We start from the raw sequence: 57,671 nt of genomic DNA, 5'->3' as shown, positions 1-57,671 counted from the left end.
CGCGGTACTCCTTCTGTTTATAGTGCTCGATGCCCGCGGTATTCAATTCGTGCGCCTGCTGCCGGGCTTCCCGGCTGACCGGTTCGGTCTGTAACTGGTTGAGGCGTTTCACGAACTGGTCGGAGTCGTGGTAATAGTGCCTGAGTTTATCGATCAGGGCGTCGGCGGCTTTGTTATTGCCTTTCTCGAACAGAATCTCGGCCAAATCGACGGCGCTTTCCTCGGTCAACAATTCGAGATGCTCTCCGGCGGACTCGGCCAATTTCTCCAGAAATTCCTCGGATTGGGCTTCGGAATCCGCTGGGTCCGCCAGATAGGCGCGATAGGCCTGGGTGAAGAATTCGGTATCCGCTTCGTCGGGGTAGGCTTTGGCGAGTTTTTTCAGGTAATTCACGGCATCGCGGTGCAGACGCCGGCGCAGGGCGTCGTCGTCCAGACTGCCCAGTTGCCCGCGGGTGGCGCGCAGTACGTCTTTATAGCCCTCGGACGATTCGTGCATGGTGCCTTCGGCCAGGCTGACCACTTCCTTATAGGCTTTGGTCGCGGCGAAAAAATCGCCGTTCCGGGTGGCCAAATCGGCGAAGTGTCGCTGGCGGGGAATATTGCGCGGTGACCGGGCCAGCGCCTGCGCGAGAGTTTCCTGGGCGTCTTCCGGCTGTTTCAGTCGGCGCTGCACCTCGGCCAGCAAATCGTAGGCTTCGACCATGTTGGGCTGCAGCATGACCAGGGTTTTCAGCCCGCGTTCGGCCGCCTCCAACTGGCCGCGTTCGACCTGGATGCGGTGCAATTCCAGCTTGGCCCAGGGCTGTTCCCGCTTTTCCAACACACCGTGCAGAAAGTTTTCGGCTTCCATCAATTGGCCCTGGTTGAACAGGGCATCGTAATACTTGCGCTGCGCCCAACCCCGGTAGCGCGGCTTGGTTTCCATGACCTGGCGGGCGGCCTTGGCGAGTGCCGGCCAGTCTTTGGCGTCGAGGGCGGCGTTTACCGGCAGTAATGCGCCCTGACGATCCAGCCAGCGGTCCAGCCGTTGAGCCAGGGTGTCCATGGCGAACGGTTTGGCGAGGTAGTCGTCCGGCAGGAACTCCAAGGCACCCATCACGCGGTCGCGCGAGGTTTCGGCGGTGATCATGACAAAGACAGTCTCGTAGGAGAGCCAGCCCTTGGTGCGCCACTCTTCCAACAACTGGGAGCCGTTCTTGCCCTTTCCGAGGTTGTAGTCGCACAACACCACGTCGAAGCGGTGCTCACGCACCTGTTTGGTGGCTTCGACGCCATTGGCGGCCTCGGCGATATGGGAAACGCCCAAGGACGACAACATCCCCTTGACGGACTTGCGCACATTGGCGAAGTCGTCGATCAATAAAAATCGTTTGTTCAGCGATTGATTCAGGTCCACACCAACGTTCCGGTCTTGGCAATACGGATGAAACCCCGTATGTTGCTCAGGAACCTTGATCCAGTTCACATTCGACAACCCGTCGAAGCGAATCGGCGAGGTCCATTCAGCGAGTCATACGGGAAGAACTCGGTGACCAGAGGCAACGGAACAGAGCTCCGACGCCTCGACCGAGCGTAACAAGTTCGGGTGGCCCGCGCGAAGAATCGTCAGGCAGAGCGCACCGCTACTGTCTACAATAGTTCAAAGACCGAAGAATGCAGTGCAGTTTCGGCAAAAAAATTGCTGGGCTGTACACAATACAGTCAGCTCAGCGGAATGTTTGTGACATGAGTATTGCCACTCCCTCTTTGTTTGTGCCGTCCCATTCCGGACGGCCGCTTCGTTCGACCAGCCCCTTCATTGTTCAATGCCTGATTGCCGCCCTTCTCCTGCTGGTCGCCACCGGCGCTATGGCCGAACCGGTGGCCATGGTGGTGCGCGCCTCCGGCGAGGTGGTCCGCATCACCCCGGATGGCGAGCGCATGCCGCTGGAACGCCGGGATACCCTGAACACGGGCGATCGCATCGAGACCGGCGAACAGGCCCGGGTGACACTGAAGTTCGCCGATGAGGGGCTGGTGGAACTGGGCACCGGTTCGCGTTTCGTCATCCAGCAGTATCGCTCGGAAACCGACAGCGATGAGGATCCGAACGTCCTGCTGGAGCTGATCGAGGGCAGGCTGAGAACCGTCACCGGCGCCCTGGCCAGGGACCCGGACGACTACGACCTGAAAACACCGCTCGCCAGCATCGGCATTCGCGGCACCGAATTCGAAGTCTGGCAGTCGGCCGAAACCGGCACCCGGGTGCGCCTAAGCCAGGGCTCGGTAAGCCTGGCGGACCTCGCCGGACAGGGCGATCCGGTCATCCTGACCGAGAACAATCCCTTCGGCGAGGTGCGCCCGGGGGCCGCGGCGAGATTCATCGAGGAATGGACGGGGCCGTCCATGGGCGCCTTCCCGGCGGAGTTGCTGAGTATTCCTGTCCCCGCCGTGTTACCGCCTTTGGCGCCGCCGGTCCCGGCGGCCGTGCCTCTGGCCGCCGACGTGCCCGCCACCGCCGTGGCTGACGATGAAGAGGAGCCCGACGCGCTCGCCCGGTTCGTCCAGGCCGTGAATCAAAACCAGTGGGATACCGCCCGCTTGCTGGCCGACGAATTGCTCGACCGCTTCGAAGGCACACCCCGTTTCGACCTTTACTACGCTCTGCTGTTGTTGCACGAGAACCGGACCCAGGAAGCCATATTCGCGTTGGAGCGGGTACTGGCCTACGCCCCGGACCAACACCGGGCGCGCCTGGAACTGGCCCGCGCCTATTTCGCGAACAAAAACCTGGCCCGCGCACGAACCGAATTCGAACGCGTACTGGCGACCGACCCGCCGGCCAATGTCCGCACCAATATCGAATCCTTCCTGGCGCGCATCGACGCGGCCGAGCAGGCCCGCAACCAGCAGTTCAACCTCTACGCCGGGCTGGAAGCCGGCTGGGACAGCAACATCAACGACGGGGCCACCCTGAACGAGGAGTTGGACCCGAACCTGCTCAACCTGACCGCCCTGAGCGATGCCTCCCAGGCCATCGACGGCAGCTATGGCCGCATTCGCTTCGGCGCCCAATGGATCACCCCGACCAGCCTCACGTCCGGCCGTTCCTTCGGGTTACAGGGTCACAGCACGCTCTATCCGGGTAACGACGCCTACAACCAGACCGGGGTCAACGCCCGCTACCTGAGCCGAAAAGCCTCCGATGAGCTGCGCGGCCACTTCGCCCTCTCCGGTGGTTACACCTGGATCGGCAGCGAGCCCTGGCAACTGTCGCTTGGCCTCGGCGGCCAGGTCACCCGCCCCGTCTGGGGGCCGCTCTGGGCCGGCGTGGTCGGCCAGACCAGCATCGGGTTCGCCCAATCCGGCGACCGGCCGCATTCGATCACCGATGCCGGCGGCGTCGTCCTGAGTGCGGAAGAACGCCAGCGTCGCCATCAACTCACGATCCAGTACGCCCGCTACCAGCAGACCGGACAGGACGACGGCCACCTCGAATGGCAGGGCCTGAGCAACCGTTACCGTCTGAACTGGGCGCTGCCCTATCGGCTTGAAGCCCAGGCCTCGCTCCGCCATGACTGGCGCCGGTTCGACGACAACGACCTCCTGTTCACCGAGAGCAGCGGCTCCGACGACCTCAAACGCCGCGTCGACAACCTGCTGCAAATCGACCTGGCCCTCAACTGGCAGGCCGACACCTGGCTGCAAAGCCGCACCGGCCTGCGCCTGGAATGGCTCGAGAGCAACATCAACGCCTACAGCCGCGACAACTGGGTCATCAGCCAGACGCTGACGGTCACGTTTTAAGGAGTCATGACCATGATGAACCGACTGAACACACTCCGCCTGGCCAGCCTGATCGCCTTGCTGCTCTGCCCCGCCCTGCTCTGGGCCTCCATCGGTAAAGTGGTCATCGCCCGGGGCGATGTCTACGCCCTCGACGGCAACGAACAGCGCCGCGCCCTGCAACGCCGGTCCGACGTCTTCGAAGGCGACACCATCGTCACCGGCGCCGACGGCTCGCTGCAGATCCGCTTCAAGGACAACGCCATCCTCGCCCTGCGCGCCGAAAGCCAGCTGAAAATCACCGAATACCACGGCACCGACGCCGACAACGACCGCGAGCGCGTCCTCATGGACCTGCTCGCCGGCGGCTTCCGCACCATCACCGGCAGCATCGGCAAAACCGACCAGGACGCCTACCAGGTACGCACCCCCAACGCCAGCATCGGCATACGCGGCACCCACTACGAAGCCCTGATCCAGACCGGCAGCCTGCTGCTCGGCGTCTACCAGGGCGGCATCCGCATCGCCAACGACAACGGCGAACTCAACCTCGGCGCCGACAGCGAATTCATCTGGGGGCGCGTCAACGCAAGCGGCCGCCCGCAGGGCCTGCTCAACCCCCCGGACGAACTCAATACCCCCATCTCCCCGGAGGCCGAAGGCAACCCGGAACCGCAACCGGAAGACGAACCGCGCGCTCAACTGAACGAAGAAGACGCCGAAGGCATCCCGCTGGAAGAAGCCTTCGCCGAACCGGTCGGAGAAGAACCGCCGGAGATCCCCGACACCACTGATGTCACCACTACCGAGCTGGACACCGGCGACGACATCCAACTGGCCACCGTCGACGACGAGATCGAAGAACAACTGGAAAGCGGCGAGATCATAACCGACGCCCGACTCACCGACGCCCAGATCGAAGCCCTGCAAACCGATCCGAGATACGGCCTCGTCGTCCTCACCGACTCCTTCGGCGACGCCGTCCACTACGGCTACATCGTCGACGGCGACAACGGCCCCGTCTTCGTCAACTACGACACCGAAAGCATGACCGAACTGGACAATGGCTACGTCACCCCTGACCGCGTCTTCAAAGGCCCCGAGCTGACCAGCCCCACCTCGCTCGCCACCCACGACCTCGGCAACACCACCGTCGAATGGGGCATCTGGAACGCCAGCACCACAGACCAGGCCGCCCTCTACGAAGACCCGACCTCCGCCCTGCCCACCGAACTGGACAGTAACCCGTTCTATTATGTGTTCGCCGAACCGACCAAGATTGCTGAACGGACAGGTACGGGGTATTTCTCCACCTATGAATGCGAAAACGCCGGCGGAGACTCACCCTGTTCAAGTATCACCATCACTCTGAATGACACCCCTCAGACAGTCGATTACTTCGACGGCAGCCTGAACGTCAACTTCGACGATGCCACCGGTACCGGCAATGTTTATTTGGGATTCGGCGGCGATATGTATTGGGACATCGGCTTCGAAGGCAACCTGAAAGGCAGTCAGTTCAACGCCGATACGGTGACCTCTTCCAACCTGAACACGCTTCAGAATACCTTCAGCGGAGGCACCAACGGCGAAGTCAACGGCTACTTCACCGGATCCGACACCAACCTGCACTTCATCGGCGGCTTCGGCTTCGACAACCAGGACGCGGGCGCCCAGGTCGAAGGGGTCATGTTGATGCAGGAAGGCGCTGTTCTGGATTGAGTCGCGTAGGGTGGGTCGGTACGTCTGGTCCGGCACCCCGGCTTCGGCCGCCCACCATGGAAGCCGCGTAGGGTGGGCACCGCCCACCAGTCTGTAGGATGCAACCCCGGTCGGTTACCATCAACCAAAAGGCAGTCAGTAGGTTGGATTAGCCGTAGGCGTAATCCAACACTACCGTGGCACGGTAATCTCATCGGCCTAACTGTGTTGGATTACGCTGCGCTAATCCAACCTACTGTATGTCCCGGTCGAATTATTGGTGGGCGGCCGAAGCCGGGGTGCCGGACCAGACGTACCGACCCACCCTACGATCGGTGGTTGCAGCGGTACAAACAAGCCTCGGGGGCGCCGGTGTGCTCCGCAGGGGCATCTGAGGCATGGACTGGTGCGCCAGCCCGGACCTAAGTTAAGCGCCCAAGGACGGGTTCACAGCGGCCCCTTCGGTGCATACCGGCGCCCCCGAGGCGGATTCCCGGCACCCAATACAACCTAGCCACCCCCAACCCGGGCAACCAACCCAAAGACGGCCACCACCAGAGCCCAACCCACACTTCAAGCACTTTTTCCCACACAGCATGGAATAGCCCCAGACTTTCCGCTATGGTGCGCTCAACACCAAATAACAGATGGAACCCGACAGTATGACAGATCGTCCTTCATCCCTGGACAAAGCGGACCTGATCGAATGCGGCTACGGACGCATGTTTGGCCCCGGCAACCCCCAATTGCCGGTCGACAACATGTTGATGATGGACCGCATCCCCAAGATCACCGACGAAGGCGGCGAATACGGCAAGGGGTATATTGAAGCCGAACTCGACATCAACCCCGATCTCTGGTTCTTCAAATGCCACTTCCCCGGCGACCCCGTCATGCCCGGCTGCCTCGGCCTCGACGCCATGTGGCAACTGGTCGGCTTCTTCCTTGGCTGGCGCGGTAACCAGGGCAAGGGCCGCGCCCTCGGCGTCGGCGAACTGACCTTCAAAGGCCAGATCATGCCCGACGCTAAAAAAGTCACCTACAAACTGAACGTCAAGCGCGTTATGGAATCCCGACTCGTCATGGGCATCGCCGATGGCGTCGTCGAATGCGATGGCAAACCCATCTACTTCGCCAAAGACCTGAAAGTCGGTCTGTTCAAGCCCGAACAAATGGGAGGCTGATCGTGAAAAGAGTCGTCGTAACCGGCCTGGGCATCGTATCCTGCCTGGGCAACGATGCGGACGCCGTTACCGAGAGCCTGAAAAATGGCCGCTCCGGCATCCGTTTCAACGAAAAATACGCCGAACTGGGCATGCGCAGCCACGTCAGTGGCACGCCGGAGATCAACCTGGCGGACCACATCGACCGCAAGTCCATTCGTTTCATGGGCGCGGCCGCGGGCTACGCCTACATTTCCATGGATCAGGCCATTAAAGACGCCGGCCTGACCGAAGACCAGGTGTCCAACATCCGCACCGGCCTGATCGCCGGCTCCGGCGGTGCCGACTCCGGCAGCCAGGTGGAAGCGGCGGACATCCTGCGTGAAAAAGGCCTCAAGCGTGTCGGCCCCTACCGCGTCACCCAGACCATGGGCTCCACCGTTTCCGCCTGTCTGGCCACACCGTTTCAGATCAAGGGCGTGAACTACTCCATCACGTCCGCCTGTTCCACCAGCGCGCACTGCATCGGCAACGCCATGGAACTGATCCAGCTGGGCAAGCAGGACATCGTCTTCGCCGGCGGCGGCGAGGCCGAACACTGGACCATGAGCAGCCTGTTCGACGCCATGGGCGCCCTCTCCACCAAGTACAACGACGCCCCCGAAAAGGCGAGCCGGGCCTACGACAAAGATCGTGACGGCTTCGTCATCGCCGGTGGCGGCGGCATGCTGGTACTGGAGGAGCTGGAGCACGCCAAGGCGCGCGGTGCCAAGATCTACGCCGAAGTGGTCGGCTACGGCGCCACCAGCGACGGCTACAACATGGTCGCCCCGAGCGGTGAAGGCGCGGTGCGGTGCATGCAAATGGCCATGCAGAGCGTCGATGGCGGAATCGACTACATCAACGCCCACGGCACCTCGACCCCGGCCGGCGACATCACCGAGCTGAACGCGGTGCGTACGGTCTTCGGCGATGACATGCCGCCGGTGGCTTCCACCAAGTCGCTGTCCGGTCACAGCCTGGGCGCGGCCGGTGTGCAGGAAGCGATCTACAGCTTGCTGATGCTGAAGAACAACTTCATTGCCGCCAGCCAGAACGTCGACAACCTGGACCCGGACGCCGGCGACGCCAACGTCGTCACCGAAATGCAGGACAACGTGACGCTGAACCGCGTCATGTCGAACAGCTTCGGGTTCGGTGGTACCAACGCCACACTGGTGTTGCAGCGCTACGAATGACCGCTGAACCTGTAGGAGCGTACTCCGTGCGCGACAGGTTATGAAGCGTGCACACTGTGTCGCGCACGGAGTGCGCTCCTACAGGAGACACAGTTAAAAAAAGGGCCCAACGGGCCCTTTTTTCGTTTCCAGTATCAGGCAGCGGACGCCTGGGCACCCTCCTCTTCCGGCGCACTCTCCCGAATCAGGTAATCGAACGCGCCCAGTGCCGCCGTAGCCCCGGCGCCCATTGAAACGACGATCTGCTTGTACGGCACCGTGGTCGCATCGCCCGCCGCAAACACGCCCTTCAGTGACGTCGCGCCGCGCTCGTCGATGATCATTTCACCCGTCCGGTTCAATTCGATATCGCTGTCCTGCAACCATTCAGTGTTGGGCACCAGGCCGATCTGCACAAAGACACCGGCCAGTTCGACGGAACCTGCCTCACCGCTCGCCCGGTCGGTGTAATTCAGACCAGTAACCGTCTTGCCATTACCGACAATCTCGGTGGTCTGAGCGTTGGCGATGATGGTCACGTTCGGCAAGGATCGCGCCTTGCGCTGCAACACCTCATCGGCCCGCAGGGTATCGGCGAATTCCAGCACGGTGACGTGCTCGACGATACCGGCCAGATCGATCGCCGCTTCGATGCCGGAGTTACCGCCACCGATCACGGCGACTTTCTTGCCTTTGTAGAAGGGGCCGTCGCAATGCGGGCAGTACGCCACGCCCTTGTTGGCGTATTCGGCCTCGCCGGGCACGCCCAGTTTGCGCCAGCGCGCCCCCGGTGCCAGCACCATGGACCGACTCGACAACACCGCACCGCTCTCCAGCCCCAGTGTCAGTAACCCATCGCGTTTCAGTTCAGCGGCGCGTTGCCCGGTAATCAGGTCAACGCCGTATTCCTTGACGTGTTGCTCCAGGCTGGCGGCCAGTTTGGGGCCTTCGGTGTAGGACACGGAAATGAAGTTCTCGATGCCGACCGTATCCATCACCTGTCCGCCGAAGCGTTCGGCGACCAGGCCGGTGCGAATGCCCTTTCGTGCGGCATAAATCGCCGCCGCCGCGCCGGCCGGGCCACCGCCGACGACGAGCACATCGTAGGGTTCGCGCTGGTTCAGTGCTTCCACTTTCTGCTCGGCCGCGCCGGTATCCAATTTGGCGACAATCTCTTCCAGGCTCATCCGGCCCTGGCCGAAGTGTTCGCCGTTCAGGTAAACGGACGGCACCGCCAAGATGTCACGCGCCTCGACCTCATCCTGGAAAACGGCGCCGTCGATCATTTCATGGGTGATGTCGGGGTTCAGTGTGGCCATTAGGTTCAGCGCCTGAACCACATCCGGGCAGTTCTGGCACGACAACGAAATGTAGGTTTCGAAATGAAACGGGCCTTTCAAACCGCGAATCTGCTCCTGCAGCTCGGCATCGGCCTTGGACGGGTGGCCACCGGCCTGCAGCAACGCGAGCACCAGTGACGTGAATTCGTGACCGAGCGGCACACCGGCGAAACTGACGCGTGGGGTTTCACCGTGCGGGGCAATGGCGAGACTGGGCACGCGCCGGCCCTGGTGGGTGCCGGCGGAAATCTTGTCGTTGAGACCGATGATCTCGTCGGCCAGTTGCTTGAGTTCTATAGCTTTGGCGGATTCATCGCCGGACACACTGACTTCGATCGGGGTCTTGATGTTCTGTAAGTAGGTGTCCAGTTGGTGTTTCAGGGTGGTGTCTAGCATCAGTGGGTCCTTGTGGGGAATCGTTGGATAGAGGTGGTTGGGTTGGAGTGTTGGATTACGCGCTATCGCGCTACCGAAGCGCCGGACCGATCCAACCTACTCGCAACGAATTTGTAGGAGCGCACTCCGTGCGCGACATTCCACACGTCGCCGACATTGGTGTCGCGCACGGAGTGCGCTCCTACGAAATGGTAGGTCGGATTAGCGCGTAAGCGCGTAATCCGACAAATAGTCAATGAATCGGCTCACGATTAAATCTTGCCCACCAGATCCAAAGACGGCGCCAAGGTCTCTTCCCCTTCCTTCCACTTGGCCGGGCAGACTTCGCCGGGGTGCGCGGCGATGTATTGCGCGGCCTTGATCTTGCGCAGCAGTTCGCTGGCGTCGCGGCCGATGCCACCGTCGGTGATTTCGACGATCTTGATCTGCCCTTCCGGGTTGATGACGAAGGTACCGCGATCAGCGATGCCCTCTTCCTCGATCATGACGTTGAAGTTCCGGGTGATGGTGCCGGTCGGGTCGGCGATCATCGGGTACTGGATCTTGCCGATGGTCTCGGAACTGTCGTGCCAGGCCTTGTGCGTGAAGTGGGTGTCGGTGGAGACGGAGTAGATCTCGACGCCCAGTCGCTTGAACTCGTCGTAGTTATCGGCCAGGTCACCCAGTTCGGTCGGGCAGACGAAGGTGAAGTCGGCCGGGTAAAAGAAGACCACGGACCACTGGCCTTTCAGGTCGGCGTCGGTGACTTCAACGAAGTCGCCGTTCTGGTAGGCGGTGGCTTTGAAGGGTTTCAGTTCGGAATCGATGTAGCGGGACATTCAGTGCTCCTGGTTTTGCCTGTTTGGGTTCGGTTTCGACGGTGAGGCGTTGTCGCCTCGAACAAGGCAAATACTATGAGCTTTTGATTATTAATAAAATTTATCTATTTATATGGCGGTGATAGCTGTAGGTAATTAGAAGACAGGGTTTTGATAGATATCTGGAACTATGCAGTGGGGTGACAGGTATAGATGTCGCGCACGGAGTGCGCTCCTACCATACGGATTTCTGTAGGAGCGCACTCCGTGCGCGACAGATCTAATGAAGCGAGGGCCTCAAGCCGCCGGCGGCTCCTTGGACGTGCCTTTGGCCGTCCCCTCGTCTTCGGATGCGTCGTCATTGCCCGCAGCATCCGAGGTGGGCGTGTGGGTCAACACCTGAACCAGGTCGTCCCGGCTCAATTCACCGGTCAATTCGCCGGCTTCGTTGACCACCGGCAGCGGGTGGTCGTGATCCAGCGTCTGTGGAATCACTTCCTCCAGAGGGGTTTCCGGTGAAATGACGAAGGAGTCCTCGTAGTAGTCCTCGCACAAGGGCTCCTTGCCCTTCTCCTTGGCCACTTTGGCGAGGTTTTCTTCACTGACGAAGCCCTGATACCCCTCGTCGTTCACGTAGAAGGCATAGCCGGACTTGGCCGAACGCATGTGCGCCAGGGCATCGTTGATGGTCTTGGCGTCGATGCGGTGGGTCGGCGGCTTCATCACGGTCTCGACCGTCAGCGCGCGGGCGCGGTTGACGTCGCGAACAAACTTCTCGACGTAGTCGTCCGCCGGATGCAGCAGGATGTCGGCCGGTTGACCGACCTGAACCAGCTCGCCGTCACGCAGAATGGCGATGCGGTCGCCGATGCGCAGGGCCTCATCGAGGTCGTGGGTGATGAAGACGATGGTCTTGTGCAGGCGATCCTGCAACGCCATCAACTGATCCTGCATTTCACTGCGGATCAGCGGATCCAGCGCGGAGAAGGCTTCGTCCATCAGCAGGATCTCGGCGTCGGTGCACAGTGCGCGGGCCAAGCCCACCCGCTGCTGCTGACCGCCGGACAGTTGCGCCGGGTACTGGTTCTCGTAACCGGCCAGGCCGACGTCCTCCAGCCATTGCTTGGCTTTCTTTTCACGCTCTTCCTTACCGACGCCCTGGGCACGCAACCCGAAGGCGACGTTTTCCTGCACGGTGTAGTGCGGCAGCAGACCAAACCGCTGAAACACCATGGACATTTTTTTCTGTCGAAAATTGCGCAGCGATTTGGCATCCAGTTCCATGATGTCTTCGTCTTCGACGATCACCCGGCCTTCGGTCGGGTCGATCAGTCGATTGAAGTGGCGAATCAGTGTCGATTTACCCGACCCCGACAGCCCCATGATGACGAAAATCTCACCCTGCTGTATCTCCAGGTTGATGTCCTTCAAACCCAGGGTGTGGCCGGTCTCCGCCAGGATCTCGTCCTTGGTCTTGCCGGCTTTCACCAAATGCATATGCGTCTGAGGGTTTTTACCGAACAGCTGGTACAACCCTTCGATGCGTATCAACGGCGAGGTCATGAACCGCTCCTCATGTAACGCTGGGACCGTTTGGCGTAGGACTGGGAAACCCGGTCGAAAATGATCGCCAGGACCACAATGGCCGCCCCGTTCAGAATGCCCAGGGTGAAGTACTGGTTGGTGATGGAGCGCAACACCGGCTGCCCCAGACCGGACACACCGATCATCGAGGCGATGACCACCATGGCCAGCGCCATCATGATGGTCTGGTTGATCCCGGCCATGATGTTCGGCATCGCCAGCGGCAATTGAACGTTGAACAGTCGCTGCATGGGCGTCACGCCATAGGCGTCGGCCGCTTCCAGAACCTCTTTATCGACCAGCCGGATGCCCAGGTTGGTCAGCCGGATCACCGGCGGGATGGCGTAGATAATCACGGCGATCAACCCCGGGATCTTGCCGATACCGAGCAGCATGACCACCGGAATCAGGTACACGAACGCCGGCATCGTCTGCATGATATCGAGCACCGGTGTGATGATGCTCTGCGCCCGGTGCGAGCGCGCCATCAGGATGCCCATCGGGATGCCGAGCGCAATGGAAATCAGGGTACAGACTGTAATGATGCTCAGCGTGCTCATGGTGTCTTCCCACATACCGAAAAAGCCGACCAGGAAGAGCGAAATGCCCACACCCACCGTCAGTTTGATGGATCGGGCCGCGTAGTGGGTGATCCCCAGTATGGCGGCGATCACTACCCACCAGGGCGCTTCGACCAGCAGGTTCTCGAACCAGACCAGAAAGGCCAGCAGCGGGTCGAAAAAATTCTCGATGGCTTCACCGTAGGAACGGGAAAACGACCGATACCCTTCATCGAGGGTTTGGCGCAGGGTCAACAGGTCCCTGCGGCTGAGCTGAGGGAATTCGGTTAGCCAGGACATGAGTGTCTACCTCAGAGTAACTGCAACAAGGCCACCCCTGGGCCGGGGTGGCCGGGAGAGTAATGCGGAAGCCGGGCAACGCGCCGGACGGCTTCCGCTCTCGGGGCGTTTAGAGCGCGTCCCGAACCTTGTCAGCCACGTCGTCGGAGACCCACTCGGTCCAGATGGACTCGTAGTTTTCCAGGAAGTGGAAAGCGGCGAATTCACCGTCGGCCTGGTTTTGTTCCATCCAGGCCAGCAGTTCGTTCATCTGGTCGTTGGTGAATGCCCGCTTGGTCAGGTAGTCGTAGGCTTCCGGCGCTTCGGAGGCGAAGCTCTCGGTGGTCACGGTCCAGACCGGCGACGGCGGATACATGGTCGGTTCCGGGTCCAGGCACTCTTCCTTCGAGATGCAGTTAATGTAGTGCTCTTCATCGATACCGCTACCGAAATCGACCTTCACCATGGGATAACGACCCAGGACGGCGGTCGGTGCCCAGTAGTAGCCGAACCAGGGTTCCTTGCGCTCATAGGACTTGGCGATGGAACCGGCCAGACCGGCGCCGGAACCCGGGTCGACCAGGTCGAAACCGGCGTCTTCCAGGTTCAGGGCGTTGTAGAGGTTACGGGCGGTAATCTGACAGTTCCAGCCGGCCGGGCAGCCCATGAACATGGATTTGTCCGGATCTTCCGGGTGCTCGAACATGTCGACGTGCTTCTTCACGCCTTCGATGGTGGCCAGTTCCGGGTATTCTTCCACCAGGTACTCGGGTACCCAGAAACCTTCCTCGCCGCCATCGGACAGGGAACGACCGGCATAACGCAGGCGGCCTTCCTCGACACCCCGGTCAAGGGCGTCTTTCATGGAGTTGCTCCACATTTCCGGGGCAATATCGGGCTCGCCTTTTTCCACCATGGAGGTCCCGGTGGGCATGGTGTCGCCCGGTACCAGTTCGGCATCGCAGCCAAACCCTTCGTTCAGGATGAGCTGGTCGATGCTCGCCATCAGGGCGGCCGAGTTCCAGTTCATGTTGGATATGGTCACCCGGCCGCAGTCGGCCAGGGCGGAGGTGCCCACCATGGCGGTCGCCACGGCGAGGGAGGTCTTGAGCAGAGTCTTTTTCATGGAGTACATCCTCTTTTTTCTTGGCCTGTGTCTTCCGTCTGTCGGCCTGTCCGAGCAGCAACGATACGGCGCCGTCACTCAGTCTTTAGGCCTCTAATATTTAAAAAGTCTAATACGATACGCACTCAGTTCCAACACCAGCGATGAACCCCTCGTGCGCACGGCTGTTCATTCCCGACCGGTGGCCGGGATATTTACAGTTCAAAATACGTACGATCAAACAACTGGGCAGGCTGAACTGAGTGTAGTCGGGCGAGCATTCACTGTATTGAGATCGATCAAGAAACCGTTCGCCGTGCCTTTGCGCCCATTGTCAGTGGGATACCGAAGCCATCGCGGGCGTGCCAGGTGCCGGGTTGGACCGGTGGCTGGAACGCTCCAAAGCTTAATCGTTTAAGCTCTGTTCAAGTCCATCCTGACCCTTTGGCGGGGCCATTTCAAGTGTCCAGACGCCGGGCGGCTTCCGGAACGATGTGTTCCGACAGAAAATCATGCAGCGCCTCGCGATAGCCGGTTCGGCCGGATGGGCTGTCCGTGTCCGAGGTGATCACCACCGTCAACTCGAGCTCCGGCACCACATAAAGCATCTGTCCACCATAGCCCCAGCCGTAGTAGCCCGGGTAGCCGGCGAATTCGCGGATAAACCAGGTGTAGCCATAGCCGTCACCGGTGTAGCGGGATTCCGCCCGGGGCTGCCAGCTGGCCTTGATCCAGGCAGCGGGAATGAGCTGAACACCATCGGACGTTTTGCCGCCGCGCCGGTACAGCTCGCCGAACGCCAGCAGGGATTCCGGGGTCATCGATACCTGATTACCGCCCAGAGGAATGCCCTGGGGGTCGTTCATCCAGCCCTCTACCCGGACGCCGGCCGGACCAAGCCAGTCGTTGACGAGGCGGTAGGTCGAACGGCCCGTCTCCCGGGTCAGGATCGCGGACAGCAAATGGGTATTGCCGGTGGAATACAACATGTCGCCGCCCGGGACGTCGGAGAACGGCTGGTTCAGCGCATTGCGCACCCAGTTGTCGGAATTGACCCAGGCACCGTAGTTCCGGCCCGAGGTGCGGCGCAGCCCGGCCTGCATGGACAGCAGATGCCCGACGGTGAGGTCGTTGAGCAGCGGGTTCGGATCGGCGGGCCACTCGTCTTCGAGTAAGTCCGCGACCGGCTGGTCGGTACCGGTCAGGATATCGCGCTCGATGGCGATGCCAACGAGGGCGGAGATCAGCAGTTTTGAGGCCGATTTGACGTTGGTCGCCACATCGGTTGACGCGCCGTTGTAGCTTTCGGCTACCTGCAACCGGTCGGATTGAGCGATGTGAAGGGTTCGAATGGAATCGAAGCCGCTCGCAAGCCGGACCGCTTCGGAAAACGGGTTCTCTTCCGCAACAGCAGTGCCGACGAAAATGGTCGACAGTACGAGCGGGATTGTCGCAACGGCCGTGTAACGGTTCATGGATATCCCAATAACTCGGCTAACGGACACTATGTTCGTTCCAGCCCGCCATTCGGATCACTCCGGAGACGGTCTACGAAACGCCATGGGTACAAAACGAATGCCGTGAAGAATCTGTTCCCCGCCTTCCGGCTGAAAACCGTACCGACGATAAAATTCGACGGCATTGACCGAAGCCCGCAGTCGGACAACCGGCTCTTCGGCCCGCTCGATCATCGCGTCCATCAAACGCCGTCCGATGCCCAGGCCCTGATGCGCCAGGCTGACGTACAAAGCCGTCACGAAATGGCCGTCCCGCCAGGTCACGTAACCGACAATCCGGCCCTCCAGTACGGCCTTCAGGGAAGGCGAACGTTCCGGGTCGAGCAGGCGTTTCAGTTTGTTTTCGCGATCCGACAGCAGCGTCGCCCGGCCTTCTTCCGACTGCATCGGAAACACCTGGGCCTCGTTCGCGGCATCGCTGATGGCGCCAATCGCCGCCAGATCGTCCGGTTCCACCGGTGAAATCAGAAGGTTCATTTTCCCTGTCCCGTCAGTCACTCAAAAGGGCTTCGAAAGCCGCCTGCACCGCAGACGCTTCATTCTGCCGAATCGTCAGGCTTTGTTCCATGTGTATGAAACGCTGACTGGCCTGATCGGCGGCCTGGGTGCACGCATCGGGTGAATCGTTCAGGTGGCGCCCCTGGACATTGGTGGTGCCACAGAGTCGGTTCTCCGTTGTGCCACCGGGGAATGCATTGCAACTGGTGATGTTTTCCGCCGGTAATTGCTGTTCGAGCGCCAACGCCAGGCGGGCAACCGGATCCCCGGCCGAGATCGGATCGGTCGTCCCGTTTGACAGACTGATTCCATCGTCCCCGAAACCATGCAGGCTGACGACCAGATCGTTCGGATAGTGCCCGGCCATGGCTTCATGCACGGCCTGAAAGCGCGACGCCAGGGTATGCGCCATATCCGACTCGGGATAGAGTGCCAGACTGCCGGTGCATACCCGGGTCTGACCGGAGCACTGTGACGCCGTGGTGTTCGCGCATCGATGGGTGCCACTGGTGATCAAGGCCCGGGCACCGAGCGTGCGCACCAAATCGACGCCCTGGGGCAAGGTGTCCAGATCATGCTCCGGATGCGGGGTTTCCACGATCAGACCGCGCGCTTCTGCACTCGTGTTCAAGGCCCACAACGCCCTCCCCTGGCCGACACTGGCCGGCGACCAGAGTACCCAGCCGCTCTCGGCGCCCGTTCCCCGGCACAGATCGTAACCGGCCTTTTGCCCATGCTGTATGGCGGCATCCGTATCGCCCTCGAACCAGGCTTGCAAAGACGCCCGCACGGCCGTCTTGTCGGCGTCATCGGCGGTCAGGTACAAATCCGAGTTTGCAGTCGGTGGCGCTATAGCACTCTCCGTGAAGGCTTCGAAGATCGAAGCGCCACATTCTGTTAGCGAGGTCGCCGAATCGGTCGAGGCGTCACCCTCGGCTCCCGACGAGATCCGCTCTTGAGTGCACCCCAGCACTGCAAACAGGACGAACCACCCGGTTACGGAACTGTGCATTCGATGCATCAATGTCTGTCACCTCAATGCCAATGAGCATCCGAAAGCTTAGCACGGCGACGAGTTGGCCGTTCGGGTGTCGGTTGAGGAAACGGCGAACTCATCTAAGCTCAGCCATGAACCCTTTAAATCCCGGCATTGACCCACCAACAACGTCGTACCGTAATTCGACGTCGTGCAGTTTTGTTCTAGGGAGGTTACATGAAAGCCACGGCCCTCAGCTTGTCCGCCTTGATGGCCAGCATCATTCTGCTGATCACCGGTAACGCTTTTCTGACCACATTGCTGGGGCTCCGGCTGAGCATCGAAGGCTTTAACGCCACGGTCATCGGTTGGACGCTGGTGTTTTATTCCATCGGCTTTGTCGGCGGCACGCTCTACGCGTCCCGAATCATCACGCGAGTGGGTCACATCCGGGCATTCGCCGTGTTCGCGGCCGTTCTGGCGGCGGCGATTCTGATTCACCCCATGTCCGTCGAAACCTGGCTCTGGGGCGGATTGCGCGCACTCGCCGGTTTTGTCATGGCCGGTCTGATGATCGTCATGGAAAGCTGGTTCAGCAGCCGTGCCGACAACACCAACCGCGCCAGCCTGTTCGCGGTTTACCAGGTGGTGTTTTTCCTGTCGACCGCCGCCGGCCAGGTGTTGATCCGCATCGGCGACCCGGCCGATTTCATCCCCTTCTCGCTCGCCGCCATTCTGGTCGTTCTGGCGGTCGCGCCGCTGTCGATGACCCGTCATGCGTCGCCGACCATCGAACACGGGCAGCGCATGACCATTCGCCAGCTCTTCCAAACCTCTCCGGTGGGCACGCTCGGCGCGCTGGTCGCCGGGTTGCTGATCAGCGCCTTCTACACCATGGGGCCGGTCTACGCCGACCGCATCAATCTGGACGTGACCCAGATTTCCAACTTCATGGCCTCGGCCATCGTGGCGGCCATGATCCTCGCCTGGCCCATTGGCCGCCTGTGCGACCGGTACGACCGCTATCGGGTCATTCTCGCCGCCGCCGCTACCGCCGCCCTATGCAGCCTTGCGGCGGCATTGATCGGGAGCTTCAACATGGTGCTGCTGATTCTCGCCGTGGGGCTCTATATGGGCATCAGCGCCACGCTCTACCCGATCGCCGTCGCCATCACCAACGACTTGATGGATACGCACGAGATCACCTCGGCCAGTACCGCCCTCTTGCTGAGCTACGGTATTGGCGGTTGCATCGGCCCCATCATCAGTTCACTGTTCATGCAGGTCCTGGGGCCGGGAGGTTTGTTCGTCAGCAACGCTCTGATCCTCGGTGCCCTGATCGCCTTCATTTTCGCCGGCTCGCGTCAGGCCCGAAGCCCGGCCAAACAGCACGAGACGTTCTATACGACAATGCCGGAAGCCGCCCTGGGCCTCGAAGAACTGGACCCTCGCAATGCGGACTTCGGCCATGCTCACGGCGAAAAACAGGATTTTTCAGACCTGGATGAATCGATCGGCACCGATATCGATGAAGAAATGAGAGCCACCGACGCCTGACCCCCCGGGATGTCGGTTACTGGAGGAATTTGAACCATGCGTATTCTATTCACCGGCGGCAGCGGCAAAGCCGGCCGACACGCCATCGCCCATCTAATCGAGCAAGGCCATCGTGTCACCAACGCGGATCTGGTGCCGCTGGACATACCGGGCGTGGATCAATTGCAGGTGGATCTGACCGACGCCGGCCAGGTCTTCAATGCGCTGTCCGCCTATGCGGGTTTCGATGAACTGGACCCCGGCACCGGCGTACCCCGGTACGACGCCGTGGTGCATTTCGCGGCCATACCGCGCATCCTGCTGAAACCGGACAACGAAACCTACCGCATCAACACCCTGAGCACCTACAACGTCCTCGACGCCGCCACCAAGCTGGGCATCAACAAGGTCGTCTTCGCTTCGTCGGAGACCACCTACGGCATCTGCTTCGCCGACGGTGAAAAGAAACCGGACTATATCCCGATCGACGAAGAACACCCGACGGTGCCGGAAGACAGCTACGCCATGTCGAAGGTTGTCAACGAAGTGACCGCCCGCAGCTTCCAGGCCCGGACCGGCATCGACATCTACGGCCTGCGCATCAACAACGTCATCGAGCCGCACGAATACATTCAGAACTTCCCCACCTACTTCAAGAAACCGGAGCTTCGCCGGCGCAACATCTTCGCCTACATCGACGCCCGCGACCTCGGCCACATGGTCGATTGCTGCCTGAAAACGGACGGACTGGGGTACGAAGTCTTCAACGTCGCCAACGACGACCTGTCGGTGGACATCACAACCGACGAAGTGATCGAACGCTTCTACAAAGGCCTACCGGTCAAACACCAGATGGGGACAACGGAAACCTTCTATTCCAACGAAAAAGCCAAACGCCTGCTAGGATTCCAACCCAAACACTCCTGGCGCGACGTCCTGGAATAAACTGGGGCTCCGCGAACACGTAGGGCAGAAGAGCCCGAAGGGCGTTATCTGCCGTTAACATTAAGAAGCCAAGAAGTTGGAGTTTAGGGAAAACAATTACAAACCAACGCGTTACCCTTCCACCTTCTTGGACATCCCAATCATTGTCACTCCAAATCCGAGCCTCTTGTTGAAATCGAGCATCGTTTGATTCTGGGCGTGGACATGGGTCCGAATCTCACCGACACCTAGGGCTAGCAACCAGTCTTCCATCTGCCGTTTCAACTCCGTAGCCACCCCTTGACGCCGGCATCCAGGCCGTACCCAAAGCGACATCAAATAGGCTGGTTGTCGGGTCGGTTCGACACCGACTCGTGCCCAATGCATACCGACTATGTCCAAGTCCGAATTGCGCACCAGCAATACATGATTCCGTCCATGCTTGTGGTCCTGAATCATGGCAATGGTTTTATCAAGATCCTCCTGGGTGTATCGATGATGTGGATCCCATTCTGTTGGACAGTCATGGTGTATTCGCGCCACGTCGACCACAGCCTTTTCATCCGATACATCCAGCGTCTCGAATCGAAAGGTTGTCATGGGCCTTGCCAATCCCTGGCCAACAAACCATACAGATGGCTATCGGTTATTTTGCCCCCAATCTCCCAGCGTTCCCTCAACTCGCCTTCTTTCCGAAAACTGAGACGTTCCAGCAAGGCTCGAGAAGCGGCGTTGTCCGGATCGATATCCGCTTCCAGCCGTCGCATTTCCAAGGCACCGAAGGCATGTTCAATCAAGGCGGTCATGGCCTCTTTCATATAACCCTGCCCCCAATAGTCAGGGCTCAATAGATAGCCCACCTCGGCGCGGCGGGAACTTTTATGAATATTGTGTAGTGCGGCCTTGCCGATGACCGATTGGCCCTGTGCCAATTGAATGCTGAAATCGTAGTAGTCCTTCGTCTCCCAACCCCGAATGCTGTTTTCAATGACCTTGACGGTCTCTTCGATATCGCTATGGGGCGGCGTGCTCCAATACCGCATCGCCTCTCGGTGGGAATAGACTTTAAAGAACGCAGCGGCGTCTTCCGGCTTAGGTTTCCTGAGGATCAGGCGGGTGGTCGTGATCAATGGTGGCTCCCTGAATGACATTCTCTGTCATACAGCCTACCGACGTGCTGTCATTTCTTCCAGAACCGCTTCACAAAACGCCAGCCAGCCTTCCGCCGAAAAGGCAATGGGTCTGACATCCAGCACCCTTTGCATGGCCGCCTCTACGGTCAGCCCCTTGTTTTGAACCAGATAGGCGGCCATCGCCAATCCGGTTCGATCCTTGCCCGAGCGGCAATGAATCAGGACCGGCCCTCGGTGCAGGGTCTGGTCGATAAAGGAGAGGATCCTCGGCAAAGCGGCCAGGCATATGGCGGCGTCGCCTTCTCTGGGGGGCGCATTATCGGCCAGCGGGATATGGGCGTAGTCGATGCCCAAATGGCGGATCAGGGTTTCGTGGACGGCTTCCCCGTTGTTGACGGAGAGGATGCCTTTGAAGCCGGCTTCCGCGATCTCGGTCAGATCCCAGGGATCCTTGTTCGGGCCGGATCGGCCGGCGATTCGGTTGGGTTCCAGCCAGAAGGTGTGGTTCATCCGGTTTCTTTTGAGTCGTAGGTATGGGTACCGTGGAAGATTGATTTGCCATTGGATTGACTACTGGCTATGCATTCTTCCACGGCAGATAACGCTTTCAGCCCGAAGTGTCGGACCACTTCTGCCCTACGGTTCGAGCCCGCGGCATTAGGGTCCTTGCATATGTTTAGGTGAGCAGGCCTTTTTTGTAGAGGTTTTCGAAGCAGTAGTTGGTGGCTTCTACGAAGCCTTCTACCGAACCGCAATCGAAACGGGTGCCTTTGAAGCGGTAGGCCATGACGACGCCGTCCTGGGCCTGTTGCATCAGGGCGTCGGTCAGCTGAATCTCGTCACCCTTGCCCGGAGGGGTTTCGCGCAGGATGTCGAAGATGTCCGGGGTAAGGATGTAGCGGCCGATGATGGCGAGATTGCTGGGTGCGTCTTCCTTTTTCGGCTTTTCGACCATGCTCTTCACGCGGTACAAGCCGTCTTTCATCGCTTCGCCTTCGATGACGCCGTACTTGTGAATTTCGTCTTCCGGCACTTCCATCACCGCGACCACACTGCAGCGAAACTGCTTGTATACCTTGACCATCTGCCCCAGGACGCTGTCGAACCCATCGTCGGGAATGCAAAGGTCATCCGCCAGGACAACACCGAAGGGCTCGCTGCCCATCAGGGTTTCACCGGCAAGAATGGCGTGACCCAGCCCTTTCATTTCTTTCTGGCGAGTGAAAGAGAAGATGCCCTCTTCCATGACGTGACGAATCGATTTCAGGTAGACCTCTTTGCTGGAACCGCTGATCTGGTGTTCCAGCTCATAGGAGATGTCGAAGTGGTCGGCGATGGCGCGCTTGCCGCGACCGGTGACGAAACCGATTTGATTCAGGCCGGCCTCGATGGACTCTTCCACCCCGTACTGCACCAGGGGCTTATTGACGACCGGCAGCATTTCTTTCGGCAGTGCCTTGGTGGCGGGCAGGAAGCGGGTGCCGTACCCGCCCACGGGAAACAAACATTTGCGAATCATTTCACGTCCTCTGATGAGTATTTGGCTACCTTCTGAACAATCCGAAGGATGGTACAGCCTGTGTCTTGCAATTCCCTGACCACGATTCACATTGTGGCGCGGTGTTTGCCATACCATTCCCATCGGGATGGCCCCGACGCGCCGTACGCACTGCTTTGACGCACACGAAGGCCCGGTTTGGCGGCAGCCTCTGGATTTGCGGCCATTCTGCACTAAATCCGACCCCGGCACCATGGTGGTGCGTGCCCTCGGTCGGCACAATCATGATAGACCACCAGTCGGGAGAAACCGATGACACGACCTGAGGATCGCCTCAAGACCCTGCGGGAACGGGCGCGGCAGCGCCTGGCGTTTTTATACGGTGAGGAACGGGCGGACGACATCACGGGCCAGTTGCTGGGCCTCGTCCAGCGCTATCAGAGCGCCATTCACCACCATACCCGGGCAACGGGTTGGGATGAAACCGATACCCTGCTGATCACCTATGGCGATGCCATTCGCCACCGGGACGAACCGGGATTGCTGCAACTGGAACGGTTCCTGGAACACTTCTATCCGGACCGGATCACCAACATCCACCTGTTGCCCTTCTTCCCCTACAGTTCGGACGACGGTTTCTCGGTTATCGACTTCAAACAGGTTCGGGAGACGGTCGGCCACTGGGACCACATCGACGCTCTGGCCCGGCGGTTCGGCCTGATGTTCGACCTGGTCCTGAACCACTGCTCGCGGGAGAACCTCTGGTTCATCGATTTCATCCAGAACCAGGAACCCGGCTGTAACTTTTTCATCGAACTGGACCCGAAAACCGACCTGTCCCGGGTTACCCGGCCGCGCAGTTCGCCTCTGCTCGCGCCGATCAACACCCATCGCGGCACCCGCCATGTCTGGGCGACCTTCAGCGAGGACCAGATCGACCTGAATTACGCCAACCCGGACGTGCTGCTGGCGATGATGGACATTTTCCTCTTCTATCTCTCCAAGGGCGCTCGCCTGGTGCGGCTGGATGCCGTCGCCTTCCTGTGGAAACAGCTCGGCACGTCCTGCATTCACTTGCCGGAAACCCATGAGATCGTCAAATTGATGCGGGACATCGTCGACGCCGTGGCGCCCTGGGTCATCCTGGTCACCGAAACCAATGTGCCGCACGCCGAGAACCTCTCCTACTTCGGTGACGGCGACGAAGCCGGCATGGTGTATCAGTTCGCCCTGCCCCCTCTGGTGCTCTACACCCTGAATCGGGGCAACGCGGATCTGCTGACCAACTGGGCGATGTCGCTGGCCCCACCCCCGGAAGGCGGCACCTACCTCAATTTCACCGCCAGTCACGATGGCATCGGTTTACGGGCGCTGGAAGGCATGCTGCCGAACTACGAGGTCCAGAGCCTGCTCGACTGCATGCACCAGTTCGGCGGCTACGTCAGCATGAAGGCGAACCCCGACGGACGGGACACTCCCTACGAAATCAACATCAGCTACTTCGACGCCTTGCGTGGTACCCGCACCGGTTCCGACCAATGGCAGATCGAACGGTTTCTGTGTTCCCAGACCCTGATGATGAGTCTGCAGGGCATTCCGGCGTTTTATCTGCAATCACTGATCGCCGCGCCCAACGACCTGGCCGGTGTGGAACGGACCGGTCGGCTGCGGTCCATCAACCGGAAAGTCTGGCCATGGCGGGAACTGAACCCGGTCATGACCGACCCGCGCCATCCGTCCCACATTGTCAGTACCGAGCTCAATCGACGCATCGAACTGCGCCAATCCCTCTCGGCTTTCCATCCCGACGCCCGCCAGCGGGTTGAGGATATGGGCTCGGCCCTGTTCGTGGTGCGACGGGAGGGGACGAATGAGCGGGTGTATGCCGTGTTCAATGTGACAACGGTGGCGCAAACCTTGTCGTTGGATCGTTTGCTGGCCGGACGGTGTGACGGCGAGTTTCGGGATGTAATCGGGGAAGAGACCTACCGGGGGGATGAGGACCTGGTGTTGCAGGCGTATCAGGGGGTTTGGCTGGTGGTGACGTAGGAGCGCAGGCCTCTGCGCGATTTTTTTGGGTGCCCGATACCACTGAGTCGCGCACAGCGTGCGCTCCTACGAATGCTAAAAAACCCGCCTGCCGGAGCCGCCAATGGGCCTGGGATAAGCCCGGGTGGGTGGCGGCCCCTTACGGCAGGCGGGAACGGGAACCCGTTACATCAAAATAAACACCACGCTCAACGCGGTCAGCGCCCCGAGCGTGCCATTGAACCAGCGACGCTTGACCGGGTCTTCCAACCAGCGCCGCAACTGGCTGCCAAGCGCCGCCCAGAACCCGCAGCACGGATAAGTCATGGCAGCGAATGCGAAAGCCACCGCCAGGGCGCTCGGCCAGTAGGCATCACCCGGCAGACTGAAAGTGGCGATACCGGTCACAGCCATGGCCCAGGCTTTGGGGTTAACGACCTGAAACAGGGCCGCCTGCCACCAGCGCAGGGGTTTAGCGTCGCCATCGGCATCGGCGATGCCGCCGGCGGTGGCGATGTTCCAGGCCAGCCAGAGCAAATACAGGGAGCCGGCGATTTTCAAACCCCAGTGCAATTGCGGAACCGCCAGCAACACAGCGCCGACACCGGCCATCACCAACAGATTCAGCCCGAAAAAGCCGAAAAAGATCCCGGTGATGTGCGGCAATGTCCGTTTGAACCCGAAGTTCACGCCCGAGGCCGTGACCATCAAATTATTGGGGCCCGGCGTGATGGTGACGCTCAGGGTGTAGACCAACACCGGCACCAGGAAACTCAGCGTGATCACGTCCATTCAACGAACCCTCTCAAATAAGTACGCGCCTGACCGCGCATGCGGACGCGATCCCCGTCCAGGACGCATTCGATCTGGCCCGGCCGGCTGGAAATCTGCCGTCCGACCAATTCCGATTTGCCCAGTTTTTCCGCCCAATACGGCACCAGAATCGCATGGGCCGAACCGGTAACCGGATCCTCTTTGATGCCCACTTCGGGACCACCAAAAAACCGGGAGACGAAATCCACACCGTCCCGGTCGCTGCGAGCCGTTAGAATCACACCCGACTCCAGGGATTCACAGCCACTGAAATCCCGACTGAATGCCGCCACCTCGGCTTCGCTGGCCAACACCACAAGCTCTTTAATCGCGGAACGCACATCCTGAGGTTTCAATTCCAACCGCTCGGCCACATCCGCTGACAACTCCGCCGGCTTCGGCATCAGGGCCGGAAAATTCAACTCGATCAGGTCGTCGACCTTACGCACCCGCAATTCGCCGCTGGCACTGTTGAACCGCAGTTCATCGTGCGGCCAATGCAGCTCCCGCCACAGCACATGCGCGCTGGCCAGGGTTGCGTGACCGCACAGGGGCACCTCTTTGCTGGGCGTAAACCAGCGAATGCGCCAAGCATCGCCTTCCGGCCATAGAAAGGCGGTCTCGGACAGATTGTTTTCCTGCGCCAACCGCTGCATGACGTCCTCGTCCAGCGGGGCGTTCAGCGGCATGACGGCCGCCGGGTTGCCTTCGAATACAGCGTCGGCGAAGGCGTCGACCTGATACAAGGGATAAGCCAAGTGTCGTTCTCCTTACGTTTTCGGGTTAGTTCTCGAATTCCAGAGTGCAAGGTTTAGTGCCATAACCCGCGCCGGTTACCGGGTAGACTTATGCGGGTGGTGCGACACATCGCTCGCCGTAAACCCGTCCATGGGGGCTTGACGACCGCCGTCCGGGCGGCCGACATCCCCACATAGGTCTACCCGGCATCCGGCGCTAGCCTTTTGCAAACTTACAACTCGAGTTAATCAACCAGCTCTACATTGATACGCTTGTTTTGCTTGCCTTTGCTTTTGATGCTCGGGATGTGCACCGCCCCGATCTCGCGAATGTCTTTCAAATGGGTTCCACCGCAGGGCTGAAAATCGAGCCCGTCGATGCGCACCATGCGAATGTCACCATGGCCTCTCGGCGGCTGGACGCTCATGGTCCGAACCAGGTCCGGCTGTTCGTCCAGAATGTTTTCCGGCAGCCATTCGGTGCTGACCGACGCGCCCTGTTCGATCAGAGCGTTCAATTGCGCTTCCAGTTCCAGCTTGTCGATCGGCGTACTCAAATCGAATTCAGCGCGGCTTTGCTCGGCGCCGACATTGCCCCCGGTTACCGGATCCTTGATCAGATGACACAGCAGATGCAGGCAGGTGTGCATACGCATATGGCGGTAGCGGCGCTCCCAGTTGAGCGTCAGTTCGGCGCTGTCGCCGGGGCTGGCGTCGATCGGTTCCGCCAGGTGATGCTCGATGCGCGACCGATCCTTGCTGTAGCGCGTATCGACAATATCGACCGTACGCCCACCCACGTTGACTCGACCGGTATCGCCCGGCTGACCGCCGCCATGGGGGTAGAACAAGGTGTCTTCCAGTACCAGCCGTTGCTCGTCCAGAGAAACGACCTGGGTGCTGAGTTCGGTCTGATAGGGGTCGCGGTAAAACTGGTAGAGACTCATCGGGCATCCTTTTGTATTCAATTCTTGTCAGAGATTGAACTAAAAAAATCGAGACAATTGATATTTTGTTTCGTTTTTTACTTGGACAAAGGCCTGTATTTGCAGTGTAATTAGCGAACATTTGACTGCAAGCATTACTTTGTCACCATGACAATTCTATCGCTCGACGGCCACACCGGCCCCAAATACAAGGCGCTGGCCAACCGCATCGAACAGGCCGTGCAGGACGGCGCCCTGCGCCCCGGCGATCGACTGCCCACCCACCGTCAATTGGCGGAAGAACTGGGCGTCACCGTCGGTACCGTCACCCGCGCCTATGCCGAAGCCGAACGGCGTCGACTGGTCGAAGCCCGGGTCGGCAGCGGCACCTTCATTCGCGGCTCATCCCTGTCCTCCGGCCAGTTCCAGGTCACCGACTCCACCGTCGACACCGGCATCGACCTGGGGTTCAGCATCGCGCTCGAACTCGACCAGCCGGACCACCTGAAACAGACACTGGCCAAGATCCAGGATTCCCCCGTACTGCCGCACCTGCTGCGCTACCAATCCGAATTCGGCTTGGAACACCACCGCGAAGCTGGCCGCCAATGGCTCAAAGACACCGGCCTCGGCGACTTCGACCGGGACGATCTGCTGGTCACCCTCGGCGGCCAGCACGGCTTTTTCGTCGCCCTGCACGCCCTGCTGCAAGCCGGCGACGGCCTCGCCTGCGAAGGCCTGACCTACCCCGGCCTGGTCGCCGCCGCCAACCAATTGAGCTTGCGCCTGATGCCGATGCCGTTCGACGATGAAGGCATGCTGCCCGACGTACTGGAATCCCAGTGCATGCGCCACCCGCCCCGGGTGCTCTACCTGATGACGCGGATGCACAACCCCACCGGCGGTGTCATGTCCGCCGAACGCATTGACGAGCTGGCGTTCATCTGTCGTCAATACCAGATCACGGTCGTCGAAGACGACGTACAGGGCTGCCTCGGCGACCCGAACGCCCCGTCCTTCTCCGCCCGCCATCCGGACATCACCGTCACCGTCGCCAGCCTGTCCAAAGCCTTGTGCGGTGGCCTGCATGTCGGTTTCCTGCGCGCCCCCGAACGCTGGGTCAGCGCCATCGGCGCCGCCTTCCGCGCCACCTGCTGGATGGCCATACCACTGACCACCGAAGTCGCCATCGACTGGCTGAACAGCGGCTACGGCCACCAACTGCTCGCCACCCAGAAAGCGGAAATCAAATGGCGCCAGGACGCCGTACGATCCCGACTGGCCGCTGCCGGACTGGACTGCCGCTGCGGCGGGTTCAACGTCTGGGTCGAACTGCCCCAGCCCTGGCGGGCCGTGAAACTGGTCGAACTGGCCGCTGAACACCGCATACGCATCAAGCCGGCCGAAGTCTTCGCCGCCGGTCAATTCGCCGCACCCCAGGCCATTCGCCTGTGCATCGGCGGCCGCGTCCAGCGGGACACTCTGCTCCAGGCGATCGACACTCTGGTGGAACTGATTCAAAGCCCCGGGTGTGCCCGGGATTCATTTACAAATATTTAGAGCCAGTTCGGGGACAGCCACTACAACGGGTTCGTGGCCGGGTTTGCTACCAAGTTCCGTGGCTGGGTTCGCCCCTGATGCAGGGCCGCAGTTTTGTGGCTGGGTCGGCTAATGGTTCCGTGGCTGGGTTCGCCCCTGAGGCGGGGGTAGCCCTCCCTGGGGTCGCCGTGAACCCGTCCATGGGGGCTTGACGGCCGCCATCCGGGCGGCCCACATCCCCAGGCAGGGCTACCCCCGCCTCTGGGGCTTGCTGCCGTGCCAAGGGCGTTAGATGACCACATATGGCTAGCGCCGGATGCCGGGTAAGCCTGTTCGGGGATGTCGGCCGCCTGGATGGCGGCCGCCAAGCCCCCAGGGATGGGTTTACGGCGACCCCGAACAGGCTTACCCGGTAGCCGGCGCGGGTTCTAGCACCCAAACCGACACAACACAGGTAACAGAATGGATCAATCTACCAAGAGCGGGGCACTCTATGCCCTGACCGCCTATGGTCTCTGGGCCATCGCCCCGGTCTACTTCAAGGTTATGAAGGACATCCCCGCGACCGAAATTCTGGCGCACCGCATCATCTGGTCCTTCCTGCTTACGCTCGGCCTCATTGCCCTGTTCAAAAAGCGCGACGTCCTCGTGGCCGCCCTGCGCTCTCCTCGTGCCCGCTGGGCCCTGCTCGCCTCCACCACCCTGATCGGTTTCAACTGGGGGATCTTCATCTGGGCCGTTAACGCCAACTATATGCTCAGCGCCAGCCTCGGCTACTACATCAACCCCCTGATCAACGTCCTGTTCGGCATGCTCTTTTTTCGCGAACGACTCGACCGGATACGCACCGTCGCCGTTGGCTTATGCATCGTCGCCGTCACTTTCGAACTGGTCCAGTTCGGACGCCTGCCCTGGATCGCCCTTGTCCTCGCCACCAGCTTCGGCCTTTACGGCCTCGTGCGTAAGAAACTGGGCGTCGACAGCTTCACCGGCATGGCTCTGGAGACCGGCCTGATGCTGCCCATCGCCGCCGGTTATCTGCTGTTCAGCACCAGCCCCAGCACCGACCTGACCGGCAACAGCGCCCTGACCAACCTGCTGCTGTTCGCCGCCGGTCCGGTCACCATGGTGCCGCTGATGTGTTTCGCGGCCGCCGCCAACCGGATCAGTCTGACCTCGCTTGGCTTCTTCCAGTACATCGCACCGAGCGGGATGTTCCTGCTCGCGGTATTCGTCTACGGCGAACCGCTGAGCCCCGCGAAGCTGGTGACCTTCGCCCTGATCTGGACCGCGCTCGGGATCATGACGTTTGATTCGTTGAGGAAGTTGCGGAAATCGAGGAAGGCTGTCATACCGGCACCGGCTGCTCCGTAGGGCAGAAGAGCTCCAAGCGACATCTGCCATGAGGGCGAAGCCCTCTTTATTGAAGTTGCACGGTTACAAGAGCGTGCTTCGCCCGCTGCGGCAGATGTCGCCTTAGGCTCTTCTGCCCTACTTTCCCAGCAACCGTATGTCCGCCACCAGGGGTAGATGATCCGACGCCACCCGAACCAGCGCCGAGTCCGGGATCTCGATCGTGCTCGCTTCCAGCCCCTGGCCGATGTAAATGTGGTCGATCCGAACCGCCGGCAGCCGCCCCGGAAAGGTCCGGCGGGGTCGGTGATCGTCGGCGGCATGCTGGGCGTCGCGCAGGTGTTTGTTCAGGGTCCGGCACACCGGGCTGGTCGGCCGGGCGTTGAAATCGCCGCACAGAATCACCGGTTCCCGGCAATCCGGATGCCCCAGCCAGTCCGGCCCCAACAGCGCTTCCACCTGGGCTTTGCGCTCCTGCGCATTCAGTCCCAGATGCGTGTTGATGATCTGCACCTCACGGCCGTGCAGTTCCACCGCCACCCAGAGCGCACCGCGCGGTTCGAGGTTGGGCTTGGTCGACAGGCCCGGCAGCAGGTCGGCTTTGACCAGTCGTTGCGGCAAATGGGTCAGAATGGCATCGCCATAGCGCTCTTCCTCGATGTGCATGGCCGGGTGAAAATGGAATTCCATCTCCAGCAACCGGGCGATGCGGTGCGCCTGGTCGACGCCTTCGCTGCGTTCGCGTCCGACATCCAGTTCCTGCAACGCCACCACATCGGGCCGGTTGCGGGCGATCACCCGGGCGATGCGGGCAACGTCGACCTTGCCGTCCATGCCGATGCAGCTGTGCACGTTGTAGGTCATCACCCGGAGCGTGTCCTCGGTGCGGGCACTGGGGCGACGCTGCCGCCGCCGGGTTGGATGAGATTCGCGTCCCAGATACGACAGTGCGGCCCGTCGCAGATCCAGCGGGCGCAGGTAGGATCGGGGCCGTTCAGGCAAAGGTGCGTCCGAAGGCAGCAACGCGAAGCCCTGGGTCTCCGACGGGCTCGGGCTGGCATGGCTGCCGTTTTCCATGGCGAAGGTGATCGGGTCGATACCGGCGCGCCACCCGACCATAACCAGATCGCCGGAGTACCGGTTTTCGCACAGGCGCACCAGATCGGGAGCCAGTTCGTCGAGAAAAGGGTGGTCGGCTCCGAACAACTTCGCCGCATCCTCCGGCAATTGGAACTCGCCGATCTCGGTATAGGCCCGAACCCGGCCCGGGGACTCCACCGCCAACACCACCGGAATACCGTGTTTTCCGGCCAGCTCGCGGGCCATGAAGGTCCGATCGTCCCCGGAAATCGACCAGGGAAAATACAGATGCCCCACCGGTCCCAGGGCGGTGACTTGCGGGCGACCGTGGATTTCCCGGGTATCGAAGCGCTCCACCGGCAGCAACCGCTGGAAGCGGCGCCCGCCCAGAAAACGGGCCCGTTGCGTCTGGTCGCCACTGCGTGACACGGGTTGGCTGACCGGCAGTCGGTTATCGAGCGTATTCAACGCCGTGTTCACGGCTTCTTCCAGACTGTACCCCTTCAACCGATCGTAGGTTGTCATTTCGCTCTGGCCGTGATCGGAGTAGACCCAGACTTCATAATGCCGCCAGGGTGACCGGTGCGTCGCGCGCCACAAGCGGGCGATGGCGTCGTCGATGCCTTTCAGCGTCCAGTGCGCGAACAGGGAGGTGGGTCCGCGCCGGTGGGACTGTTCGTCATAGCCCAGCAGGTTGATGTGAATGATCGGCAAACCCCGGCTGATGTCGATCTTGCCGCCGATCACGCAGAGTTCACGCAACAATATGGATATCGCCACCCGGGTGGGAACGAATTTCAGTTCCTTCAAAAAATCGAAACCGCCCACCATGCCTCGCACCAGATCGACCAGCGCCAATACGGTCTCCACGACCAACAAAGCACCGACACGAACAAAGCTGTACAGGTTCGTGAGCAGAAAGACGATCAGTACCAGCGGGTTGGCTTTGCGCAAGGATTGGCCCCACCCCATGGAGGATGGACAAAAGTGCGACTCCCGCGCGCCCCCGGTAAAATTGTCCGAGTAGGCGCTTCCGCCTTTCAACAGGCCTTCTTCCGCCTCTCGCTCCAGGTCTTCCTCCACCTTGGCGGCGACATTCGGTTCGTACATGCGCACGATGCGTTCGCTGGCCGGATCGCGAAAGGAAAACGACGGGACGACACACAACTTTCCATAAAAGAGTTCAGCCTGGACAGCCGGTGTGGTGGAGGGCAACCCCGAGTAGTGCGTGTGTAATCGATACTGCTCCCGATTCAGCAGCTGTTTCAGAAAAGGCATCTCACCCTTTTCCAGTGCTTTTTCCAGTTCGGGACGACTCAGACCATCCACCTGGATCATGACCAGCCCCGGCCGCGACGGTGAGCCTTTTGAAGGGGGGAGATGCAATAGCCGACCCAGCCAGACACTTCGGCTCAGATTGCGACGAATGCGACGAATCCAGACTTCAATTCGGGTCAGCATAAGGGTTAGGCATCATCCTTAGTGGGCTTCGGGTTACCCGATCGGCGGACCAGGGCTTCGCCAGCGCCCGCGACACTCTTCAGAATATCCCATTCCGTCCTGATGGCACGGGTAATCTCTTCCCAACGGCTTTCATGCACCGAGGATTGCGCCGCCGACTTGGGTTTGACCTCGAGAAAACAACGCAGGGCCTTGTCCGCCGACCGTTGCATCGAAAAGGCCTCGGCGGTTTCACGCACCGCCGTTCGCAGACGCTCGAGAGCGGGTTCGTCCAGTTCGTCCACCCAGGCCAGGGCATCACCGAAGGCGGATACATCGGCCTCGGGCAGTAGCCGGCCGTTGTGCCGGTCGACCACCACTTCGCGCACGCCCGAAGCGTCGAGCGCCACCACCGGCAAACCGGCGGCCATGGCCTCGGTCACCACCATGCCCTGGGTTTCGCTGGTCGAGGCAAAGGCGAAGACGTCCATGGCATGCAGGGCATTGCTGAGCTCGTCTTGCGGCAATACTCCGAGCATGAACAATCGGTCGGACAAACCCGCCTGTTCGAACGCCTGCCGGATTCCGGTCTCGCCCGGCCCGACACCGACGATCAGCACCCGCGCCCGGTCGTTTCGTTGCACGAAGGCCACCAGGGATTGCGTGAGGAATTCAAGGTTTTTCTCCGGCGCCAGTCGGCCAAGATGACCCACCACAAACGCCTCCTCCGGTATCCCCAGTGAGCGCCGACAGACGTCACCGTCGCCGTGATCGAAAGCCCCCGGAGTCACGCCGGTCGGCACCACCTGGACGGGCGTCTCCACACCCCGGTCCTGAATGATCCGGCGCAGGCTCTCACTGGGTGCGAACACCTGGTCGGCCAGGTTGGCGTATCGGGTACACAGTTCGATGACGTATCGCTTCATGGCCGGCGAATCGCCCGGCACGTAATGGGTGTACTGTTCATAAAGCGTGTGATGCGTGAACACCAACGGCAGGTCTCGATGGCGCGCCAACCTGACGGCTGTCAGTCCGAGCAGGAAAGGATGCTGGGAATGCACCAGATCCGGCTGGAAGGCATTGACCTCCTTGCTCAGATTCGGATGAATGGGCAAGGCCACGGAGAAGTCACTGGCGTTGAACCGACGCAGCGCGTGGACCCGATAGACGCCCTCCTCGTGGTCCGGTTGCCCTTCGAATTCCGGCGCGATGACCATGACCTTGTGGCCACGCCGGCGATACTCTTCGGTGAAAGCCGTCACCGAGCGGGCCACACCGCCAATATGCGGAGTGAAGGTGTTGGTCACGATCAACAGGTTCATGGTGTCATCCGTCCTCGGGCTCGAGGGTAACCGACCCCTCGGCCTGGTCCAGCGACCGGGTCTTGAACCCCGGCAGACAGACCGTCATGGGCGGCCATTCCCGGCGCCAGTCGCCGCGCCATTCCAGTCGCCAGCCGCCGCCGTCCTCGGGCAGGATGGCCAGAGACAGGGCGCCATAGGGCGTGGGCGCGGGGCCGAAACGTATGGGCTGGTTCTTCTCGAGCCACCGGCGCGGGACACCTTCGCACAAGCGCAATTCATCGCCCTCCTCCCGCACGAACAGATTGCGGATCATCAAAACCCATTCGGCGGAGGCCCAGACGTGATGGCCATCGCCCATGCAGCCGCCTTCTGTCAGGGGATGAATGGCCTCGGGCCACTGGCCGGTCGGCGATGCCAGATCGGCCACCGCATCCATCAATTCCAGATAGCGTGGATCACCCGCACGCAGCAACACCTGGGCGACGTGCAGGGTCAGGTAGGCGTTCAGGCCGGAATGAATCATGTCCTGATAGAAGGCGCCCTTGACGAAACAACGCTCCAGCAGAAATTCCACGCAATCGAGCAGGCGCGGGTCGTCCGGCCGCCACAACTGCAACGGGTAGCCGACCGCCAGCGAACCGATCGCCCCGGCATCGAGCCGGCGGTAGGGCGACGCCGGCATGCCCGGGCGGCCCAACCTGGCCTGGCATTGCTCCAGACTGCGCTCGATGGCCCGTTCGAAGTCCCGGGCGCCGGTCTCGAAGTCCCGGCCGTGACGGTCGGTTTGCTCCGACATCATGCGGGTCGCGGCGTGCAGACCCGCGACGCTCCAGAAATCGTCCCAGTAGTAGTAGTCGTTCGGGCCCAGATGTTCGGCACTGAACCCGGCGGGCATCAAGCCGGCATGGGGAGCGTCCAGATCATCCTTCAGGCGCTTGCGCAGGATCCAGCGCGCCCCTTTTTCGATCAGGTTATGCCACGCATGCGGCGGGTGATCGGTGAGATCGAAATAGCGCTTGAGAATCCACAACACCTCGCCATTGGAATCCCACTCCCCTTCCTGGGAGCGGAAATAGCCCAGCGCCGTCTGCCTGTCCGGAAACTGGTCGAGAGCACGTTCGGCCCGCTCGGTCAGGCCAACGCACAGCAAGGCGTGAATGATGTAGGCCGCATCCCGGAACCAGAACCGCTTGTAGGTATAGGGCCCGGGGTAGACGTCCTTCGGTGAATGCAGAATCAGCGAGGTTACGGCGGCATCGTACAGAAACTGGTACTGGGGCTCGGGGCACTCCAGCACGCAAGCCTGGTTTCGCAGCCGGCTCCAGGCATCGGCGTCGAGCCCTTTGGTGTGATCCGGCGGTAACGGAATGGTGGCCGTCAATTCGCGTGGTTCGCCCGCTTTCAGCTCGAACAGCGCCGCCGCCGTTACCATACCGACTTCGCAATGTCCGGTCTGCTGGTCATCGAGGTCGTGAAGATGAATGTAGACATCGCCGTTGTGGTAATCGGACACATGGTGGCGTTCGGCCGGCTGGCTGAACCGCACCTCGTGCTCATCGTTCACTGTCCAGACAGTGCGATCGCGGTTCAACTCGACATCGTGCACAAAGGCAATCCCTTCGGGGTTGGACGGCCGCAAGGACAACACCAGAGACGCATCCCGGTCGCTGCTGCCGGTCAATCGGATCCGGCAGACCGGCATCCCGCCTTCCAGCTCCACCCAGCTCTCGGAGCGCAGGCTCATGCCCTCATAGCGGGTGTCGGTCACCACGCTCGTGCCCCGCTCGAAGGTCTGTTCCTGACGCGACTCGGTGGCCCGACAGGGCAACAGACTGGTGCCGTCATCGCGCAGGATCCAGCCATCGAGTGACCAACCATCGTAAATCGGTGTCACCAGACCGCGCGGATCCACAATGGGCAATTCCTCGCAATCCGGATGTCCGACGGCGGTCCAGTTCCGATGACTGAGGTTGATGTGCGTGATCGAAAACGCCCGGGGCACGAATGAAGGATCGCGCGGGTCGAACTGTCGTTCGATCCAATACGGCCAGACCCAATCGAGGTTGTGCTGTATCACCCGGCTGTTGATCAAGCCCCGGGCGTGGAAGACCACACCGGCCCGCAGTAGTTCGATCGGCTCACCGACCTCGGAAGGCTGGGCGAAACCATGCAGTCGGGCCAACAGGGCGATGGGATCCAGAAAACCCTGTTTGCGGGCCACATAACGAATCGCGAAGCGCCAGGGGAGCCATTTCATCCAACTCACGGTGCGTCCTCCGTCAGGTTGTCAGTATCGGTGTAACGGGCCAGGGCTCGGCGCGCCAGTCGATTGAGATAAACCACAGCGATCAGCGTCGCCACGAAACCGGCACCATAAAGTGTCCACTCCAGCGGCGTGCGCCCGGTGTTGCGCACCCCGAGGGTGGTGATGTCCGCCGCCAGCGAACCGAGGTAGACGTTGTGCAGGGAAAACGGGGTAAAACCGATCAGGGTCCCAACAACATAACCCTGGAATGAAAACTTGGTCAGGCCGAAAAAATAATTCGACAACTTGCTCGGGAAGAAAGGGATCAATCGCGTCAGCAGTACGATCTTCCAACCGTTCGGCGTCATCTCCTGACTGACCAGATTGAGCTTGGCCTGCGAACGGACGAAAGCCGCCGCGCGATGGCCGAAGAAATACCGGGAAATCAGGAAAGCGACGGCCGCGCCCAGCGTGGACCCGACAACCACATAGATCGTGCCTTCCAACACCCCGAACACGAAGCCGGCGCCGGTGGTGAACAACACCCCCGGCAACAGAAACACGATGACCAGGGCCATCACGAGGATGAACATCACCGGTCCCCAAAAGCCTTGCGCGTCCACCCAGCGCAGCAGCACCACCACCTGCTCATGCACCCCGAAGTACACCAGCACGCCCAGTACCGCGCCCACGAACAGGATGCTCGCCAGGATGCCCCAGATCGGAGACACCTTGCGCGGCAATCGAATGTTGGTCTCGGTCTCGTCCATTGGCTTTCCTTATCCGCGACTGTGTAACTTAATGTATGGCCGTCCACTCACTGTAGGTGGAACCAGCGGGTTAGCAAGGTTCTATACATACGCCACCCGGACCCCGGTGTGCACATTGCGCTCCGCCCTATCCGTAGGGTGCGCACTGCGCACCATGACGCCGGTTCGTTCAGTTTCAAGCCATCGGATTTACCTATAGCGGCTATAGTGGCTATATCGTCTGACGTCGCCCCGAATAAAACCCCTGGCGTGCCGGTGATAACCGCACCCCCGCGAACGGCGTAGACTGCCGGCCAGGTTTGACGCCCTACCTCTTTCAGGAGACACGCATGAACATCGAGACCTTTTACGACAACTTGTGGCAGGACTACATCAACATGACGCCCCAGGCCGAGGCCATCGCCGACGCCCTCAAATCCCGCGGCGAGCAAGTCCTGAACGACCATGTCGCCTTCCGCACCTTCAACATCGGCCCGATTCGCCTGAAGGATCTGGAGCCGTTCATTCTGCATATGGGCTACACCCGTTACGAACCCTACAACTTCCCGGCCAAGAAACTCGACGCTTACGGCTACATCCCGCCGCGCGACGACCTGCCGCGCATCTTCCTGAGTGAACTGCGGGTGGAAGAACTGTCCGACAATGCCCAGGCGATTGTTCGCCGCCTCGTCGACCAGATCGACCCGAGCGACATCAAGGACGCCAGCGTGTTCTGGCGCGGACCGCTCTGGGAAGTACCGAGCTACGAGGAATATCAGGAACTGGCCGACGAGAGCGAATACGCCGCCTGGCTGAGCGTCATCGGCTTGCGCTGCAATCACTTCACCATCAACGTGAACGCCCTGAACCAGATCAACGGCATCGAAGAAATGAACGCCCTGGTCGAAGAACTCGGCTTCAAGGTGAACGAAAGCGGCGGTCGGGTAAAAGGGTCGCCGGCGGTGCTGCTGGAACAGGGCTCGACCAAGGCCAGCGTGATGCCGTTCACCTTCAAGGGCGGAGCGGTTCACGACGTCTCCACCTGCTATTACGAATTCGCCAAACGTTACCTGGATGACGAAGGCAACCTGTACCAGGGCTTCGTCGCCGCCAGCGCCGACAAGATTTTCGAATCCACCGATATGCGCAACAGCTGATGGTGTGTTGGGCGGGCCCGCCCCGCCCCTTTTTTCGGTGCTACACTGCCTGACGGTGACGCGTTTCCGCGTCTTTAGGGACCGACTCTCAGAGTCGTTCAAGGTAGAGGTGGCAACGATGAAACGCATCTGGATCGGCAGCGGCCTGGCCGCACTCACCGCCGTTTCCATCGGGTGGTATGGACTCGATGCGAACACGAATGACGCTCCCCCGGCGTCACACACACCCCCAACGTCCCTGCGTTCCTCCCCCGAATCCGCTCTCTCTACCCAAGGGTCCGACTCGACCTCGTCCACTCAAACGCAGAATCAGCGGGCATTTCTGGCTTACGAAGAATATCGACGCCTGTTCCGGGTCAGCGATGCCGTTAGAGAGTATCTGGACACACGCGACGCTTTGACGCCATCGGAACAGGATTATCGGGAAGTGGAGTTGCGGCGTCAGTTGAACCAACTGGAAGCGGAGAACAAGCTGAGTGCGGGCGAAGCACTGGCCTTGAGACTGGCGTTGATCGAGCGTGACGATGCACAGGCGAAAGCGGATGGGCTCGCCCTGATCGAGCGGTATGACCGGGAACGCAAAGCCCGGCTGGCGGCCTTTCGAGCCAACCCGGATCCTGAATTCCAAAACTACAAGACACGGGAAGCCGAGATCGTCCGGGAAGTTATGGCCATGGAGCACTATCCCGATGGCCTCACCCGCAACGAATACCTGGCCCGTCGGCTCGCCGAAGCCCGTCAGGCCGCCTACCGGTAGGTCGGGTCAGCGCGTCAGCGCGTAACCCGACAACCCTGTAGAATTACAGTGCCTGATCCAGCAACCAATACAACAGATTAAATCCTTTCTGATAGTCACTGACGGTATCGGTTTCAGATGCCTGCATCACCGCACCACTGCCTTCCATCACATTGTTCACGAAATCCCCCAGCTCCAAGCCGGCTTGCTGGATATCGCTGTTGTTGAACTCGATGATGGTGGTGCAATGGCTTTCGTTGACGTTGCGGAAGCGCGGCAGGTAATAGCCCCAGTTATCGTAGGCTTGCAACCGGGTTTTCAGTTGCTCGGTGTCCTGGTACCAACGTTCGTGGATGCGGGCCTCACGCAGATCCGGATCGGTCTCGTCGTAAATGTCCTCGTAGAACCGCTCGTACGAATACGAGGAATAGTTCAGGTCTTCCCAGAAATGCGTCTGCCCGAGCCGGTCGTCGGGGTAGCGTTCGGCGAGCGCGGCGTACAGCGTGCCCATGTCGTTCAGATCGAAGTACACCAGCTCCGATTGCAGGTATTCGAGCGGTCCGTCGTCCAATCCCCAGACATCGCGGATGGTCTCGTGCAGTCGCAACGACGGGTAGTCGGCATCGCTCGCCGTTCTGGGCGCGGGGAAAATCGGACCGCTGTCGTTGATCATGTAACTGCGCCCGGGCGCCAGATCACGCCGCAGCGGATGATAGTTGGCAATGCTGCCCGCACCCCCGGCACTGCACCCGGTTACCAGCATCTGGCCACTGCGTTGCAGGTTGTCCCGCAGCCAGCCGGTCACAGCCCGCATATTCTTGAGCCCGTTGTGATACCACACCAGGGGCTCGTTCTCGCCGGAAGGATCCTCATACAGGGCCACGCGATCGCCGGCGTAGATGTCGCCGGTGCAATAGGGAACATACACCATGTTCCAGTTCTGGGACTTCGTGGACGTCCACGGATGCAGACGGAACACGAACGGGCTGACCAGGGTGGCGGACGGGTTCAACAGGCTCATGTAATCGTCCGGGATGCCATCGGGGTTGCGGGCGCCGCGAATACCGGTCTGCCCGGTACAGCTCTCGTAGTCCCAGCAGGCACCGCCGCCTTCCATGTAGACCACCGTATTGCTGGTGTGGGCGACGCGATTGACGAAGAATTTGTACGGCGAGCCATTACCGCACAGGGCGCCGGTACTCGGATGCAATTCGACGGTTTGCCATTCAAGGTAGGCCCCCGGCCTGAAACCGTCGTCCACCGCCTCGGGGTTGGTCGTCAGCGGATAGGGTTGCGCCTGGCGTTCCGCTTCCGTCACCGGGTAGTCCGCCTCGGCCGGCGAAAACAGATAGCCAAGCGTCTGCCAGAACGAATAATCGCCCGGTTCCGCCTGGGCGGACAGCGAGGCCAGAGCGATGAAGGCTGTAAACACGGTTGTTCTTATTGATGTGTATGACATCTGGGATTCCCTCCAATCGTTTTTAGTAACCCGCCTCCATCCGATCGGCATCCTGGATTCAACGGCGCCCACCCTGGCGGACCGGAACCGCTGGAACGGCAACGGGTGTTTCTGAGGCTAGACGGCCCTTCCCCATTCGCAACTCCGCGTTTCACTACCCGTCGCCACCGCTTTGCAGTACCCTCGGAGCCCGAATGCTCTACCGGAACCCCTATGGCCTCCAATTCCGAGCACACACTGGTCTGGATGGACATCCCCGTCGCCGACCTGGACCGGGCGCTGACGTTCTATCGTCAGGTTTTGAACCGGACCCTCGACGACTATCGGCCGAACAACCCCATGGCTGTCGTGCGCAGCCCCGGCGGCGTCTCCTGCGCCCTGATCGAAAAACCCTCCGAGACCGGCCAGGGTTACGGGCCCCTGCCCTATTTCAATTGCGCCGGCCGGCTGGATCAGGCCCTGAGCCAGGCCAAACTGAACGGAGGCCGTATCCTGCAGGACATTCAATCCATCGAGCCCTATGGCTATCGCGCCATCGTCCTCGACAGCGAGGGCAACCGCATCGCCCTGCACAGCCCGGAGCGCTAGGTATGTGTCTGATGGTTCTCAACTGGCGGCCCGACCATGAGTGGCCTTTGTTGCTGGTCGCCAACCGTGACGAATTCCGCGAACGCCCGACCCATCCGATGCACTGGTGGCCCGGTGCCGATCGCGACCTGCTCGCCGGAAAAGACCTCAAGGCTGGCGGCACCTGGCTCGCGATCGACCAGAACGGCCGCTTCGCCCTGCTGACCAACATCCGCCCGGGGTACATCGGCAAAACCGGTTCCCGCAGTCGGGGCGAGCTGCCGATTCGGTTTCTGAACGAACACTTGAGCATCGAGGCTTTCCATCGCGATGTGGCCGAGTACCTGCCCGAGTACGGTGGTTTCAACCTGGTTCTGGGCGACGGCGAGCGACTGTTCTGGTTCAGCTCCAACCATCCGGACGGTCAATGGTTGGACGCCGGCATTCACACCCTCAGCAACGACGCCTTGAATACGCCCTGGCCGAAGACCCGAAAGGCATCCCGTCAGATGGCCGAGCACACCGAGCGGTTCGAGCAGGGCCTGATCGACGACCTGGATATCCTGACGGACCGGCAAGCGGCGGACGATTCGCAACTGCCGGATACCGGCGTGCCGCTGGAATGGGAACGGCAGCTGTCCGCGCAGACGATAACGGGTGAACGGTACGGCACCCGCTGCCGGACCTGGGTGCGGATGGACCGTCGGGGTTTTGTGGGTGTGAAAGAGATCGAACTGGATGCGTCCGGCGGGATTCGGCAGGATCGCGATTTTAGCTGGAACAGGCGGTAGAACCCGGCAACCCGATCGATCGTCAGGTCGGTCTGAACGGGTTAACGCAGCCGCCGATGTTCCTGCACCGGCATGTTGTCCCGCCATTCGGCCAGACGATCCAGATCGGTGTCGTACACCAGCCCGGCTTCGCCTTCGCCCACCTGACTGACTTCGCCCCAGGGATCGACGCCCATGGAATGACCCCAGGTTCGGCGTTTGGCGTCATGCTGGCCGCCCTGGTTGGTGGCCACGACATAGCACAGGTTTTCGATCGCGCGCGCCCGGCACAGGACTTCCCAATGCGCCCGGCCGGTCGACCAGGTGAACGCGGAGGGGGCGACGAAGGTGTCCACGTCCTCGTCCCGCAACTTTCGGTAGAGCTCCGGGAAGCGCAGGTCGTAACACACGGTGAGCCCCCAGCGACCCCAGGGCGTGTCCACCGTCACCGGTTCGCCGCCGGACTGGTACTGATCCGATTCGCGATAGCGACCCTGGGCGTCGCCGACGACGGCGTCGAACATATGGATTTTATCGTAGTGAGCGCGCACTTCGCCCTCGGCATCGAGCACATGCAAACGGGCTCTGGGTTTGGATTCCTCGCGAACGCGAACCGGTACCGTACCCGCGACGACCCACAGGCCGAATTCACGGGCCATCTCACGCAACGGCGTACCCACCGGACCGGTGAAGTCGGATTCGAAATTGGCGATGAAGGAGTTTTCCTTCACGCCGAACAGCGCGAACATTTCAGGCAGTTGAATCGCATCGCAGCCGGCATCCGCGGCCTGTTCGAAATGCCGCCGAACGTCATCGAGATTGGTCTCCACGGAGGGACCGCTGATCATCTGTGCCAGATACCATTTCATAAACGTTCGCTCTCCCTTCGGTCTCAGGGATTGTTGCTGCCGGGAACCACGTTTTTCAAGCGGTCGCCGACACTGGGGGCCTGTTGCCCGCTGCTGTTGTCGAACACACGATAGAAGCGGATCTCGGGCTCGTCCAGCGAGCCGGTGACGTGCATTCGAGCCGAACTCAGTCGTTCCAGTTCGTTGTTGAACACGCGCTCGGTCACGTAGATGGCGGCGGCGGCCTGCGGAGACACGCCGGCCAGCAGGGCCACCAGCGGGAAGGTACTCGACAGGGGCACTGTCATCACCATGTCGACGTCCAGTTGATCCCGTATCAGGTCGGCATCGCCGCTGAACCGGAATTTGGTGGCCGGACCGTCAATCACGAGCTTCTCGCCGACCCGAGCGAAGCCCCGGTCGAACAGCAGTTCACCTTCGATGGTGTCGTAAGTGATGCCATCGCGGATCAGATCCGAAAAGTCCAACGCCAGGCGACGCAAGACCCGGGTGAAGTTGAGCAGGCCGATGAGTTTGACACCTTCGTATTCGTCCAACTCAAGTATGGCGCCGTTGTTCAACTGCAGGCCGATGCGGCCGCGCAGGCGGGCGAAATCGAAGAACGCCGGGCTGCCGGCCCAGTCGAGATCCAGCTCGAACTGCCCGTTTTCACTGACCAGAACCGGGGCATAGCCCCAACTGCGCAACAGGGTATTGATATTACCGGTGGTCACGTCGCCGTCGAAACGGCTGCGATGGGCGGCGTCCTCATAGCGCCACACCAGGGTGCCGCCCAGGCGCGCACCGGTCATGTCGCCGACCAGATTCTCCGCGCGCACTTCACCCTCGCCCTGCACCACTTCCGCCCGCCAGTTGCCGAAGTCCCGGTCGTCGATCGACAGCTGGGCCACCTGGATGCTCATGGCCGGCACATCGCTGGGCCGGGCCTGTCGCAGCGGGTCGACTTCATCCTCCAGCTCGGTCTCGTCCGGTTCGGTGCCATCGGGCGTGGTCAGCGACAGGAAGGCGATATCGGCGAACAGGGGTTCGTCTTTGTGCGGAATCAGGATGCGACCGCGCCCCTCCCGGGCCTCGACATTGGCAAGCCAGGCGTCGCTGTTGCGCTGTACCTGGACGGTCGGCTCGTTCCAGTCCAGGCCGAGGTAGGTCCATTGCCCGCCCGACAGATTGATTTCCCGCACCCAATCGGTCTGGCTGGCATCCACTTCGCCGCTGTTCTCGGTTGTGTAGTGCCCGATGACGCTGTCGATGGCATTCCACCAGGCTTCGACGTCCGCCCGGTCCAGATGGGCGTCGAAGAAAACGCCGCTGTCATCGTGCACCTTGAGCGGCCGACCCAGTGCGACACTGCCCCGCTGCAGAGTCTGGTTGGCATCGAATTCGAAATAGGCGTCCAGGTCGCGGTTGTAGTCGACATCAAGGCGCATCCAGTCGCGTTGGTCGAAGCGGATACGCAGGGCCAGTTCCTCGGCTTCGTTCGCGGCTTTACCCAGGGGTTCGGGCGCATCCAGGGGCAGGTTCAGCAACGTCGAACGAATGTTGATGTCGGTCCCGTCGGGCTCGATGCGAATGCGAGCCTCGGCCGGCACCCGGTAGGCCTGGGCCGCCAGCCAGGGATCACCCAGCCAGCGCCCCCAACCGTCCAGCGGCGTATCGCCCTCGACGTCCAGTTCAACGGCCATGCCCAATTCGTTTTCTTCCGTTCGCAAGGCCAGCCGGTGAGGCGTGCCGAACACCTGACCGATCAGTTGCTCGGCGAAGAGCCCCTGGCGGTCGTTGTAATTGATGTCCCCTTCAATCCCGCGGATGTCCAGATCGTATTCCGGCATAACCAGTCGGGTACCGTCGAGTCGCCCCGTCAGACGGACTTCCGGAACCCCGCCATCGAACGGGACGGACAGATCCAGCCGGGCACGGGCCCGGCCTTCGGTCCGCCAGTCGTCCACGACGCCCTGACCCAGCTCGGCCAGAGGGCCATCCTGAAAGAGGGCCAGCGCCTCGCCACTGTCGCCGGTAGCGTCCAGTGTCATGTTCACCCGGTTGTCCTGGAACGGCAGACGCAGGGTTCCCTGCTCCAACTCGATGCCGCCCATTCGGCCCGTCTCGGCCGAGACCGTCAGCGAGGCCAGATTGAGGCCGACACGACCACTCCCCTGCTCGATCACCGGCCAGGCTTCATCGAATTGCACTCGGGCCTGATCGAAGCGACCGGTCAAGCCGATTTCAGCCTGCACCGGCCTGCCTTCGCGAAACCCGCCGGCATAGACAAATTGGAGGTCGCTCAGATCGGCCGCCAGGAGGTTGTCGCGAATCCAGGGTTTGGCGATCGGACCGATCTGTTCATCGGGGGTCAGACGGACCGCCCAGTCTCTGTCGGCTTCGGGGGCTTCGATGGCCAGCCTTAGATTCACTTCCCGCTCACCGTCGGCAACGACGGACGGTGGCGGCAAATCGACCTGCCAATGATTGCTGACCGATACCGGGTTTTCCTGACCTGCGTCCGGCGCGACCCGGCCCTGGTTCCGGCCTTCCAACTGAACGCCGAGACCGGGCCACCAGCGCGCGTTCAGATGCCCGTTCAACCGATTGAACCGGAAGTCGCCCCGGTACAGGTCCGGCAGGGCCACAGTGACGTTCGGTTGGTCGTAATTCAGGCGGGCCACCGGACCCTCGACACGCAAGTCGCCCTGGATACGATCGATGCCGGGAATACCGGCATAGGGCCGCAAAGTGGCCTCGGTGACCTCGGCCGTCAGGCGCAGGCTTTGCCAGTCCTCGGTGTTGACGGTGAGTTTGCCCTGCCGCAATTGCCCGGTCGGGAACGCATTGGACCAGAACCGGCTGCCATCGTTCAGCGCCAGCCAGCCACTGAGCGGCGCGACCGGCAGCCGGTCCCATTGCGCCTGCCACTGGGTGCCCCGCTTACTGAGCCGCGCCTTGACGGGAGCGCTGTCACGCGCTGCCCGCCCGCCGACTTGCAGTCGATGCCCCAGGTGATTCACCCAAAGATCGAACCCGTTGGTGGTGCGTTCGGCATAGAGCTCGGTTTCGATATCGCTGAGGACCAGATCGGACTCGGTACCCGCCAGACGCGTGCGATCGCCGAACAGTCGCACCGTCAGATTCTGCCAGCTGTTATTCTCAAGATGGGCCCAGTACTCGCCGGCCATGTGCAGTTCGGACATACCCGGCCAACGCGTCGCCAGCCAGGGCGCAAAATCCAGTTGGCCGTGACGGGCATAGAGCTCGACGTCGTAGTCACCGGCTTGCAACGTGCTTTCCAGCTGCAGTTCCAACGGCACTTCCAGGTCGTTATACAGCAAGCGGGCGTTGGCGCGCAGCCAGTTGTCCTCGCCATAGCCGGTCATCCGTCCCTGATCCATCACCACGGTCATCCCCGGCAGATACCGGGGTTCGATTTGCAGCCGTACTTCCTCGAACATGACCTCCCGCTGCTGGCGCAACAGGGCACTGAGTCGGTCGATGGACAGGCGGTCACCCGGGCTGGCCCCGGTCAGACCCGTCATGCGCCAGCCGTCCGGTTGTTGCTCCAAACGGGCGATGAAACCGGTCAACTCGAAGCGCTTGAATACCGGCGATAAATTGACCAGGGATTGCAGCAGGGAAGGTTCCACCAGAACACGTCGTACCGCCAGCGTATCGCCGATGCGAACACGCTCGGCGATCAGAATGGGATTGAACTGACGCCATTCCCCGGTCAACTCACCGATGCTGACATCGGTGCCCAGTTGCTGGCTCAGTATCGCCTCGACCTGATCGGTGTAGCGTTCGATGTAGGGAAAAAACTGACGCCCCAGTGCGAGGTAGGCCGCCACCAGGAGCACCCAAAAGGCCGCCACCTTCAGCAGAACGGTGCCCAGGGTTTTAAAGAATGATGAGGCGGCCATGACGATGCTCAACTACACAAATAAAAAGAAACCGGCCCGGCTATGGCGGCGGGCGAGCGATGACCGTTATTGCAGGATAACGTCGAATTGTTCCTGGGTGTACATCGGCTCGACCTGAAAACGAATCGGCTTGCCGATAAAATCCTCCAGGTCGGCCACGTTGGACGATTCCTCGTCCAGCAACCGGTCCACCACTTCCTGCGAGGCCAGTACCAGATACTGGTCGGTATTATAGGCGCGTTCCTCGCGCAGGATTTCACGAAACACTTCGTAGCAGACCGTTTGCGCGGACTTTACACGGCCACGGCCGTTACAGACACCGCAGGTCTCGGTCAGCATGTGTTCGAGACTTTCACGCGTGCGCTTGCGGGTCATTTCGACCAGGCCGAGTTCGGAGACGCCGGTGACCTTGCTCTTCGCATGGTCTTTTTCCAGGTATTTTTCCAGCATCCGCAAGACCTGACGCTGATGCTCGGAGTCTTCCATATCGATGAAATCGATGATGATAATGCCGCCCAGGTTGCGCAGCCGCAATTGACGAACAATGGAGGTCACCGCTTCGAGGTTGGTCTTGAAAATCGTCTCCTCGAGGTTGCGGTGCCCGACAAAGGCGCCGGTGTTGACGTCCACCGTGGTCATGGCTTCGGTCTGGTCGATGATCAGGTAGCCGCCGGATTTCAGATCCACCTTGCGCCCGAGCGCACGGCCGATCTCGTCCTCGACCGAGAACAGATCGAAGATGGGCCGCTCTCCCGGATAGTACTCGAACACCGGCTCGACTTCGGGCGTGTACTTGCGCACAAAGTCGATGACTTTGGTGAAGGTTTCCTTCGAATCGATGCGGATCTTTTCGACATCGGCGCGAACCAGGTCCCGTGCGACGCGCAAATACAGCGGCAGGTCTTCGTAGATGATCGCTGGCCCTTCGATCTCCTTGATGCGCTCGCCCAACACCCGGAACACCCGCTTCAAATAATTCAGGTCGGACTGTATCTCGGCTTCGCCGATGCCTTCGGCCGCGGTGCGCAGTATGTAGCCGCCCTTCTCGATCTCCTCGTCGGCTTTCACCTTGGTGACCAGAGTGCGCAGCCTGTCCCGCTCTTCATCGCCGTCGATGCGTTGCGACACGCCGATGTGATTGGTGTCCGGCATGTACACCAGGTAGCGGGAGGGAATGGACAGGTGGGTGGTCAGACGGGCGCCCTTGGTGCCGATCGGGTCCTTGATCACCTGGACGGTGATGGACTGACCTTCGCGCACCAGCGACTGGATCGGTTTGTGGGCGTCGTTCTCGCCCCGGCTCTGATCGATGTCCGAGGCATGGATAAAAGCGGCCCGGTCCAGACCGATATCGACAAAAGCGGCCTGCATGCCGGGCAGTACCCGCACGACCTTACCACGATAGACGTTGCCGACGATGCCGCGTGTCTGGGCACGCTCCATGTAGAGCTCCTGAACCGCGCCGTTCTCCACGACCGCCACCCGGGTTTCCATGGGGGTGACGTTGACCAAAATCTCTGAATTCATAACCGGTATCCTTATTGGTTTGACCCTCTCCGACGTGTCGGACCACCCCAACCCCTTTCCCAGCGGGAGAGGGTTAGGGCGGTCCGACGCTTCGGGAGGGACAATCTGTTCTCACACCGACGCCAACGCTCCGGACCAGACCGGTACGCCCTGTGCCGTCAACATCTGGGCCATCTCGCGCAGCGGCAGGCCGACAATGGCCGAATAACTGCCCTCAATCCGTTTGATAAACACCGAGGCCAGCCCCTGTACCGCATAGCCGCCGGCTTTGTCCGCCGGTTCACCGGTTTCCCAGTAGACGCGGATCTGATCCGGCATCAGGTCCGCGAACACCACGCGTGAGGTGACGATGCGCACGTCGATGTGTTCGTGCGTTGCCAGCGCCACGGACGTCATGACCGAATGGGCGCGACCGGAGAGCTTTTCCATCATATCGGCGTAGTCGTCGTAACCGGTCGGCTTGCCCAGAATGTCGCGATCGACCACGACGGCGGTATCGGAGCCGATGACCAATGCGCCGGATTCGCCACGCTGGGCCAGGGTGTCGAGGCCGGCCCGGGCTTTGTCCCGGGCCACGCGGGCGACATAGTCCTCGGCCCCTTCCAGGGTCTGTATCTGCTCGTCGACCTCGATCGGCAGCACCTCGAAGGTCACCCCCAGCGAGGCCAGTAATTCTTTGCGACGTGGCGATTGGGACGCCAGATACACCGTCATGCGCACTCCTCGATCAACATGGCTTTCATTGCACCCGCAAGCGGATCTGCAGTGCCCGCATCATCACGAAGATCCAGGGCCACAGCAAGGCCGATACCACCGAAGGTATCAGATGCATTTCACCGGTGATGCCGGTTGTGAACAAATCCTTGCACCATTGCACCAGGATCTGGCTGATGGCAATGATCAGGAAGACGACCAGGGCCTGCTGCAACAACGGGTACATGCGCAGTCGCTGATGCAGCAAGAGTACCAGATAGGCCAGGGTACTGTACGCCAGCGCGAAGGTGCCGAGGAAGGTCCCCATCAGGACATCCTGCAGGAGCCCGATGCAAAAGCCGACGAAAATGCCGACCCGTTCGGGCAGAACCAGTACCCAGAAGATCAGGAACAGACCGACCCAGTCCGGACGGGCCAGGGCGAACATCTGCGGCAACGGCACCAGGGCGAGCAAATAGGCGATAAAGAAGCTGACCGGAATCACCCAGAGGGCATTGGCGGGACGGGGATTCATTCGTCGACCTCCGCGTTGTCCGATTCGGCATTGGCGGTGGTGGCGGCCTCTTCGTCGTCGCTCTCGCGCTCGAACACCAGCAACAATGACCGGCTGCGGGCCAGTTGTGCCAGCGGCTTGGCGCGGATATGGGCAAAGGGCTCACCGGGATCGTGCTCAATGGCCTGCACCTCGGCCACCGGATAACCTTCCGGGAAACGGCCCGCCAACCCGGAGGTCATCAGCAAGTCTCCGATCTTGATATCGGCCGTATCAGGAACGAACTCCATCTGCAGCACGTTCAGATCGCCGGTGCCGACCAGGATGCTGCGCATGCCGTTACGATTGACCTGTACCGGCACCGCATGGTTGGCGTCCGCGACCAGCAGGACACGGGCGGTCAGGGAATTCACCTGGATGACCTGGCCGAACAGACCGGTGGCGTCCAGCACGGCCTGACCGACGTAGACACCGTCCTGGGCTCCGCGATTGATGATGACCTGATGCGTGAACGGATCCGGATCGACACTGATCATTTCCGCCGTCACATAGGCGGCGTCGAAACGCTCGGTGGCCCCCAGCAGGCGGCGCAGACGCTGATTCTCGGCCTGCAGGACGGCCAACTGCTGCACTTTCTGGCGCAGCACCAGAACCTGGCTGCGCAGAGAGCGATTCTCTTCCAGCAGTTCGTCGCGCTCGGCGAAGGTGCGGCTGGACCATTCGACCATGTCGGTCGGCAGACTGATCAGCGACTGGACCGGCGACACCAGGTACGACAACGACTGACGCAGGTAGTCGACCTGGGTGAAGCGGGCATCGAGGGTCATCAGCGCAAAGGATATCAGGGCCGCCACCGCCAAGCGGTAGCCGTGCTGTGGTCCGGCGGAAAACAGCGCTTTGATGACTTAATCTCCCATCAATGATCAGTCGCTGAAGAAATCGAAGACGCGCTCGTCCATCATTTCCAGGGCACGACCGCCGCCGCGGGCGACGCAGGTCAATGGGTCGTCGGCGACCAGTACCGGCAGGCCGGTCTCTTCGCTCAGCAACTTGTCGATGTCGCGCAGCATGGCGCCGCCACCGGTCAGGACCAGGCCGCGTTCGGCGATGTCCGAGGCCAGTTCCGGCGGGGTTTGCTCGAGTGCGCTTTTCACCGACTGAACGATGGCGGAGAGGCTTTCCTGCAGGGCTTCGAGCACTTCGTTGCTGTTCAGCGTGAAGCTGCGCGGAATGCCCTCGGCCAGGTTACGGCCACGCACGTCGATTTCGCGAATCTCGGTGCCCGGGTAGGCGCAGCCGATTTCGATCTTGATGCGCTCGGCCGTGGCCTCACCGATCAGGGAGCCGTAGTTGCGACGGATGTAGGCGACGATGGCCTCATCGAAACGGTCGCCGCCGACACGGACGGATTCCGCATAGACAACACCGTTCAGGGAGATCACGGCGATTTCGGTGGTACCGCCACCGATATCGACGACCATGGAACCCCGGGCTTCCTCGACCGGCAGGCCGGCACCGATAGCGGCGGCCATGGGTTCCTCGATCAGGAACACTTCGCGGGCACCGGCACCGAAGGCCGACTCGCGAATGGCCTTGCGCTCCACCTGGGTGGATTTACACGGCACACAGACGAGGACACGCGGGCTCGGCGCGAACCAGGAATTCTCGTGAACCTTGGAAATAAAATGCTGGAGCATTTTTTCGGTGACGTGAAAATCGGCGATGACACCGTCCTTGAGCGGACGGATCGCCTGAATGCTACCGGGCGTGCGGCCCAGCATGCGTTTGGCTTCCTCACCGACGGCGGCGACGGTTTTCTGGTTGCCGGTCAGCCGGACCGCCACGACGGAGGGCTCGTTCAGCACGATGTCACGGTCACGGACGTAGATCAGCGTGTTGGCGGTACCCAGGTCGATCGAGAGGTCGCTGGAGAATAATCCCCGAATCTTTTTAAACATGTTGAAACGTTTCCAGTTCTGAACAATGCGCGGGGGGTATTGGGCGTGGGGACTCCTGTCAAGGCTCCCTGATGGCAACCCATGATTAACTGTTACTATCAACCCCATTAAACAGCCCCGCAATGTATCAATGGCAGGGATTTTGGGCAAGCTGTAAATATGATAACTTAGCACCATCAGACATTTAGCGTCGTCTTTTACAGAGTGTTGGCATGTTTTTCGGGTTCGTGCCCGACGCCGACCGGTATTCGACAGCCAAGCCCGCCCCACTCCTCGCCCGTCCAGCCTCGCTTTTCCGCGTTGGCCTACGGCCGCAGTATGCCGGCGGCGGCTTTACCTTTTTGAATCAAGGAGATCCACAACGATGAGCCTAGACCGCTCCCAGGTGGAAAACGTGGCCCAACTGGCCCGTTTGCAGGTCACCGACGACGAAATGCCGGACACCGTCGCCAGTCTGTCCAGCATTCTGGACCTGGTCGACAAAATGCAGTCCGTCGACACCGATGGCGTCGAACCGCTGTCCAACCCGCTGGACGCCACCGCGCGGCTGCGCGCGGACGAAGTCACCGAAGAAAATCACCGTGACGACTATCAAGCCGTGGCCCCCAGCACCCAGGACGGCCTCTACCTCGTACCCAAAGTGATTGAGTGAGCCAGGACAGCCCATGCACGATAAAACCCTGAAACACCTGTCGGACGGACTGGCCAGCGGCGAGTTCAGCAGCACCGAGCTGACCCGGAGCTACCTCGACGCCATCAAGGCCAAAAACGGCGACCTGAACGCCTACATCACCGTCACCGAAGAGCAGGCCCTGGCTCAGGCCAAGGCCGCCGACGAACAACGCGCCGCTGGCAACGCCGGCCCGCTGACCGGCATCCCCATCGCCCACAAGGACATCTTCTGCACCCGGGGCGTACGCACCAGTTGCGGCTCGAAGATGCTCGACAACTTCGTCGCCCCCTACGAGTCCACCGTGACCGAACGGCTGGCCGAGGCCGGCACCGTCATGCTCGGCAAGACCAACCTCGACGAATTCGCCATGGGCTCCTCCACCGAGTCCAGCTTCTACGGCCCGACCCGCAACCCCTGGAACACCGAGACCATTCCCGGTGGTTCCTCCGGTGGCAGCGCCGTCGCCGTATCCGCTGGCCTCGCCGCGGCCGCCACCGGCACCGACACCGGCGGCTCCATCCGCCAGCCGGCCGCCCTGTGCGGCATCACCGGCCTGAAGCCGACCTACGGCCGCGTCTCCCGCTGGGGCATGATCGCCTTCGGCTCCTCGCTCGATTGTGGCGGCCCCATGACCCGCACCGCCGAAGACGCCGCCCTGATGCTCAACGCCTTCGCCGGCTTCGACCCGAAAGACTCCACCAGCATGGAGCGCGACGTCGACGACTACTCCGCCCGGCTGAACCAGCCGCTTAAAGGCCTGCGCATCGGCCTACCGAAAGAATACTTCGGCGACGGCCTGGACGACGGCATTCGCGCGGCGGTCAACGACGCGGTCAAGACCCTGGAATCGCTCGGCGCCGTGGTCAAGGACATCTCCCTGCCGCGCACCGAACTGTCGATTCCGGCCTACTACATCATTGCCCCGGCCGAAGCCTCGACCAACCTGTCCCGTTACGACGGCGTGCGCTACGGCTACCGGTGCGAAAACCCGACCGACCTGCAGGACATGTACATGCGCACCCGCGCCGAAGGCTTCGGTGCCGAGGTCAAACGACGCATCATGGTCGGCACCTACGCCCTCTCGGCCGGCTACTACGACGCCTACTACAACAAGGCCCAGCAACTGCGCCGCCTGATCCGCGACGACTTCCAGACCGCCTTCGACGAAGTCGACGTCATCCTCGGCCCGACCACCCCGTCACCGGCCTGGAAAATCGGCGAAAAGGCCAACGACCCGGTCTCGATGTACCTGGAGGACATCTACACCCTGTCCACCAACCTCGCCGGCCTGCCGGGCTTGTCGCTGCCCTGCGGCCAGGTGGGCGGCCTGCCGGTGGGCATGCAGGTGATCGGTAACTATTTCGACGAGAGTCTGCTGTTGAATATCGGACATCAGTTCCAGCAGAACACGGACTGGCATACAAAAACACCTAATTGAGAAGGGCCCAACGATGGAATGGGAAACCGTCATCGGACTGGAAATTCACGTACAACTGTCGACCCAGTCCAAGATTTTCTCCGGCTCCAGCATCCGCTTCGGCGCCGACCCGAACACCCAGGCCAGCCTGGTCGACCTGGCCATGCCCGGCGCCCTGCCGGTATTCAATGAAAACGCCCTGCGCAAGGCCGTCGCCTTTGGCCTCGCCATTGACGCCGAAATCGGCAAGCGTTCGGTGTTCGACCGCAAGAACTACTTCTACCCCGACCTGCCCAAGGGCTATCAGATCACCCAGATGGATCATCCCATCGTCGGCAAGGGCCATGTCGAGATCGTCCTCGACGACGGCACCACCCGTACCATCGGCGTGACCCGGGCGCATCTGGAAGAGGACGCGGGCAAATCCCTGCACGAGGACTTCGAAGGAATGACCGGCATTGACCTGAACCGGGCCGGTACCCCGCTGCTCGAGATCGTCTCCGAGCCGGACCTGCGCAGTGCCAAGGAAGCCGTGGCCTATCTGAAAAAGATCCACAGCATTGTGACCTACCTCGGCATCTCCGACGGCAACATGGCCGAAGGCAGCATGCGCTGCGACGCCAACGTCTCGGTCCGGCCCAAGGGTCAGACCGAATTCGGCACCCGCACCGAGATCAAGAACGTCAACTCCTTCCGTTTTGTCGAGAAGGCGATCAACCACGAGCTGCAGCGCCACATCGACGTGATCGAGGACGGCGGCACCATCGTCCAGGAAACCCGCCTGTACGACTCGGACAAAAACGAAACCCGGTCGATGCGTTCCAAGGAATTCGCCAACGACTACCGCTACTTCCCGGAACCGGACCTGCTGCCGGTCGAGATCGACCACGACTACATCGAAGCCGTGGCCGAACACCTGCCGGAACTGCCGGATGCCAAGGTCAAACGGTTCATGGACGAGCACGGCCTGTCGGAATACGACGCCAATGTCCTGTCCCAGAGCCGGGCGATGGCGGACTATTTCGAACAGGTCGCCAAGATCACCGGCGATGCCAAGCTCGCAGCCAACTGGTGCCAGGGCGAACTGGCGGCACTGCTCAACCGCGACGAGCGGGACATCACCGACAGCCCGGTCAGTGCGGAATACCTGGGTCAATTGATCCAGCGCATCCAGGACAACACCATCTCGAACAAGATTGCGAAGAAGGTGTTCGAGGCTGTCGCCAAGGGCGAAGGTTCGCCGGACGAGGTGATCGAAGCCCAGGGTCTGAAGCAGGTGACCGACACCGGCGCCATCGAGGCGATGATCGACGAGGTCATCAACGCCAACCCGGATCAGGTGGAGCAGTACCGCAGTGGCAAGGAGAAGGTATTCGGCTTCTTCGTCGGCCAGGTGATGAAAGCATCCAAAGGACAGGCCAACCCGGGACAGGTGAACCAGATCCTCAAGGAGAAGTTGAAGGGGTAGGTTTGGTTGGCCTTTGTGCCAGGGGTCTGGTGCGGTGGTTGATTTGACTTCCTGCGGCTCGGTGGAATTGAGTGGCCATCGCCCGCCCCAGGGGTGGGGGTAGCCTCTCCTGGGGTCGCTGTGAATACATCCCTGTAAGCTTGACCACAGGATATGAATCCCATCCATGGGATTCACCCTTCGGGCTCGCTGCGCTCATGCTAAAACGCTCCTGGCGTTTTAGTCCCTGCTGCGGACATCCCCTGGAGGGGCTACCCCCACCCCAGGGGCTACCATCACCGACAACTCAACCTACCTTCCACTGTAGGGTGGGCACCGCCCACCATCACTTATTGGCAAAAACGTCAACGACTGTCTACAAGTAGGTTGGATTAGCCCGAAGGGCGTAATCCAACAACCCTACGGTGGCACAAAACAATACGCCTGCGGGTCACGAATCCCTGGCACGATCCAATGTCGGATTACGCCCTTCGGGCTAATTCGACCTACGAGGCACCTACTTTCGTACCCGGAGCTGAGCAACCACGGAACCGAGCACGGGGTGGCGGGTGCCCCTCTGGGGGACGTCGGACGACATGGATGTCGTCCGCCGAGCTTACAGGGACGTACTTGCAGCGACCCCCTGAGGGGTTCCCGCCACCCCGTGCGGAACCATGGACACACAACTCAACCCAACCACCGTAAGAAACCACATCAAAACCCAGTAACAGATTGTTACAAACTCCCAAAACCCCACGTTACGGGGCCTCGCGGCTGTCAATACCCGACGGGTAAAAAAACCCCTTGGAGCACTACAATTAGTGCTCTAGAATGCCGCCAAACACTACAAGTAGTATTTCGTTAACCCCAGCAACCAGGGACACAGCGACATGACCGGAAACACTCAAGTGGAGCGTGACAACTGCGTCAGCATCGATTATCAGCCGGCTTCTCTCGACATCTGGGACGCCAAATATCGCCTGAAAAACGGCCGTGGCGAACCGGTGGATGCCGATCTGCATGCCACTTTCGCCCGGGTGGCGAAAGCACTGGCCGAGGTCGAGGACACCAAGAAAAAGCAGACCGAGTGGAGCAAGAAGTTCCTCTGGGCGCTTGAAAACGGCGCGATTCCCGCCGGACGCATCACCTCCAACGCCGGTGCCTGGGAGCACAAGCCGGCGACGTCGACCATCAACTGCACCGTTTCCGGCACCATCGAGGATTCGATGGACGGCATCCTGCAAAAAGTGCATGAAGCCGGTCTGACGCTGAAAGCCGGGTGCGGTATCGGTTACGAGTTCTCCACGCTGCGTCCGCGCAACGCCTTTGTTTCCGGTGCCGGCGCCTATACGTCCGGTCCGCTGTCCTTCATGGACATCTACGACAAGATGTGTTTCACCGTTTCCTCCGCCGGCGGCCGTCGCGGCGCCCAGATGGCGACCTTCGACGTGAGCCATCCGGATGTGCTGGATTTCATTCGCGCCAAGCGCGAAAACGGCCGTCTGCGTCAGTTCAACCTGTCGCTGCTGATCACGCGCGAGTTCATGGAAGCCGTCCTCAACGACGACGAATGGCCGCTGGTGTTCCCGGTCAGCCAGGAAGAGATCGATCGCGACCGGCTCGACGTCAACAACCCGGATCAGGTCATCTGGAAAGACTGGCATGTGAAGGAAGGTTATGTCGTGGGCGAGGAAGGCCGCGTCGCCCATCGCGTCTACAAGAAACTGAAAGCGCGCAATGTCTGGAACGTCATCATGACGTCGACCTACGACTACGCCGAGCCGGGCTTCATCCTGATCGACAAGGTCAACGAGATGAACAACAACTGGTTCTGCGAGACCATCCGCGCGACCAACCCGTGTGGCGAGCAGCCGTTGCCGCCCTACGGCAGCTGTCTGCTGGGCTCGGTGAACCTGACCAAGTTCGTGGAAAACCCGTTTACGCCCGAAGCCCGTTTCAACTGGGACAAGTACAACGAAGTCGTCAGCATCTTTACCCGCATGCTGGACAACGTGGTCGAGATCAACGGCCTGCCGCTGAAAGAGCAGCAGGACGAGATTTACAACAAGCGCCGTCACGGCATGGGTTATCTGGGCCTGGGGTCCACCATCACCATGCTGGGCATGACCTACGGCGACGAAGACTCCATCGCTTTTACCGAAGAAGTCACCAAGGGCATGGCGTTGACCGGTTGGCGCACAGCGCTCGACCTGGCGAAAGAGAAAGGCCCCGCGCCGATCCTGGAGCAGGAATTCGAGATCACCCCGGAAATGGCCCGCCTGCGTCCGGAGTTGTTGCAAGACGGTTACCAGGTCGGCGACAAGCTGCCCGGTAAGCTGCTGCACGCCAAATACAGCCGTTATATGCAACAGGTCGCGCAGGAAGATCCGGAACTGGTCGACCAGTTGGCGAAGGTCGGTGCCCGTTTCACGCACCACTCGTCCATCGCGCCGACCGGCACCATTTCGCTGTCGATCGCGAACAACGCCAGTAACGGCATCGAGCCGAGCTTCGCGCACCACTACAGCCGTAACGTGATCCGCGAAAAGAAGAAGTCCAAAGAGAAAGTCGATGTCTTCTCCTTCGAACTGCTGGCTTACCGCAAGCTGATCAACGAAAAGGCGATGCCGTACACCGAGGACGAGGACGCTCAGCTGCCGCCCTACTTCGTGACGTCCGACGACATCACGCCCAAGCAGCACGTCGACATCCAGGCTGCCGCCCAGATCTGGATCGACTCGTCGATCTCGAAGACGGCCAATGTTCCGACCGACTACAAGTTCGAGGACTTCAAGGACATTTACCGCTACGCCTACGAAAAAGGCTTGAAGGGCTGCACCACCTTCCGTTTCAATCCGGAGGCTTTCCAGGGCGTGCTGGTCAAAGAGAAAGACCTGGAAAACACCACCTACCGCTTTGAGCTGGAAGACGGTGGTGTGCTTGAAGCCAAGGGCAATGAAATGATCGAATACGACGGCGAGACCCACACCGCCGCCAACCTCTACGATGCACTGAAAGAAGGCTATTACGGGAAGTTCTAAGGATGACTGAGATGAAAAAGATCGAGAAACCCATCGTTGGCTACCAGGTCATCACTCCCGAGAAGCGGGCCGAGGAAGCCAAGGCCAAAGAGGAAGCCGAAAAAGCGGACATCGTGCACATGCACGAGGCCGTCCAGCGCCCGGAGGTGCTGATGGGCTCCACCTATAAAATCAAGACGCCGTTGTCGGAGCACGCCCTGTACGTGACCATCAACGACATTATCCTGAACGAAGGCACCGAGCACGAACAGCGTCGCCCTTACGAGATCTTCATCAACTCGAAGAACATGGAGCATTTCCAGTGGGTGGTGGCGTTGACGTTGTTGATCTCGGCGGTCTTCCGCAAGGGTGGCGACATTACCTTTATTGTCGATGAGCTGCGTGCCGTTTTCGATCCACAGGGCGGCTACTTCAAGCGCGGTGGCAAGTTCATGCCGTCGCTGGTAGCCGAGATCGGCGAGGTGATCGAAAGTCACCTGAAGACGATCGGCATGATCGAGGACGAAAGTCTGAGCGAGCATCAGCAGGCGCTGATCAAAGAAAAACGCGCCCAGTACGAGGCCCGCAAGGCGGCTGAAAACAGCGGCACCGAGACCGACAAGGGCGATTTCCCGCCGGACGCCCAGTTGTGCAACAAGTGCAACACCAAGGCCGCCATCATCATGGACGGCTGCCTCACCTGCCTCAACTGCGGCGATTCCAAATGCGGTTGATGAGTGACTGACATGT

The 57,671-nt window shown here is 60.9% G+C and carries 46 protein-coding genes (1 of these 46 only partly in view); 18 read left to right on the top strand and 28 right to left on the bottom strand.

Annotation, left to right across the window (positions count from 1 at the left end; all coding sequences use genetic code 11):
* On the bottom strand, window positions 1-1,399 hold the 5' portion of the coding sequence (locus IE111_RS16915) for a tetratricopeptide repeat-containing response regulator (RefSeq protein WP_189610902.1). It extends 248 nt beyond the left edge of the window; only the first 1,399 of its 1,647 coding nucleotides appear in the window; its start codon is at window positions 1,397-1,399; its stop codon lies off the left edge, out of view.
* Window positions 1,400-1,728: 329 nt separating this feature from the next.
* Here IE111_RS16915 and IE111_RS16910 point away from each other — a divergent pair, with 329 nt between their 5' ends.
* From IE111_RS16910 to fabB, 4 genes are all read left to right on the top strand, one after another.
* The gene (locus tag IE111_RS16910; protein ID WP_189610900.1) at window positions 1,729-3,789 is read left to right on the top strand and encodes a FecR domain-containing protein; all 2,061 of its coding nucleotides are present in this window, start codon (window positions 1,729-1,731) and stop codon (window positions 3,787-3,789) included.
* Window positions 3,790-3,801: 12 nt separating this feature from the next.
* Entirely contained in the window at window positions 3,802-5,490 is a 1,689-nt protein-coding gene (locus IE111_RS16905) for a FecR family protein (protein ID WP_189610898.1), read from the top strand.
* A gap of 641 nt (window positions 5,491-6,131) precedes the next feature.
* Entirely contained in the window at window positions 6,132-6,653 is a 522-nt protein-coding gene (fabA, locus tag IE111_RS16900) for a bifunctional 3-hydroxydecanoyl-ACP dehydratase/trans-2-decenoyl-ACP isomerase (RefSeq protein WP_189610897.1), read from the top strand.
* Window positions 6,654-6,655: 2 nt separating this feature from the next.
* On the top strand, window positions 6,656-7,870 hold the full coding sequence (fabB, locus tag IE111_RS16895; protein ID WP_189610894.1) for a beta-ketoacyl-ACP synthase I: 1,215 nt from the start codon (window positions 6,656-6,658) through the stop codon (window positions 7,868-7,870).
* Window positions 7,871-8,004: 134 nt separating this feature from the next.
* On the opposite strand, the gene ahpF is transcribed toward fabB, so the two are convergent.
* The 8 genes from ahpF to IE111_RS16855 all read right to left on the bottom strand — a co-directional run bounded on the left by ahpF (window position 8,005) and on the right by IE111_RS16855 (window position 16,937).
* A complete protein-coding gene (gene ahpF / locus IE111_RS16890) occupies window positions 8,005-9,585 on the bottom strand; it encodes an alkyl hydroperoxide reductase subunit F (RefSeq protein ID WP_189610892.1) in 1,581 nt (526 codons plus the stop codon).
* Window positions 9,586-9,836: 251 nt separating this feature from the next.
* Window positions 9,837-10,403, bottom strand: a complete 567-nt coding sequence (gene ahpC, locus IE111_RS16885; RefSeq protein ID WP_189610890.1) for an alkyl hydroperoxide reductase subunit C — start codon at window positions 10,401-10,403, stop codon at window positions 9,837-9,839.
* A 276-nt stretch (window positions 10,404-10,679) separates the two neighbouring features.
* Window positions 10,680-11,945 carry a quaternary amine ABC transporter ATP-binding protein gene (locus IE111_RS16880; protein WP_189610888.1) on the bottom strand — a complete coding sequence of 422 codons (1,266 nt, stop codon included), beginning with the start codon at window positions 11,943-11,945 and terminating at the stop codon, window positions 10,680-10,682.
* Window positions 11,942-12,826 (bottom strand): ABC transporter permease, encoded by an 885-nt coding sequence (locus IE111_RS16875; protein WP_189610885.1) that lies wholly within the window; start codon window positions 12,824-12,826, stop codon window positions 11,942-11,944. The genes IE111_RS16880 and IE111_RS16875 overlap by 4 nt, the downstream gene beginning before the upstream one ends.
* A 109-nt stretch (window positions 12,827-12,935) precedes the next feature.
* Window positions 12,936-13,931 (bottom strand): ABC transporter substrate-binding protein, encoded by a 996-nt coding sequence (locus IE111_RS16870; protein WP_189610884.1) that lies wholly within the window; start codon window positions 13,929-13,931, stop codon window positions 12,936-12,938.
* 437 nt (window positions 13,932-14,368) lie between these two features.
* Window positions 14,369-15,385 carry a serine hydrolase domain-containing protein gene (locus IE111_RS16865; RefSeq protein ID WP_189610882.1) on the bottom strand — a complete coding sequence of 339 codons (1,017 nt, stop codon included), beginning with the start codon at window positions 15,383-15,385 and terminating at the stop codon, window positions 14,369-14,371.
* Between the two features lie 57 nt (window positions 15,386-15,442).
* Window positions 15,443-15,904, bottom strand: a complete 462-nt coding sequence (locus IE111_RS16860) for a GNAT family N-acetyltransferase (RefSeq protein WP_189610879.1) — start codon at window positions 15,902-15,904, stop codon at window positions 15,443-15,445.
* 13 nt (window positions 15,905-15,917) lie between these two features.
* Window positions 15,918-16,937: a hypothetical protein gene (locus IE111_RS16855; RefSeq protein ID WP_189610877.1), complete on the bottom strand. Its 1,020-nt coding sequence runs from the start codon at window positions 16,935-16,937 to the stop codon at window positions 15,918-15,920.
* A gap of 201 nt (window positions 16,938-17,138) precedes the next feature.
* Between IE111_RS16855 and IE111_RS16850 the strand changes: the two genes are divergently transcribed.
* Complete coding sequence (locus IE111_RS16850; RefSeq protein ID WP_189610875.1) at window positions 17,139-18,458, top strand: MFS transporter; 1,320 nt, start codon at window positions 17,139-17,141, stop codon at window positions 18,456-18,458.
* Window positions 18,459-18,494: 36 nt separating this feature from the next.
* Window positions 18,495-19,382, top strand: a complete 888-nt coding sequence (locus IE111_RS16845; RefSeq protein WP_189610873.1) for an NAD-dependent epimerase/dehydratase family protein — start codon at window positions 18,495-18,497, stop codon at window positions 19,380-19,382.
* A 111-nt stretch (window positions 19,383-19,493) separates the two neighbouring features.
* Here IE111_RS16845 and IE111_RS16840 read toward each other — a convergent pair whose 3' ends face one another.
* The 4 genes from IE111_RS16840 to galU form a co-directional block, all read right to left on the bottom strand.
* Window positions 19,494-19,961 (bottom strand): GNAT family N-acetyltransferase, encoded by a 468-nt coding sequence (locus tag IE111_RS16840; RefSeq protein WP_189610871.1) that lies wholly within the window; start codon window positions 19,959-19,961, stop codon window positions 19,494-19,496.
* Window positions 19,958-20,491, bottom strand: coding sequence for a GNAT family N-acetyltransferase (locus IE111_RS16835; RefSeq protein WP_189610869.1), 534 nt, complete (start codon window positions 20,489-20,491; stop codon window positions 19,958-19,960). The genes IE111_RS16840 and IE111_RS16835 overlap by 4 nt, the downstream gene beginning before the upstream one ends.
* A 36-nt stretch (window positions 20,492-20,527) precedes the next feature.
* Window positions 20,528-21,004: a protein-tyrosine phosphatase family protein gene (locus IE111_RS16830; protein ID WP_189610867.1), complete on the bottom strand. Its 477-nt coding sequence runs from the start codon at window positions 21,002-21,004 to the stop codon at window positions 20,528-20,530.
* Window positions 21,005-21,170: 166 nt separating this feature from the next.
* Window positions 21,171-22,013 (bottom strand): UTP--glucose-1-phosphate uridylyltransferase GalU, encoded by an 843-nt coding sequence (gene galU / locus IE111_RS16825; protein WP_189610865.1) that lies wholly within the window; start codon window positions 22,011-22,013, stop codon window positions 21,171-21,173.
* A gap of 291 nt (window positions 22,014-22,304) precedes the next feature.
* On the opposite strand from galU, the gene IE111_RS16820 reads away from it, so the two are divergent.
* On the top strand, window positions 22,305-24,041 hold the full coding sequence (locus IE111_RS16820; protein WP_189610863.1) for a sugar phosphorylase: 1,737 nt from the start codon (window positions 22,305-22,307) through the stop codon (window positions 24,039-24,041).
* Between the two features lie 165 nt (window positions 24,042-24,206).
* On the opposite strand, the gene IE111_RS16815 is transcribed toward IE111_RS16820, so the two are convergent.
* The 3 genes from IE111_RS16815 to IE111_RS16805 form a co-directional block, all read right to left on the bottom strand.
* Complete coding sequence (locus IE111_RS16815; protein WP_189610861.1) at window positions 24,207-24,812, bottom strand: LysE family translocator; 606 nt, start codon at window positions 24,810-24,812, stop codon at window positions 24,207-24,209.
* The gene (locus IE111_RS16810) at window positions 24,803-25,591 is read right to left on the bottom strand and encodes a PhzF family phenazine biosynthesis protein (protein WP_189610859.1); all 789 of its coding nucleotides are present in this window, start codon (window positions 25,589-25,591) and stop codon (window positions 24,803-24,805) included. Before IE111_RS16810 ends, IE111_RS16815 begins: the two co-directional genes overlap by 10 nt.
* 224 nt (window positions 25,592-25,815) lie before the next feature.
* Window positions 25,816-26,517, bottom strand: coding sequence for an alanyl-tRNA editing protein (locus IE111_RS16805; RefSeq protein WP_189610857.1), 702 nt, complete (start codon window positions 26,515-26,517; stop codon window positions 25,816-25,818).
* A gap of 147 nt (window positions 26,518-26,664) precedes the next feature.
* Here IE111_RS16805 and IE111_RS16800 point away from each other — a divergent pair, with 147 nt between their 5' ends.
* Together IE111_RS16800 and rarD are read left to right on the top strand one after the other, a co-directional pair.
* Window positions 26,665-28,056 carry an aminotransferase-like domain-containing protein gene (locus IE111_RS16800; protein ID WP_189610855.1) on the top strand — a complete coding sequence of 464 codons (1,392 nt, stop codon included), beginning with the start codon at window positions 26,665-26,667 and terminating at the stop codon, window positions 28,054-28,056.
* 441 nt (window positions 28,057-28,497) lie between these two features.
* Entirely contained in the window at window positions 28,498-29,409 is a 912-nt protein-coding gene (rarD, locus tag IE111_RS16795) for an EamA family transporter RarD (RefSeq protein WP_189610853.1), read from the top strand.
* Window positions 29,410-29,526: 117 nt separating this feature from the next.
* Here rarD and IE111_RS16790 read toward each other — a convergent pair whose 3' ends face one another.
* The 4 genes from IE111_RS16790 to IE111_RS16775 are packed head-to-tail and all read right to left on the bottom strand — an operon-like array spanning window position 29,527 to window position 36,227.
* Window positions 29,527-31,929: an endonuclease/exonuclease/phosphatase family protein gene (locus IE111_RS16790; protein WP_189610850.1), complete on the bottom strand. Its 2,403-nt coding sequence runs from the start codon at window positions 31,927-31,929 to the stop codon at window positions 29,527-29,529.
* A 5-nt stretch (window positions 31,930-31,934) separates the two neighbouring features.
* Window positions 31,935-33,230 carry a glycosyltransferase gene (locus tag IE111_RS16785; protein ID WP_189610848.1) on the bottom strand — a complete coding sequence of 432 codons (1,296 nt, stop codon included), beginning with the start codon at window positions 33,228-33,230 and terminating at the stop codon, window positions 31,935-31,937.
* 4 nt (window positions 33,231-33,234) lie between these two features.
* Window positions 33,235-35,469 carry a hypothetical protein gene (locus tag IE111_RS16780; RefSeq protein ID WP_229805408.1) on the bottom strand — a complete coding sequence of 745 codons (2,235 nt, stop codon included), beginning with the start codon at window positions 35,467-35,469 and terminating at the stop codon, window positions 33,235-33,237.
* A gap of 5 nt (window positions 35,470-35,474) precedes the next feature.
* Entirely contained in the window at window positions 35,475-36,227 is a 753-nt protein-coding gene (locus IE111_RS16775) for a TVP38/TMEM64 family protein (RefSeq protein WP_189610844.1), read from the bottom strand.
* Between the two features lie 329 nt (window positions 36,228-36,556).
* Between IE111_RS16775 and IE111_RS16770 the strand changes: the two genes are divergently transcribed.
* Together IE111_RS16770 and IE111_RS16765 are read left to right on the top strand one after the other, a co-directional pair.
* Entirely contained in the window at window positions 36,557-37,363 is an 807-nt protein-coding gene (locus IE111_RS16770; protein WP_189610842.1) for a DUF1338 domain-containing protein, read from the top strand.
* Window positions 37,364-37,481: 118 nt separating this feature from the next.
* Window positions 37,482-38,120, top strand: coding sequence for a hypothetical protein (locus tag IE111_RS16765; protein ID WP_189610840.1), 639 nt, complete (start codon window positions 37,482-37,484; stop codon window positions 38,118-38,120).
* A gap of 43 nt (window positions 38,121-38,163) precedes the next feature.
* Here the strand turns inward: IE111_RS16765 and IE111_RS16760 are convergent, their stop codons facing one another.
* The gene (locus tag IE111_RS16760) at window positions 38,164-39,531 is read right to left on the bottom strand and encodes a pectin acetylesterase-family hydrolase (RefSeq protein WP_229805403.1); all 1,368 of its coding nucleotides are present in this window, start codon (window positions 39,529-39,531) and stop codon (window positions 38,164-38,166) included.
* A gap of 240 nt (window positions 39,532-39,771) precedes the next feature.
* On the opposite strand from IE111_RS16760, the gene IE111_RS16755 reads away from it, so the two are divergent.
* Entirely contained in the window at window positions 39,772-40,146 is a 375-nt protein-coding gene (locus IE111_RS16755) for a VOC family protein (protein WP_189610836.1), read from the top strand.
* Between the two features lie 2 nt (window positions 40,147-40,148).
* Window positions 40,149-40,916 carry an NRDE family protein gene (locus IE111_RS16750; protein WP_189610834.1) on the top strand — a complete coding sequence of 256 codons (768 nt, stop codon included), beginning with the start codon at window positions 40,149-40,151 and terminating at the stop codon, window positions 40,914-40,916.
* A 41-nt stretch (window positions 40,917-40,957) separates the two neighbouring features.
* Here IE111_RS16750 and IE111_RS16745 read toward each other — a convergent pair whose 3' ends face one another.
* The 7 genes from IE111_RS16745 to IE111_RS16715 all read right to left on the bottom strand — a co-directional run bounded on the left by IE111_RS16745 (window position 40,958) and on the right by IE111_RS16715 (window position 50,364).
* A complete protein-coding gene (locus tag IE111_RS16745) occupies window positions 40,958-41,764 on the bottom strand; it encodes a carbon-nitrogen hydrolase family protein (RefSeq protein WP_189610831.1) in 807 nt (268 codons plus the stop codon).
* A gap of 23 nt (window positions 41,765-41,787) precedes the next feature.
* Window positions 41,788-45,672, bottom strand: coding sequence for a YhdP family protein (locus tag IE111_RS16740; protein ID WP_189610830.1), 3,885 nt, complete (start codon window positions 45,670-45,672; stop codon window positions 41,788-41,790).
* 66 nt (window positions 45,673-45,738) lie between these two features.
* Window positions 45,739-47,199, bottom strand: a complete 1,461-nt coding sequence (rng, locus tag IE111_RS16735; RefSeq protein WP_189610828.1) for a ribonuclease G — start codon at window positions 47,197-47,199, stop codon at window positions 45,739-45,741.
* A 111-nt stretch (window positions 47,200-47,310) separates the two neighbouring features.
* Window positions 47,311-47,913, bottom strand: a complete 603-nt coding sequence (locus tag IE111_RS16730; RefSeq protein WP_189610826.1) for a Maf family protein — start codon at window positions 47,911-47,913, stop codon at window positions 47,311-47,313.
* Window positions 47,914-47,938: 25 nt separating this feature from the next.
* Window positions 47,939-48,427 (bottom strand): rod shape-determining protein MreD, encoded by a 489-nt coding sequence (mreD, locus tag IE111_RS16725; RefSeq protein WP_189610824.1) that lies wholly within the window; start codon window positions 48,425-48,427, stop codon window positions 47,939-47,941.
* Window positions 48,424-49,299, bottom strand: a complete 876-nt coding sequence (gene mreC, locus IE111_RS16720; protein ID WP_189610938.1) for a rod shape-determining protein MreC — start codon at window positions 49,297-49,299, stop codon at window positions 48,424-48,426. The genes mreD and mreC overlap by 4 nt, the downstream gene beginning before the upstream one ends.
* A gap of 30 nt (window positions 49,300-49,329) precedes the next feature.
* Window positions 49,330-50,364, bottom strand: coding sequence for a rod shape-determining protein (locus tag IE111_RS16715; protein ID WP_189610821.1), 1,035 nt, complete (start codon window positions 50,362-50,364; stop codon window positions 49,330-49,332).
* A 364-nt stretch (window positions 50,365-50,728) separates the two neighbouring features.
* Between IE111_RS16715 and gatC the strand changes: the two genes are divergently transcribed.
* From gatC to IE111_RS16690, 5 genes are all read left to right on the top strand, one after another.
* Window positions 50,729-51,016 carry an Asp-tRNA(Asn)/Glu-tRNA(Gln) amidotransferase subunit GatC gene (gene gatC, locus IE111_RS16710; protein WP_189610819.1) on the top strand — a complete coding sequence of 96 codons (288 nt, stop codon included), beginning with the start codon at window positions 50,729-50,731 and terminating at the stop codon, window positions 51,014-51,016.
* Window positions 51,017-51,029: 13 nt separating this feature from the next.
* On the top strand, window positions 51,030-52,475 hold the full coding sequence (gene gatA / locus IE111_RS16705) for an Asp-tRNA(Asn)/Glu-tRNA(Gln) amidotransferase subunit GatA (protein ID WP_189610817.1): 1,446 nt from the start codon (window positions 51,030-51,032) through the stop codon (window positions 52,473-52,475).
* Window positions 52,476-52,488: 13 nt separating this feature from the next.
* Window positions 52,489-53,922, top strand: coding sequence for an Asp-tRNA(Asn)/Glu-tRNA(Gln) amidotransferase subunit GatB (gatB, locus tag IE111_RS16700; protein ID WP_189610815.1), 1,434 nt, complete (start codon window positions 52,489-52,491; stop codon window positions 53,920-53,922).
* 869 nt (window positions 53,923-54,791) lie between these two features.
* A complete protein-coding gene (locus IE111_RS16695) occupies window positions 54,792-56,942 on the top strand; it encodes an adenosylcobalamin-dependent ribonucleoside-diphosphate reductase (RefSeq protein ID WP_189610813.1) in 2,151 nt (716 codons plus the stop codon).
* A gap of 2 nt (window positions 56,943-56,944) precedes the next feature.
* On the top strand, window positions 56,945-57,655 hold the full coding sequence (locus tag IE111_RS16690) for a TSCPD domain-containing protein (protein WP_189610811.1): 711 nt from the start codon (window positions 56,945-56,947) through the stop codon (window positions 57,653-57,655).
* The last annotated feature ends 16 nt before the right edge of the window (window positions 57,656-57,671 follow it).

The sequence above is a fragment of the Saccharospirillum salsuginis genome (assembly GCF_014651855.1).
GTDB classification, from domain to species: domain Bacteria; phylum Pseudomonadota; class Gammaproteobacteria; order Pseudomonadales; family Natronospirillaceae; genus Saccharospirillum; species Saccharospirillum salsuginis.
Note: the sequence above shows the minus strand (reverse complement) of the source record. Positions and strands in the feature narration are given on the sequence as shown.

What these genes read in the sequence shown, in the direction of transcription:
- galU (WP_189610865.1), bottom strand. Translation starts at nt 22,013, where the DNA reads ATGATTCGCAAATGTTTGTTTCCCGTGGGCGGGTACGGCACCCGCTTC.
- IE111_RS16755 (WP_189610836.1), top strand. Translation starts at nt 39,772, where the DNA reads ATGGCCTCCAATTCCGAGCACACACTGGTCTGGATGGACATCCCCGTC.
- IE111_RS16855 (WP_189610877.1), bottom strand. Translation starts at nt 16,937, where the DNA reads ATGCACAGTTCCGTAACCGGGTGGTTCGTCCTGTTTGCAGTGCTGGGG.
- rng (WP_189610828.1), bottom strand. Translation starts at nt 47,199, where the DNA reads ATGAATTCAGAGATTTTGGTCAACGTCACCCCCATGGAAACCCGGGTG.
- IE111_RS16830 (WP_189610867.1), bottom strand. Translation starts at nt 21,004, where the DNA reads ATGAACCACACCTTCTGGCTGGAACCCAACCGAATCGCCGGCCGATCC.
- IE111_RS16770 (WP_189610842.1), top strand. Translation starts at nt 36,557, where the DNA reads ATGAACATCGAGACCTTTTACGACAACTTGTGGCAGGACTACATCAAC.
- IE111_RS16865 (WP_189610882.1), bottom strand. Translation starts at nt 15,385, where the DNA reads ATGAACCGTTACACGGCCGTTGCGACAATCCCGCTCGTACTGTCGACC.
- IE111_RS16740 (WP_189610830.1), bottom strand. Translation starts at nt 45,672, where the DNA reads ATGGCCGCCTCATCATTCTTTAAAACCCTGGGCACCGTTCTGCTGAAG.
- IE111_RS16695 (WP_189610813.1), top strand. Translation starts at nt 54,792, where the DNA reads ATGACCGGAAACACTCAAGTGGAGCGTGACAACTGCGTCAGCATCGAT.
- IE111_RS16870 (WP_189610884.1), bottom strand. Translation starts at nt 13,931, where the DNA reads ATGAAAAAGACTCTGCTCAAGACCTCCCTCGCCGTGGCGACCGCCATG.
- IE111_RS16775 (WP_189610844.1), bottom strand. Translation starts at nt 36,227, where the DNA reads ATGGACGAGACCGAGACCAACATTCGATTGCCGCGCAAGGTGTCTCCG.
- rarD (WP_189610853.1), top strand. Translation starts at nt 28,498, where the DNA reads ATGGATCAATCTACCAAGAGCGGGGCACTCTATGCCCTGACCGCCTAT.
- mreD (WP_189610824.1), bottom strand. Translation starts at nt 48,427, where the DNA reads ATGAATCCCCGTCCCGCCAATGCCCTCTGGGTGATTCCGGTCAGCTTC.
- fabA (WP_189610897.1), top strand. Translation starts at nt 6,132, where the DNA reads ATGACAGATCGTCCTTCATCCCTGGACAAAGCGGACCTGATCGAATGC.
- IE111_RS16790 (WP_189610850.1), bottom strand. Translation starts at nt 31,929, where the DNA reads ATGCTGACCCGAATTGAAGTCTGGATTCGTCGCATTCGTCGCAATCTG.
- IE111_RS16715 (WP_189610821.1), bottom strand. Translation starts at nt 50,364, where the DNA reads ATGTTTAAAAAGATTCGGGGATTATTCTCCAGCGACCTCTCGATCGAC.
- IE111_RS16805 (WP_189610857.1), bottom strand. Translation starts at nt 26,517, where the DNA reads ATGAGTCTCTACCAGTTTTACCGCGACCCCTATCAGACCGAACTCAGC.
- IE111_RS16745 (WP_189610831.1), bottom strand. Translation starts at nt 41,764, where the DNA reads ATGAAATGGTATCTGGCACAGATGATCAGCGGTCCCTCCGTGGAGACC.
- IE111_RS16780 (WP_229805408.1), bottom strand. Translation starts at nt 35,469, where the DNA reads ATGAAATGGCTCCCCTGGCGCTTCGCGATTCGTTATGTGGCCCGCAAA.
- ahpF (WP_189610892.1), bottom strand. Translation starts at nt 9,585, where the DNA reads ATGCTAGACACCACCCTGAAACACCAACTGGACACCTACTTACAGAAC.
- IE111_RS16815 (WP_189610861.1), bottom strand. Translation starts at nt 24,812, where the DNA reads ATGGACGTGATCACGCTGAGTTTCCTGGTGCCGGTGTTGGTCTACACC.
- IE111_RS16905 (WP_189610898.1), top strand. Translation starts at nt 3,802, where the DNA reads ATGATGAACCGACTGAACACACTCCGCCTGGCCAGCCTGATCGCCTTG.
- gatA (WP_189610817.1), top strand. Translation starts at nt 51,030, where the DNA reads ATGCACGATAAAACCCTGAAACACCTGTCGGACGGACTGGCCAGCGGC.
- IE111_RS16845 (WP_189610873.1), top strand. Translation starts at nt 18,495, where the DNA reads ATGCGTATTCTATTCACCGGCGGCAGCGGCAAAGCCGGCCGACACGCC.
- IE111_RS16765 (WP_189610840.1), top strand. Translation starts at nt 37,482, where the DNA reads ATGAAACGCATCTGGATCGGCAGCGGCCTGGCCGCACTCACCGCCGTT.
- IE111_RS16850 (WP_189610875.1), top strand. Translation starts at nt 17,139, where the DNA reads ATGAAAGCCACGGCCCTCAGCTTGTCCGCCTTGATGGCCAGCATCATT.
- IE111_RS16910 (WP_189610900.1), top strand. Translation starts at nt 1,729, where the DNA reads ATGAGTATTGCCACTCCCTCTTTGTTTGTGCCGTCCCATTCCGGACGG.
- IE111_RS16820 (WP_189610863.1), top strand. Translation starts at nt 22,305, where the DNA reads ATGACACGACCTGAGGATCGCCTCAAGACCCTGCGGGAACGGGCGCGG.
- ahpC (WP_189610890.1), bottom strand. Translation starts at nt 10,403, where the DNA reads ATGTCCCGCTACATCGATTCCGAACTGAAACCCTTCAAAGCCACCGCC.
- IE111_RS16860 (WP_189610879.1), bottom strand. Translation starts at nt 15,904, where the DNA reads ATGAACCTTCTGATTTCACCGGTGGAACCGGACGATCTGGCGGCGATT.
- gatC (WP_189610819.1), top strand. Translation starts at nt 50,729, where the DNA reads ATGAGCCTAGACCGCTCCCAGGTGGAAAACGTGGCCCAACTGGCCCGT.
- IE111_RS16750 (WP_189610834.1), top strand. Translation starts at nt 40,149, where the DNA reads ATGTGTCTGATGGTTCTCAACTGGCGGCCCGACCATGAGTGGCCTTTG.
- IE111_RS16875 (WP_189610885.1), bottom strand. Translation starts at nt 12,826, where the DNA reads ATGTCCTGGCTAACCGAATTCCCTCAGCTCAGCCGCAGGGACCTGTTG.
- IE111_RS16880 (WP_189610888.1), bottom strand. Translation starts at nt 11,945, where the DNA reads ATGACCTCGCCGTTGATACGCATCGAAGGGTTGTACCAGCTGTTCGGT.
- IE111_RS16690 (WP_189610811.1), top strand. Translation starts at nt 56,945, where the DNA reads ATGACTGAGATGAAAAAGATCGAGAAACCCATCGTTGGCTACCAGGTC.
- IE111_RS16785 (WP_189610848.1), bottom strand. Translation starts at nt 33,230, where the DNA reads ATGAACCTGTTGATCGTGACCAACACCTTCACTCCGCATATTGGCGGT.
- IE111_RS16730 (WP_189610826.1), bottom strand. Translation starts at nt 47,913, where the DNA reads ATGACGGTGTATCTGGCGTCCCAATCGCCACGTCGCAAAGAATTACTG.
- IE111_RS16840 (WP_189610871.1), bottom strand. Translation starts at nt 19,961, where the DNA reads ATGACAACCTTTCGATTCGAGACGCTGGATGTATCGGATGAAAAGGCT.
- IE111_RS16800 (WP_189610855.1), top strand. Translation starts at nt 26,665, where the DNA reads ATGACAATTCTATCGCTCGACGGCCACACCGGCCCCAAATACAAGGCG.
- gatB (WP_189610815.1), top strand. Translation starts at nt 52,489, where the DNA reads ATGGAATGGGAAACCGTCATCGGACTGGAAATTCACGTACAACTGTCG.